Genomic DNA, 51223 nt, shown 5'->3' on the forward strand with positions numbered 1-51223 from the left:
TTCGTGTCAACAAGAATTCGAAGTTTCTTTTTCTTGCCGATCCGCGCCCGGAGCCTTCTACAACCTACCCCCGAGCACACCGCCGATACCGCCCTCTCCAGCTTCCTTCGCGTTCATCGAATCGCGAAGGAACGGAATTCTAGTGAGCGGAATCGAGGAGCGCAAGCGCTTTCTCACATGAACGTCACCGATGCTTGAAAACCGGCTTACGCTTTTCAACAAACGCCGCCATGCCTTCCTTCTGATCCTCCGTCGCGAACAGAGAATGGAACAGACGCCTCTCGAAATGAACACCTTCTGCGAGCGTTGTCTCGTAAGCGCGATTAACAGCCTCCTTGGCCATCATCACGGCGGGCAGCGAGAAGCCGGCGATGATCGTCGCCGCTTCGACGGCCTCGTCCAGAAGGCGATCCGCCCCGACGATGCGCGACACCAGCCCCGCCCGTTCGGCCTCGCTCGCGTCCATCATGCGCGCAGTCAGGCACATATCCATCGCCTTGGCTTTCGATACAGCGCGCGGCAAGCGCTGCGTGCCGCCCGCTCCCGGAATCACGCCGAGCTTGATCTCGGGCTGACCGAACTTGGCCGTGTCGGCGGCGATGACGATGTCGCACATCATCGCGAGTTCGCAACCTCCGCCGAGCGCAAAACCCGCGACCGCGGCAATGATCGGCTTGCGAATCGTGCGGATCGTTTCCCAGTTACGCGTGATGTAGTCGCCCTTGTAGACATCCATATAGGAGTAGCCGGCCATCATGCCGATGTCCGCACCCGCCGCGAACGCCTTTTCGCTGCCGGTCAGCACGATTGCGCCGATGTCTCCATCGGCGTCGAATGCCTTGAGCGCGACGCCCAGTTCGTCCATCAGCGCGTCATTCAGCGCGTTCAGCGCTTTCGGACGATTCAGCGTAATCAGTCCGACCCGACCACGCGTCTCGACCAGCAGATTCTCGTAAGCCATTCGCTCCTCCTTGCGATCCTCAGGTAAGCCCTAATGAAAAGTCATTCGTCACTGCATCTCGATAATGCTACCATCACCAACCAACCGGTCGGTTAATTATTCGGCCTGGCACCTTTCCCTCGTTCTTCTCTTCTCGCGACCATGACACATCCGCTATTCACGAAGCACGAAGCGACGCTCGACAAAGCGCTCGCAGCCATCGAAACGCGCGGCTACTGGAGCCCGTTCGCCGAAATGCCGAGCCCCAAAGTGTACGGGGAAACGGCCAGCGCCGATGGAGAGGCAGCATTCAAAGCTCATCTCGGCAAGACTTTCGAACTCGATCAGCCTTCGACGGGCGAAACGGTCGGGAAGGAGCGTTCGCCGTTCGGCATCGCGCTGGACGTCCGCTATCCGAAGGCCGATCCCGACGCGCTGACTCAAGCTGCGGCCAAGGCGCAGTCCGCCTGGCGCGCCGCCGGCCCGAAGGCTTGGGTGGGCGTGAGCCTCGAAATCCTGTCGCGCCTGAACCGCGCCAGCTTCGAGATCGCGTACGGCGTGATGCACACGACCGGCCAGGCATTCATGATGGCATTCCAGGCCGGTGGCCCGCACGCGCAAGACCGGGCGCTGGAAGCCGTCGTCTATGCGTGGGACCAGCTACGTCGCATCCCCGCCGAAGCGCACTGGGAAAAGCCGCAAGGCAAAAATCCGCCGCTCGCGATGCAAAAGCGCTTCTCCATCGTCCCGCGCGGCACGGGGCTTGTGCTCGGCTGCTGCACGTTTCCGACCTGGAACGGCTATCCCGGCATGTTCGCCGATCTCGCAACCGGCAACGCCGTCATCGTCAAGCCGCACCCCGGCGCGATCCTGCCGCTCGCGATCACCGTGCGAATCGCGCGTGAAGTGCTTCGTGAGGCCGGCTTCGATCCGAACGTCGTCACGCTCTTGGCCACCGAACCCAACGACGGCGCGTTGGTCCAGGAACTCGCCGTGCGTCCCGAAATCAAGCTCATCGATTTCACGGGAAGCACGCAAAACGGCACCTGGCTCGAGCGCAACGCGCATCAGGCGCAGGTCTACACCGAGAAGGCGGGCGTGAATCAGATCGTCATCGATTCCGTGGACGACATGAAGTCCGCCGCGCGCAACATCGCCTTCTCACTCGCCCTCTATTCCGGTCAGATGTGCACCGCGCCGCAGAACATCTACGTGCCGCGCAATGGCATCCGCACCGCCGAAGGCCAACTGAGCTTCGATGACGTCGCGAAAGCGCTCGCGGGCGCCGTCGAAAAACTCGCATCCGATCCGGCCCGCGCCGTCGAGCTCACGGGAGCGATTCAGAACGATGGCGTCGTGGAACGCGTCACCGAAGCGCGCAAGCTCGGCGACATGCTGCTCGACAGCCAATCTCTCACGCACCCTGCGTTTCCCGAAGCCCGCGTTCACACACCCCTCATGCTCAAGCTCGACGCGCGCACCGACGAAGCGAAATTCACCAAGGAATGGTTCGGCCCGATTTCGTTCGTCGTCGCGACCGACTCGACCGCGCAATCGCTCGAACTCGCCGGGTCGATCGCGCGCACGCACGGCGCCTTGACGTTCTCGGTCTACAGCACCGACGACAAGGTGATCGAAGCCGCGCACGAAGCAGCCATTGAAGGCGGTGTCGCGCTCTCGATCAACCTCACCGGCGGCGTCTTCGTCAATCAGACCGCGGCATTCTCCGACTTCCACGGCACGGGCGCGAACCCCGCGGCCAACGCAGCGCTTTCGGATGCAGCTTTCGTCGCAAATCGCTTCCGAGTAGTGCAAAGCCGCGTCCATGTTGCACCGAAGGCCGCGTCGGCGGAAGCTGGCCAGACGGCATAAGCCAATCGACACAAACGATCCAAAGGCCGGATCGCCGTGCAAACGGCTTATGCCATTCGGCCTAATGGAAAGCTCGCGGTCGCGCGGCTAGTATCGGATGCAAGGAATGGCGGCGAGCACGCGCCGCCGCAGCCGGATTCGTCGAGAGAGGAAATGTAATGACAGAGAAGTCCGTGTTCTTTCACGTCGATGTCGAGACGCGCGTCGCGACGTTGACGCTCAATCGCCCCGACAAACTGAACAGCTTCACGCGCGAGATGCATCGCGAGTTGAACCAGGCGCTCACTGAAATAGAAGCGGGCAATGCGCGCGCGCTCGTCATCACCGGCGCGGGTCGCGGCTTCTGCGCGGGACAGGATCTCGCGGATCTGGATTTCACGCCTGGCTCGATGTCGGATCTGGGCGATCTCATCGACGAGCACTTCAATCCGCTCGTGCGCAGGCTTCAGGCCTTGCCGATGCCGGTCATCGCGGCAGTGAACGGCACGGCCGCTGGAGCCGGGGCGAATCTCGCGATGGCGTGCGACTTCGTCGTCGCGGCGCGCTCGGCCAGCTTCATTCAGGCATTCGTGAAGATCGGCCTCCTGCCCGATTCGGGCGGCACATGGCTGCTGTCGCGCCGCGTCGGTGAGGCGCGTGCGCTCGGGCTCGCGCTGACGGGCGAAAAACTCAGCGCCGAGAAGGCGGAGGCGTGGGGCATCGTGTGGCGCGTCGTCGACGATGCCGAGCTGCAGCAAGCGGCCGCGCAACTGGCCGCCCAACTCGCGCAGCAGCCGGCGCGCGCGGTCGTCGCGATCAAGAAAGCGATCCGCGCGAGCGCGAACAGGACTTTCGACCAGCAGCTCGATCTCGAACGCGATCTTCAGCGCGAGCTCGGTGCGTCGCCGGATTACATCGAAGGCGTCGCCGCGTTCAAGGAGAAGCGCGCACCGCGCTTCGAAGGTCTGTGAGAACCGAATCGAACTGGAGATATCTGTGACGCCACAACAACTCGCGGAAGCCACGGCGAAAGCCATGTACGAAGCGGACGCATGCTCGCGCGCGCTCGGCATCGAGCTGATCGAAGTCCGGCCCGGCTATGCGCGTCTGCAAATGGACGTGCGCCCCGACTTTCTGAACGGCCATGCGATTTGCCACGGCGGCCTGATGTTCACGCTGGCGGACTCCGCGTTCGCGTTCGCCTGCAACTCGTACAACATCAGCACGGTCGCGGCGGGCTGCTCGATCGAGTTTTTGCGGCCCGTGCAGGGCGGCGATCGCCTGACTGCCGAAGCGATCGAGCAAACGCTGAGCGGGCGCACGGGTATCTACGATATCCGCGTGACGAATCGCGAAGGCGAGCCGGTCGCGATGTTCCGCGGCAAGTCGGCTCAGATAAGAGGCAACGTAATTCCCGTGTGACGGACTCGTTCATATAACGGACGCGGCATCTAAAAGCCGCGCCGCGTAGTCAGCATCAAGGAGACAGCAATGACCACATCGCTGCCGCTCGATCCGATCGAGAAGGCGAGCCGCGACGAACTCGCGGCGCTGCAGCTCGAGCGTCTCAAATGGACGCTCAAGCATGCTTACGAGAACTCGCCGGTTTATCGGCGCAAGTTTGACGAAGCAGGCGTTCATCCGGATGACGTCACGTCGCTCTCGGATCTTGGCCGTTTTCCGTTTACGACCAAGAAGGATCTGCGCGACAACTATCCGTTTGGCATGTTCGCGGTTCCGCAGGAGCGGGTCTCGCGCATCCACGCGTCATCGGGTACGACGGGGAAGCCGACTGTCGTCGGCTACACGGCGCAGGATCTGGACAACTGGGCGAACGTCGTCGCACGCTCCATTCGGGCGGCCGGCGCACGTCGTGGCGACAAGGTGCACGTGAGTTACGGCTACGGCCTCTTCACCGGCGGACTCGGCGCGCACTACGGCGCCGAGCGCGCGGGACTCACCGTCATTCCGTTCGGCGGCGGCCAGACGGAGAAGCAGGTGCAACTGATCCAGGATTTTCGGCCGGACATCATCATGGTCACGCCGAGCTACATGCTGTCGATCGCCGATGAACTGGAGCGCCAGGGCATCGATCCGGCAAGTTGCTCGCTGCGCATCGGCATTTTCGGCGCGGAGCCGTGGACGAACGACATGCGCCGCGCGATCGAAACGCGCATGGGCATCGACGCCGTCGACATCTACGGACTCTCGGAAGTAATGGGGCCGGGCGTGGCATCGGAATGCGCGGAGACCAAGGACGGCCCGACGATCTGGGAAGATCACTTCTATCCCGAGATCATCGATCCGGAAACCGGCGAGGTGCTGCCCGACGGCGAATTCGGGGAACTCGTGTTCACGTCGCTCACGAAGGAAGCGCTGCCGATCATCCGCTATCGCACGCGCGATCTGACGCGCCTTCTGCCCGGCACCGCTCGCACGATGCGACGCATGGAGAAGATCACCGGCCGCTCCGACGACATGATGATCGTGCGCGGCGTCAATGTTTTCCCGACGCAGATCGAGGAGTTGCTGCTCAAGCGCCCGGTACTCGCGCCGCACTATCAGATCGTGCTCACCAAGGAAGGCCCGCTCGACGTACTCACGCTGAATGTCGAGCCTTGCCCCGAATCCGCGCCGGATGTGACCGCGCTCGAAAACGCGAAGTCCGCGCTCGCCTACGACATCAAGGCGCTGATCGGTGTGAGCGCCGTGGTGAACGTGCTCGCGGTGAACGGCATCGAACGATCCGTCGGCAAGGCGCGGCGCGTGATCGACCGGCGCAACGTCGCGTCGTGAAGCAAAAAGCTCGCGAGCCATGATGGCCGCGAGCTTTTTGTGAAGCTGCCGGGAAACCAGCGATATCAGGAATTGGGCAGCAATAGCCACATCCTGCCGCCCTGCTTCATGCGCCCGGCGAGATCGCCGGCATCGTCCCCCAGTCCCCAGAAATAGTCCGCGCGCACACCGCCTTTGATCGCCGAACCGGTGTCCTGCGCGAAAACGAGGCGATTCATCGGCTGATTGCTGAGCGGACGCGTGGTCTGCAGGAAAACGGGCGTGCCGAGCGGAATCGCCGACGGATCGACGGCAATCGAACGCTCCGGCGTCAACGGCACGCCGAGCGCGCCGACGGGACCGTCGCCGAGACTTGCGGACACCGTTTCGTTAGCGGGCATCTCGCGGAAAAAGACGAAGCGCGGGTTCACGTCGAGCAGTGCGTCGACGCGCGCCGGATTCGCCTTCGCCCATGCTTTGATGCCTTGCATCGTCGCCTGTGCGGGCGTGAGTTCTCCGCGATCGAGCAATTCCTTGCCGATCGAGCGATACGGCTGGTTGTTGGTGCCGCCGAAGCCGACGCGCATCACGCTGCCGTCTTCCATGACGACGCGCCCCGAACCCTGCACCTGCAGAAAGAACGCTTCGATCGGATCGTCGACCCACACGAGTTCGTTGCCGTTCAACGCGCCCGAACGTTCGAGCTGCGCGCGCGCGGGAAGCGCCGAACCGGGCTTGTATCGATACGGCCACCGGTACAACGCATACTGATAAATCCCGTGACGCGTGCGCGACCCGCGCAGAAGCGGCTCGTAGTAGCCGGTCACGAGACCGTCGAGCGTGCCGTCGGTGTTGGCGAGCTGAAATGGCGTGAAATAGGCTTCGAAGAAGCTGCGCGCCGCCGACATGTCGAGGTCGTCGAGCCGCTCGGCCGCCGCGCACGCCTTCTGCCAGTTGGCCTGTCGCGAGAGCCGGTTGCAGTTCTGGCGCAGCGCGGCGGTCGCGCCGATCAGCGAATCGTCCTGCCAGCCCGGCACCTGCTGCCAGCTCACCGCAGTCAGGCGCGAAGCGGCGCGCTGTCCGGTGATGATCGGCGTGCCGGTCGCCGTCGCAGGCCCCGGCTTCACGTAATTGCCGCCGCCGCACGAGGCGAGCAGGACAGCGGTTGCAATCGATGCGGCCCAGGCCGCTGCTCGTGCGGCCGGCCGCACGAAGCGCATACAATGCTCGTTCTTGATGGGAACCGCCATGTCTGATCTGTTCGACGAATATCCAATGCTTATTTTTGCGCTCGAGTCGCTCGTGGCGCTCGCCTTGCTGGTCTTCATCGTCGTATGGACGGCATCGGGCAAGAAGAAGAACCAGAACCGCTCGAACGATCCCGCGAAACGGCGCTGATTCGCGCCGCCTGCCGCTGTTTCGCTCAGTGGAGCGTGCGCGGCATATGCAACGCAAATTCCGCTACGGGCGCTTCGAAGCGCTCGCCGTCTTCGGCCACGCAGAAATACTCGCCGCGCATCGTGCCGACCGGCGTCGCGATCACCGCCCAGCTCGTGTATTCGAACTGCTCGCCCGGCGGCAACAGCGGCTGATGCCCGACGACGCCCAGCCCCTTCACTTCCTGAACGTGATCGTTGCTGTCGGTGATGATCCAGTGCCGCGAGATCAACTGCGCCGCCACCTGGCCGGTATTGCGGATCGTCAGCGTGTAGGCAAATGCGTACTGCCTGCTATCCGGGTCTGATTGGTCCGGCAAATACCGCGTCTCCACGGAAACGCTGAATTCGTACTGGCTCATCGTTGTTCCAATTCCAATTCGATCGGCCGCTTGGCCGCCAGACACGGGCGCGCCGGCGCGCGGCCATTGGTCTGGCATTCTGCTTGATGCGCGCGGCGCCCGCAACACGATTGGCGTCCCGCCGCCACATCCGCGCGCCATCCGTTGGCCATTCGGACGAGGGACTCCGCGGAAAACGCGGGTTAAAATCACGGCTTTAGGTCGCTACCCGCATACGTCCATGGCGCAATTCCACATCGCTCCCAGCATCCTGTCCGCCGACTTTTCCCGCCTCGGCGAGGAAGTCCGCAACGTCGTCGCCGCCGGCGCCGACTGGATCCACTTCGACGTCATGGACAACCACTACGTGCCGAACCTGACGATCGGTCCGATGGTGTGCGAGGCTATCCGCCCGCACGTGGACGTGCCCATCGACGTGCATCTGATGGTGCGCCCGGTCGACCGCATCGTGCCCGATTTCGCGAAGGCCGGCGCCAATGTGATCAGTTTTCATCCGGAAGGTTCGGATCACATCGACCGCACGCTGTCGCTGATCCGCGATCACGGCTGCAAGGCGGGCCTCGTTTTCAATCCCGCCACGCCGCTGATCTACCTCGATCACGTAATGGACAAGGTCGATCTCGTGCTCATCATGTCGGTGAATCCGGGTTTCGGCGGGCAGTCGTTCATTCCCGAGGCGCTCAACAAGGTGCGCGAGGCACGCGCGCGCATCGATGCGTATCGGGATCGCACGGGGCGCGAAATCCATCTGGAAGTCGATGGCGGCGTGAAGGTCGACAACATCGCGGAAATCGCGGCGGCCGGCGCGGATTCGTTCGTCGCGGGATCGGCCATTTTCGGCAAGCCCGACTACAAGGCGGTCATCGACGCAATGCGCGCCGAACTGGCGAAGGTGGAATCTGGAGCGAAAGCATGAGTGAGATCGCAGCGGCGCAATCGCCCTTCGTGAATCGTCCGATCCGCGCGGCGATCATCGACCTCGACGGCACCATGGTCGACACCGCCGACGACTTCGTCGCGGCACTGAATGCAATGCTTGCGCGCATCGCCATCGAACAGCCGGTCACGCGCGATGAAGTCACGGGCTATGTCGGCAAGGGTTCGGAGAATCTGATCCGCAGCGTGCTCGCCGTGCGGCTGTCGCCGTCGCAGGCGGTCGCGCAGTTCGACGACGCGCTCGCGATCTATCAAAGCGAATACGCGAAGGTCAACGGCAAGCACTCGACGCTATTCCCCGAAGTGAGGGAAGGCCTCGAAGCGATGCGTGAAAGCGGCGTCGCGCTCGCATGCGTGACCAACAAGCCGCATCGCTTCGCCGTGGAGTTGCTTGCGCACTTCGGCATTGCGGATTTCTTCAAGGTGATTCTCGGCGGCGACTCGCTGCCCGCGAAGAAACCCGATCCACTCCCGATGCTCACCGCATGCGAACGACTGGACGTCTTGCCGCGCGAGACCGTGGCGGTCGGCGATTCGGAAAACGACGCGCTCGCGGGCCGCGCGGCCGGCCTCGCGACCTTGACCGTTCCGTACGGTTACAACCATGGGAAGCCTGTACAGTCGGTGAAATCCGATGGTATAGTTTCCTCGCTGCGCACCGCAGCATCGGCGATTGCCGCCACCTTGGCGCCGCCGGACAACACACTGACTGAATAAGTCCATCCATTCATGTTTCTCAACAGAAAACGGAGTCTGAGCAGCATCGACCGGGGAGCCTGGCCCTGGCGTCGCTGGTCGCGCTAACCTCGCCCGAGGTGCGCTGAAGCCGTCATGCGTGATCGCGCTTCAGCATCCGTTTTTTGTTTCGCTGCGCATACCCGCGCCGTTTCCGTTGAATCGTCGTATATCGAACCTCGCTCACGCACGCGTCGTGTAGTGCCGCGAGTCGTCCTGTCCGCTTCCGCAAATCGAAGCGGCGGGGCCGTCGTATGCGATCATCACGAGATTCGACCGACCGCAGCGCCCTGCACTCCCCGATACCGCGCCACCCAGAAAGCGCGCATCGCTCAAGGATCGCAACATGACCGAACTCGAATTCCAATCGCTGGCGAACGAAGGCTTCAATCGCATTCCGCTCATCGCCGAAGCCCTCGCCGACCTCGAAACGCCGCTCTCGCTCTATCTCAAGCTCGCGCAGACCGAGCGCAACGGCGCGAACTCGTTCCTGCTGGAGTCCGTCGTGGGCGGCGAGCGTTTCGGGCGCTACTCGTTCATCGGTCTGCCGGCCCGCACGACCGTGAGCGTGCGAAACGGCAAGACGCAAGTCGTGACCGATGGCAACGTCGTCGAAACGGATGAAGGCGATCCGCTCACGTTCATCGAGCAATATCAAAAGCGCTTCAAGGTCGCGACGCGGCCCGGCTTGCCGCGCTTTTGCGGCGGTCTCGCGGGCTACTTCGGTTACGACGCGGTGCGCTACATCGAGAAGAAGCTCGCGCACAGTGCGCCGCCCGACGATCTCGATCTTCCCGACATCCAGTTGCTGCTGACCGAAGAAGTCGCGGTCATCGACAACCTCGCGGGCAAGCTTTATCTCATCGTCTACGCCGATCCGACCAAGCCGGAAGCGTATGCCAAGGCGAAGCATCGGCTGCGCGAACTGAAGGCGCGTTTGCGCGTGACGGTTCAACCGCCGGTGACATCCGCGAGCGTGCGTACGGAAACGTTCCGCGAATTCAAGAAGGACGATTATCTGAACGCCGTGCGCCGCGCGAAGGAATACATCGCGGCCGGCGAACTGATGCAAGTGCAAGTCGGCCAGCGGCTCATCAAGCCGTTTCGCGACAATCCGCTTTCGCTGTATCGCGCGCTGCGTTCGCTGAATCCGTCGCCGTATATGTACTACTACAACTTCGGCGGCGAAGTGCACGTGGTCGGTGCATCGCCGGAAATTCTCGTGCGTCAGGAAAAGCGCGCCGACGATCGCATTGTGACGATTCGTCCGCTCGCAGGCACGCGCCCGCGCGGCAACACGCCCGAACGCGACGCCGAACTCGCCACCGAACTGCTTAACGATCCGAAGGAAGTCGCCGAGCACGTCATGCTGATCGACCTCGCGCGCAACGACGTCGGCCGCATCGCGCAGACCGGGTCGGTCACCGTGACGGACAAACTGGTCATCGAAAAATACTCGCACGTCCAGCACATCGTGAGCTCGGTCGAAGGCAAGCTCAAGGAAGGCATGAGCAATTTCGACGTGCTGCGCGCCACCTTCCCTGCCGGCACGCTGTCCGGCGCGCCGAAGGTTCGCGCGATGGAACTCATCGACGAACTCGAGCCGATCAAGCGCGGCTTGTACGGCGGCGCTGTCGGGTATCTGTCCTTCAGCGGCGAAATGGATCTGGCCATCGCGATCCGCACCGGTCTCATCCACAAGGGCAATCTCTATGTTCAGGCGGCAGCGGGCGTCGTCGCCGATTCGGTGCCCGAATCCGAATGGCAGGAAACGGAGAACAAGGCGCGCGCCGTGCTGCGCGCCGCCGAGCAAGTGCAAGACGGCCTCGACAGCGACTTCTGAGGAGACAAGACCATGCTGCTGATGATCGACAACTACGATTCCTTCACCTACAACCTGGTCCAGTACTTCGGCGAACTCGGCGAGGACGTGCTCACGTATCGCAACGACGAAATCACGCTCGACGAAATCGCGAAGCTCAACCCCGAGCGCATCTGTCTTTCGCCGGGACCGAGCAATCCGCAACACGCGGGCATCACGCTCGACGTGTTGCGTGAGTTTTCCGGCAAGCTGCCCATTCTCGGCGTGTGCCTCGGCCATCAGGCAATCGGCGAGGCGTTCGGCGGACGCGTCGTGCGCGCACAGACGATCATGCACGGCAAGGTGAGCCAGATCGAAACCGACTGTAAAGGCGTGTTCGCCGATCTTCCCAAACACTTCAACGTGACGCGCTATCACTCGCTCGCTATTGAGCGCGAGTCTTTGCCCGACTGTCTGGAAGTGTCCGCGTGGACGCCCGACGGTGAAATCATGGGTGTTCGTCACCGTGAACTGGAAGTGGAAGGCGTGCAGTTCCATCCGGAATCGATTCTTTCCGAGCACGGCCACGCGCTGCTCGAAAACTTCGTGAAAAACTCTTCGACCGGAAAGCGAGCCTGACGACATGACCATCACCGCACAGGAAGCGCTGCAGCGCACGATCGAACATCGGGAAATCTTTCACGACGAAATGCTGCATCTGATGCGCCAGATCATGCGCGGCGAGATGTCGCCCGTCATGGCCGCCGCGATCATCACCGGCTTGCGCGTGAAGAAGGAAACCATCGGCGAAATCGCCGCTGCCGCGACCGTCATGCGCGAATTCGCGAATCACGTCGAAGTGGCGGACAACTCGAATTTCGTCGATATCGTCGGCACGGGCGGCGACGGCTCGCACACGTTCAATATCTCCACGGCATCGATGTTCGTCGCGGCCGCGTCGGGCGCGAAGGTCGCGAAGCACGGCAACCGCGGCGTGTCGAGCAAATCCGGCAGCGCGGACGTGCTCGAAGCCCTCGGCGTGAACATCGATCTGACACCGGAACAAGTGGCCGCTTCCATTGCCGAAACCGGCATGGGCTTCATGTTCGCGCCGAATCATCATCCGGCGATGAAGAACATCGCGCCCGTGCGCCGCGAACTCGGCGTGCGGACCATCTTCAATATTCTCGGGCCGCTGACGAATCCGGCCGGCGCGCCGAATCAGCTTCAGGGCGTGTTTCACGAAGACCTCGTCGGTATTCAGGTGCGCGTGATGCAGCGTCTCGGCGCGAAACACGTTCTTGTCGTGTACGGCAAGGACGGCATGGACGAGGTGTCGCTCGGCGCCGCGACGAAAGTCGGCGAGCTGAAAAACGGCGAAGTCACCGAGTACGAGATTCATCCGGAGGATTTCGGCCTGCAGATGGTGTCGAATCGTTCGCTGAAGGTGCAGGACGCGCAGGAATCGAAGGCAATGCTGCTAGGCGCGCTGAACAACAAGGCGGGCGTCGCGCGCGAGATCGTCACATTGAATGCGGGAACCGCGCTTTATGCCGCGGATGTCGTCGATTCGATCGAAGCCGGCATGGCCGCCGCGCGCGAAGCGATCGAGAGCGGCGCGGCGCGCGAGAAGGTCGAGACGCTCGTGAAGTTCACGCAGCAATTCGCAAAGAAATAACGGAACCCGAACGGAAGCCGACATGAGTGACATTCTGGATCGCATCATCGCGGTCAAGCGCGAGGAAGTCCGCGCTGCCGAACAAAGCGCGCCGCTCGAAGAGCTGAAGCTCGAAGCCAGTTCGCGCGACCTGCGCGATTTCGTCGGCGCATTGCGCGCGAAGCATGCGGCGAATCAGGCGGCGGTGATCGCGGAAGTGAAGAAGGCGAGCCCGTCGAAAGGCGTGCTGCGAGAGGATTTCGTACCCGCCGACATCGCGCGTTCGTACGAAAAAGGCGGCGCCGCATGCCTTTCCGTGCTCACCGACGTGCAGTTCTTCAAGGGTAGCGTCGCGTATCTGGAGGAAGCACGCGCGGCGTGCAGTCTGCCGGTGCTGCGCAAGGACTTCATCATCGATCCGTATCAGATCATCGAAGCCCGCGCGATGGGCGCGGACTGCATTCTGCTGATCGCCGCCGCGCTCGAACTCTCGCAGATGCAGGACCTCGAAGCCTACGCGCACTCGCTCGGGCTCGCGGTGCTGGTCGAAGTCCACGACGCCGACGAACTGCGCGACGCGCTCACGCTGAAGACGCCGCTCATCGGCATCAACAATCGCAATCTGCGCACGTTCGAAACGACGATCGAAACGACCATCGGCTTGCTGGAGCAGATTCCCGATGACCGCATCGTGGTAACGGAATCCGGCGTTCTGTCGCGCGTCGATGTCGACCGGCTGCGCGCGATGCGCGTGCATACGTTCCTCGTCGGCGAAGCGTTCATGCGCGCCGACGATCCGGGCGCCGAACTCGCGCGCATGTTCTTCTAAATCTCATCGACGGGAACCGCATGGGCATCGAACGGGAATTGAAACTCGCGCTCGCGCCGTCGCAACACGACGACGTGGCGCGCTTCTTCGACGAACGCACCGGCGCGGGCAAGCCGATCGAGCTTGCCAACGTCTACTTCGACACGCCGGACTGCGCGCTCGCGAAGGCGAAATCCGCGCTGCGCCTGCGCCGCACGCCGGAGCAATGGCTGCAGACGTTCAAGACGCTCGGCAAATCGGTGGCTGGCCTGAGCAACCGGCACGAGTGGGAGTTGCCGGTGCAAGACGAAGCGCTCGAAATCGATGCGCTCATTGCCGCCTGCGACAACGACGCCGCGCGCGAAGCGCTGGAACGCGCCGCGCCGGACCTGATCGCGCTGTTCAAGACCAATTTCAGGCGCATCGTCTGGGACATCGAGCGCGAGGGTTCGCATATCGAAGTCGCGCTGGATCGCGGCGAAATCACGGCGGACGTCGACGGCACGACGCGTCGCGCGGATATCAGCGAGCTGGAGCTGGAACTGAAATCCGGCGAGGAAAGCGCGCTTTCGGTGCTCGCGGCGGAATTGCGCGGCGCGTTTCCCGAGATCGTTCCCGAAGACCTCAGCAAGGCGCAGCGCGGCTATCTGCTACGCGAGCCGCCCGAAGGCAAGAACCGCAACGCATGAATCAGCAGCCTTCCCTTTTCGCGGATAACGAAGCCGCGAACGCGTCGTCGAACTCCACGACGCTCGAAAGCCAGTTCGACGCGCTGCCCGCCGACTGGCGCCGCCATCTGAGGCCGTTCATCGACAGCAAGCATTACGCGGCGTTGTGCGCGTTCGTCGATGCCGAGCGCGCCGCCGGCAAGACCGTCTATCCCGCCGATGTCTTCCGCGCGCTGCGCCTCACGAGTCCTGCCGACGTGAAGGTCGTCATCCTCGGACAAGACCCGTATCACGGCGAGGACAAAGGCGCGCCGCAAGCGCACGGCCTCGCGTTTTCGGTGCCCGCACCCGTGCGCCCGCCGCCGTCCTTGCGCAACATCTTCAAGGAGATTCACGCGAGTCTCGGATTTCCCGCGCCCGCGCACGGTTGCCTCGATTCGTGGGCCAAACAAGGCGTGCTGCTGCTGAACACGTCGCTGACGGTCGAGCGCGATAAAGCCGGAAGCCACGCGAAACGCGGCTGGGAACAATGCACCGACACGCTGATCCACGAAATGGCGCAGCGTCACGATGGCCTCGTGTTCATGCTGTGGGGCGCACACGCGCAGGCGAAGCGCAAGCTGATCGACGACACGCAGAAGGCGCATTGCGTGCTGGAGGCGGCGCATCCGTCGCCGTTGTCGGCGTATCGCGGATTCTTCGGCTGCGGGCACTTCGCGCTCGCGAACGAATATCTGACGAAGCACGGACGCGCGCCGATCGACTGGCGTCTGCCCGCCGAGCCTGAATTGCTCGCCTGAAACGCAAAAAACCCCGCCACGCGGGGTTTTTCTTCGATACGAAAGCGCTTAAACCGCTGCGATCGCCTCACGCGCCGACGCGAGTGCCGCGCCAGCCGCTTCCGGTCCCATGTTCAGGCCTTCGGCGTAGATGAAGTTCACGTCCGTCATGCCGAGGAAGCCGAGGAACGTCTTGAGGAACGGCGTCTGCGAATCGTTCGGCGTGCCTGCGTACTTGCCGCCGCGCGCCGACACCACGTACACCTTCTTGCCCTTCACGAGACCTTCCGGACCATTCGCGGTGTAGCTGAACGTGATGCCCGCACGCGCGATCCAGTCGAAATACGTCTTCAGTTGCGACGAGATGCCGAAGTTGTACAGCGGCGCTGCGATTACGACGATATCCGCGGCTTGCAGCTCGGCGATCAGCGCTTCGCTCTTGGCGTTGATCGCGGCTTGCTCGGCGGTGCGCTGATCGGCGGGCGTGAAGAACGCGCCGAGCGTGGCGTCGTCGAGATGCGGCAGCGCGTCGCCCAGCAGATTGCGCACGACCACCTTCGCGCCCGGATTGCTTTGTTGCAGTTTCGCGGTCAGTTCGTCGGCGAGCAGCGTCGATTGAGCGCCTTGCGAACGGGCGGCGGAGTTGATCTGGAGAATCGTCGTCATGATGGCTTCCTGTCTCTGAGAGGTTCGGGCGCACTCGGCGTCCCGTTAGGAAGCATTCTTCTCATTTCGACCTTCGGGAAAAAGCCGTCAGATCGTGACGGATCGTTGCACCGATAGAACAATCCGCCACATATTCCGGCAATCAGCCTTTCAGCCAGCGCTCGCGCCATTGTTTCGACGGACCCCGACCGTCGATGGCCGTCAGCACGTAACGCGCGACTTCCGGTCCGTCCAGCTTGACCTCGGTGCGGCGCAGCTCGTCGCGACGGAACGCGTGCACCTCCACTTTCGCGCCCGGCAGATAACGCGACAGCAGCGCATCGAGATTCGAGCCGTTGACGCGCAGTCCGTCGATCGCGACGAGCACATCGCCCGCCGACAATCCCGCCTTCTGCGCCGCGCTGCCTTCGTGGACGACGGCCAGCGTGCAATCCGCGCCGCCACGCACGCGCGCGCCGAGCGACGGCTTGACGGCCGCGCCGTTGCCCGGGAGATCGGGGGCGAGCGCGATGCCGAACGGCTCGAAAAGCGCATCGAGCGGCAAATCGCGCGTGCCGCGCACGCCGTCGCGGAACAGCGAGCGCAGGTCAGCGCCGGTCGCTTCGGCGAAAAGCGCCTCGACGTCTTCCTCCGCAATGCCGCGCCCCTTGCCGTTGTAAAACTCGCGACCGTAGCGCTGCCAAAGCAGACGCATCACGTCGTCGAGCGACTTGCGGTTGTCGGTCTGCGCGCGAATCGACAGATCGAACGCCAGCGCGACGAGCGAGCCTTTCTGGTAATAGCTGACGATCGCGTTCGACGCGTTTTCGTCGGCGCGGTAGTACTTCACCCAGGCGTCGAACGAGCTTTGCGCGACCGATTGCTTGAACCGCCCGGAGCCGCGCAGCACGCCGCCGATCGTCTTGCCGAGCAGACTGAAATAATCGCCGGCGGAAATCAGGCCGCTGCGCACGAGCATCAGATCGTCGTAGTACGACGTGAAGCCTTCGAAGAGCCACAAGAGCGTCGTGTAATTTTCCTGCGACAGATCGTACGGCGCGAACGTCGCCGGCTTGATCCGCTTCACGTTCCACGTATGGAAATACTCGTGGCTGCACAGGCCGAGATACGTGCGATAACCCTCGGTCGTTTCCGGGCGGCCCTGCACCGGCAGATCCGTGCGATTGCAGATGAGCGCCGTCGATGCGCGATGCTCCAGCCCGCCGTAACCATCGCTGACGGCGACGGTCATGAACACGTAGCGATCCATCGGCGCTTTCTTCGTGCGCGGCTCGAAGAGCGCGATCTGCGCTTCGCAGACGCGCTTCAGGTCGGCGGCGAGCCGGTTCATATCGAGATTGACGACGCGCCCCGAAATCACGATGTCGTGCTTCACGCCGTGCGCGCTGAAACTGCCGAGCGCGAATTCACCGAGCGTGACCGGATGGTCGACGAGTTCGTCGTAATTCGCCGCTTCATAGGCGCCGAAACCGTAGCGCTTCGTGCCGCGCGCTTCTGAAAGCGCCGTCGCGACGCGCCAGTTGCGATACGCGCCGCCCTGCGGCGGTTCGATATCGACGACGCACGGCGCGCCCGACTGCCCTTCCACCGCGAGGAACGTGCTCGTGCCGTTGAAGAAGCCGACGGTGTCGTCGAGATGCGCGGCGCGCACCGACATGTCCCACGCGTAGACCTCGTAGCGCAGCGTGATCGGGCCGTCGGTCGGCGCGGCTTGCCACGCGTGCTTGTCGATCTTTTCGATGGCGATCTTGCGGCCCGCCGCGTTGAACGCCTGCAGCGTCACGATGTTGCGTGCGAATTCGCGGATCATGTAGCTGCCCGGAATCCAGACCGGCAGCATGAAGCGCTGGCCGGCCGGATCGGGAACGGCTACGGTCAGCGTCACTTCGAAGAGATGCGCGGCGGGATTTTTCGGAACGATGCGGTAGCGGACGGGCTGCACCGTTTGCAAAAGCGTAGTCATCTCGATGTCCTTTGTTCTTGTTCTGGGCGCGTCGATCTTGAACGAACCGCGCCCGGCGCCTTGCTTGTTTACGCTGCGCTTTCGGAAAAGCAAGGCCGTAAAAACACAGGAGGCGCATGACGCGCCTCCCTTCTTCGTTTCGGACCGCGCTCAGCGCACGGCGGACAGTTCCTTTTCGAGCCGGTCGGCGGGCACGGCGCCTGGCAGACGCCGGCCATCGGCGAGGAATACGGTCGGCGTGCCGGTGACGTTCATCGCGCGGCCGAGCTTTAGATTCTTGTCGATGGCGGTCGTATCGCACGATGCCGACGCGGTCGGCGCCTTGTGATCGAGCATCCAGCTTTCCCACGACACACCGCGATCCTGCGCGCACCAGATCGACTTCGACTTGGCCGTCGAATCGGGCGAGAGCACCGGATACAGGAAGGTGTAGACCGTCACGTTGTCGATCGACTTCAGCGTCGATTCGAGTTGCTTGCAGTACGGGCAGTTCGGATCGGAAAACACCGCGATCTTGCGGCTGCCGTTGCCCTTCACGACCTTCACCGCGTTCTCGAACGGCAGCTTCGCGAAGTCGATCTTGTTGGTTTCGGCAAGCCGCGCCTCGGTCAGGTTCTTGCTGTTCCGTGTATCGACGAGATCGCCGATCAGCACGTAATTGCCGCTCGCGTCGCTATACACGATCTGCGAGCCGAGATTCACCTCGTAGAGACCGGGAATCGGCGTCTTTTCGATGCTCTTGATGGTCGCGTCGCCCATGCGCGATTCGAGCGCCGACTTGAGCTTGTCGGTGGTCTGATCGGCCTGCGCCGAACAGCCGACGCCGAGCGTCACGGCGAGCGCCGCGGCCGTCGCCAGGGCCAGTCTGAGGGTGGTTTTCATGCGGTTTCCTGTGAGTCGTGCGGCATCGCGCCCGAGAAAGTGAGATTGTTTCAGCCGAGCGCCGCCGAGACGAGCCAGCGCTTGATGAGCGGCTGCGCGCCGACGAACGCCATGCCGGTGTTGCGGACCGCGCGCGCGAGCGTACCCGGCACGGCGAAAAGCCGCTGCAGGCCGTCGGTCGCGAACATGAGCTTCTGGATGTCTTCACGGCGCGCGCGTTCGTATCGGCGAAGGAGGATCGGATCGCCGAGATCGCGGAACGACTCCTTGTTCGCGATGACGTCCGCGAGCGCGGCGACGTCGCGCAGGCCGAGGTTCATGCCCTGCCCCGCGAGCGGATGAATCAGATGCGCGGCATCGCCGACGAGCGCAACACGCGGCGCGACGAGTTTGTCGACGGTTTGCAGCCCGAGCGGAAAGCCTTGCGCCGGCGTCACGCAATCGAGCGTGCCGAGCTGGTTTTGCGTTGCCGTTTCGACTTGCGCGGCGAGTTGCGCCGGATCGAGCGCGAGCAGTTCGTCGGCGTGTTCGGTGCGCGCGGACCACACGAGCGAAACGTGATCGCCCGGCAGCGGCAAGAGCGCGATGATTTCGGTATCGCGGAACCATTGGTACGCCGTTTCGCCGTGCGGCTTTTCGGCCTTGAAATTGGCGACGACGCCCGTCTGCCGATAATCGCGCCGATTCATCTTCGCGCCCATTTGCGCGCGCACCCACGAATGCGCGCCGTCCGCGCCGACGATCAGATCCGTCTCCAGCATTTCGCCGCTCGCGAGTGCAATGTGCGCGGCGTCGGTTTCGACCGTCATGCCCTGCGCGCGCGATTCGAACCACGAAAGACTCGGCGAAAAGCGCAACGCGGCATCGAGCGATTGCTCGATCAGCGACGATTCCACGATCCACGCGAGCTGCGGCACCGACGCCTGAAACGCCGAGAAGTGCAATTCCGCGTGGGCATCGCCGAACACGCGCATGTCGAAGACGGGACCGAGCCGCGAACGATCGAGCGCCTGCCAGACGCGCAGACGCTCCAGCAGCGCCTGCGAGCTCGACGACAGCGCGTAGATGCGCGAATCGAACGCCGCGCCCGGCGGCAGGCCAGCCGCGCGCGACGCGACGAGCGCGGTGCGCAGCCCGGATTGCGCGAGCGCGAGCGCCGCCGTCTTGCCGACGAGCCCGCCGCCGACGACGATAGCGTGAAATTTCAGTGGATGCGGAGTCATCCGGGCATTATAGCCGTGGGGTTCGAACGGGTTTGCGAGCCGGCGGCGGCGCTTGCCCGCGACGGTGCGGCGGTACAATAGCGGTTTGCCTGGCCGCCGCACGCGGCCGTAGCGTGGCGGGCGGTTCTCGCCCGCTCATTGCGCACCATTTTTGACGAAACCCGCGCGGCCCGCGCCGTCTTACCAGTTCGAAGGATTCCATGAGCCTCCAATGCGGCATCGTCGGCTTGCCTAATGTCGGCAAGTCCACTCTTTTCAATGCGTTGACCAAGGCGGGCATTGCCGCCGAGAACTATCCGTTCTGCACCATCGAGCCGAACGTCGGCGTGGTCGAAGTGCCGGACGCGCGCCTCAACGCGCTCGCCGAAATCGTGAAGCCCGAGCGCATCCTGCCGGCGGTCGTCGAATTCGTCGATATCGCGGGGCTCGTCGCCGGTGCGTCGAAAGGCGAAGGCCTCGGCAATCAGTTCCTCGCGAACATCCGCGAAACCGACGCGATCACGCACGTCGTGCGCTGCTTCGAGGACGAGAACGTGATCCACGTCGCGGGCCAGATCGATCCGATTGCGGATATCGAAGTCATCAATACTGAACTCGCGCTCGCCGATCTGGCGACGGTCGAAAAAGCGCAGGCGCGCTATTCGAAGGCGGCGAAGTCGGGCAACGACAAGGAAGCGATCAAGCTCGTCGCCGTGCTGGAAAAAGTGCGCGCGCAGCTCGATCAGGCGAAGCCGGTGCGCGGCCTTTCGCTGACGGAAGAAGAACTGCTGCTCATCAAGCCGTTCTGCCTGATCACGTCCAAGCCGACGATGTACGTCGCGAACGTGAAGGACGACGGCTTCGAGAACAACCCGCATCTCGACGCGGTGCGCAAGCATGCGGAAGCGGAAAACGCGCCGGTGGTCGCGGTGTGCGCGGCGATCGAAGCGGAAATCGCCGATCTCGACGATGCCGACAAGCTCGAATTCCTCGCCGACATGGGCATGGACGAGCCGGGCTTGAATCGCGTGATTCGCGCGGGTTTCAAGCTGCTCGGCCTGCAGACGTACTTCACGGCGGGCGTGAAGGAAGTGCGCGCGTGGACGATTCATATCGGCGATACGGCGCCCCAGGCGGCGGGTGCCATTCACACGGATTTCGAGCGCGGGTTCATTCGCGCGCAGACCATCTCGTTCGATGACTACATCGCATATAAGGGCGAGCAAGGGGCGAAGGAAGCCGGGAAGATGCGCGCCGAAGGGAAGGAGTATGTCGTGCACGACGGGGATGTCATGAATTTCTTGTTTAACGTCTGACGCGCGACGTAAAGAAACGTCAAAGCTGCTTGCCTCGCGAAGCGGAGTGTCTTTTCATGGACACTCCGCTTTTTTCTTGCGCGGACGAGACAACGCAGCAACGCTGCGATCGACAAAAACAACGAGACATAACCACGAGATGCAGAGACACGCACTGCGCGCATTCACAGCTTTCACGCTGATCGCGGCGAGCTCGCTCGCAACGTCCGACGCCTTCGCCTATCGCGGCAACCCGTACCAGTATCAACCGCAGCCCGACGAGTCCGATCTCGACAACCACGGTCATTACGTCAACCGCGACGGCAACGTCGTCCACTCGCCCGCGCGCACGCGCTCCGGCGCTGTCCCCGCGGGCGCGACCGCGCAATGCCGCGACGGCTCCTACAGCTTCAGCCAGCATCACAGCGGCACATGCTCGCGGCACGGGGGCGTAGCCGCCTGGCAATGACCGCCTCCACCGCGAAGTACAATGCCACCTAATCCCGCCTGCGCGAAACGCCACGGCGGGAACGCGCGAATCCGCGCCACCGAACATCCTCGCGCGCCGAACCGGGCGCCCCGCATTCATCCATCCAGCTAGGACAACATGGCCCAATACGTCTTCACCATGAACCGCGTCGGCAAGATCGTCCCGCCGAAGCGTCAGATCCTGAAAGACATCTCCCTTTCGTTCTTCCCCGGCGCCAAAATCGGTCTGCTCGGCCTGAACGGTTCCGGCAAATCGACGCTCATCCGCATCATGGCGGGCGTCGACAAGGACATCGAAGGCGAAGCCACGCCGATGCCCAATCTGAACATCGGCTATCTGCCGCAGGAGCCGCAGCTCGATCCGCAGCAGACCGTGCGTGAAGCCGTCGAAGAAGGTCTCGGCGATGTCTTCCTGGCGCAAAAGAAGCTCGACGAAATCTACGCCGCCTACGCCGAACCCGACGCCGATTTCGACGCGCTCGCCGCCGAACAGGCGAAGTACGAAGCCATCCTCTCGACGAGCGATGGCGGCAGCCCCGAGCAGCAACTCGAAGTCGCCGCCGACGCGCTGCGCCTGCCCGCGTGGGACGCGAAAATCGAACATCTGTCGGGCGGCGAAAAGCGTCGCGTCGCGCTGTGCAAGCTGCTGCTGCAAAAGCCCGACATGCTGCTCCTCGACGAACCGACCAACCACCTCGACGCCGAATCCGTCGAATGGCTCGAACAGTTTCTGACGCGCTATCCGGGCACCGTCGTCGCGGTGACGCACGATCGCTACTTCCTCGATAACGCCGCCGAATGGATTCTCGAACTCGACCGCGGACACGGCATTCCGTGGAAGGGCAACTATTCGAGCTGGCTCGATCAGAAGGAAGACCGCCTGAAGCAGGAAGAGGCGAGCGAATCCGCGCGTCAGAAGGCGATCAAGAAAGAACTCGAATGGGTGCGGCAGAATCCGAAGGGACGTCAGGCGAAATCGAAGGCGCGTATCGCGCGATTCGAGGAACTCAACAGCCAGGAATACCAGAAGCGCAACGAAACGCAGGAAATCTTCATTCCGGTCGGCGATCGCCTCGGCAATGAAGTCATCGAGTTCAAGAACGTCAGCAAGGCGTATGGCGACCGCCTGCTCATCGACAACCTGAACATGAAGATTCCGGCGGGCGCGATCGTCGGCATCATCGGGCCGAACGGCGCGGGTAAGTCCACGCTCTTCCGCATGCTGACCGGCAAGGAGCAGCCGGATTCGGGCGAAATCGTCAAGGGACCGACGGTCAAGCTCGCGTACGTCGATCAGAGCCGCGATGCGCTCGCCGCCGACAAGACCGTCTTCGAGGAAATCTCCGGCGGCGCCGACGTCCTCACGGTCGGCAAATACGAAACGCCGTCGCGCGCGTATATCGGCCGCTTCAACTTCAAGGGCAGCGATCAGCAGAAACTCGTCGGCAATCTGTCCGGCGGCGAGCGCGGACGTCTGCATCTGGCGAAGACGCTCATCGCGGGCGGCAACGTGCTGCTGCTCGACGAACCGTCGAACGACCTCGACGTCGAAACGCTGCGCGCGCTCGAAGACGCGCTGCTCGAATTCGCCGGCTCCGTGATGGTGATTTCGCACGACCGCTGGTTCCTCGACCGCATCGCGACGCACATCCTCGCGTTCGAGGGCGATTCGCACGTCGAATTCTTCGACGGCAACTATCAGGAATACGAGGCCGACAAGCGCAAGCGTCTCGGCGAGGAAGCCGCGAAGCCCAAGCGTCTGCGCTACAAGCCGATCACGCGCTAACGTCTGACGAAATAGCCTATGCGGGCGCGCGCACCGACATCAGGCGTAAAAGTGGCGACTGTGTAGGGCGCAGTCGCCACTTACTTTTTCGAGCGACGCTTTCCAGTAAGCCGACACGGAGACACACGCAGATGGCGGGATCGAGCGCGCGGCGGGGAGCGCTTTGGGCAATCGGAATCGTCGTGGCGCTCGTCGTCGTGGTGATCGGCGGCTGGTTTTTCGTCGTCCATCAGATGAAAGAGCGGATCCTCGAGACGCTCGGCCCGAACGGTTCGGTGGAAGAGATCGACGTCGGCTTCGGGCACGTCACGCTCTCGCGCGTGCGGCTGCGCGGCCCGAAAGACTGGCCAGCCGGCGACGCGATGCGCGCGGAGCGCATCGTGCTCGACGTCGACATGCAATCGCTCATCTCGAGGCCGATTCATCTGCGCAGCGTGAGCGTCGACAACTACTATCTGTCGATCGTCCGCTCCGCCGATGGCCGCGTACGCATCCTGCCCGGCCTCAAGGAAACCGCGCGCGAAGCCGACGCCCGGCCCGACAGCAAGGAACGTCAGGAGCACGCGCAAGAAGAAAAAATCATCGATCGCGTGTCGTTCGAGCGCGGCTCGATGGAGTTCTTCGACGGCTCCGTGCCGAACCCGCCGTATCGCGTGCTGATCGGCGATGCGCGCGCCACTGTCGATCATCTGCATCTGCCCGCGCTCACCGAGCGCACCGAGCTTTCGATGACCGGTTCCATCAAAGGTCCGTCGCACACGGGCAACGTCACGTGGGGCGGCTGGATGATCATCGCCAACAAGGATTCGCAGACGCGCGCGACGCTGCGCAACGTCGATGTCGCGACGCTCGATCCGTATCTGCTGAAGAAGGCCGGCGCAAAGGCGGCGGTGACAGGCGGCACCATCGACATGACGATCGATGCAACCGTGAAGAATTACCGCATTCACGCGCCCGGCACGTTGACGCTGAATCATCTGCAGATCAGCGATACCGGCAACGCGCTCGACACCTTTCTCTCGATTCCGACGAAAGCCGCGATCGCCGCGCTCAAAGACCGCAAGGAACAGATCAAGCTCGACTTCACGCTCGAAGGCGATCTGCGCGATCCGAAATTTTCGCTGAGCGAGAGTCTGTCGAAGAAGCTCGCGGCGGGATTCGCGAAGGCGCTGGGCGTCAGCGCTGAAGGCGTCGCGCGCGGCGCGGGCGATACGGTTCGGGGAATCGGCAACGCGCTGAAGAACCTGCTCGGGCAATAGCGCGTCGCCTTCTCGCTTTACTTTCAGATCGGCAGATTCAGCGCGCGCAGCTTCGTTTCGGTTTGCAGCGCGCCGGTGTAGTGAACGCCGTGCCAGCCGAGCGCCGTCGCGGCTTGCGCGTTCATCGGGTTGTCGTCGATGAACACGAGCTCGTTCGGCTGAACGCCCGGCAGATGCCGTTCGATCTCCGCGCGCATCAAACCGAAAATCTGCGGATCAGGCTTCACGAGGCCCACGCGCCCTGACACGACGATCTCGCGAAACTTCCGCAAGACGTCGAAGCGTTCCCACGCATACGGAAACGTCTCCGCCGACCAGTTCGTGAGGCCGAAGAGCGGCACGCCCGCCGCTTCGAGCCGGTCGACGAGCGCCACGCCCTCTTCCAGCACGCCGGACACCATTTCCGGCCAGCGGGCGTAGAACGCGCGGATCAGCGCTTCGTGCTCGGGATAGACGGCGATCAGTTCGGCGGTGCCGTCCTCGATGGTCTGCCCGCCGTCCTGTTGCACGACCCATTCCATCTTGCAGACGTTGTCGAGGAACCAGCGGCGCTCGGTGTCGTCTGGAATCAGATGCTTGTAGAGATATTCGCGATTCCAGTCGATCAGCACGCCGCCGAAATCGAATACGACTGCCTTGATGGTCATTGCTCGCTGCTCCGTGGGTCAGATCGCCTTGGTCCGCTCTTCGAGCCATGCCAGCGCCTTGCCCGTCACATGCGGCGACACGCGGCGCCGCACGGTTTCGTGATACGCGTTGAGCCACGCGCGTTCGTCTTCGCGCAGCAACGACACATCGATGCAGCGCGCGTCGATCGGACAAAGCGTCAGCGTTTCAAATTCGAGGAAATCGCCGAATTCGGTCTTGCCCGCCGCCTGGTTCATCACGAGATTCTCGATGCGGATGCCCCACTTGCCCGGCCGATAAATGCCCGGCTCGACCGACGTGATCATGCCCTCTTCCATCGCCGTCCACGGTTCGGCGGGCGCGTAGTGCGAAATTACTTGCGGGCCTTCGTGCACGTTCAGGAAATAGCCGACGCCGTGTCCCGTGCCGTGGCCGTAGTCCGCGCCCGCTTCCCAGATCGGCGCGCGCGCGATCGAATCGAGCATCGGCGAACGGATGCCGCGCGGAAAACGCGCGCGCGAAAGCGCCATCGTACCCTTCAGCACGACGGTGAAATCGCGCTTGTGCTCGGCCGTGATTTCGCCGATCGGCACGACACGCGTGATGTCCGTGGTGCCGCTCAGATATTGGCCGCCCGAATCGATCAGCAGCAGACCGTTGCCTTCGATGACCGCATGCGACGCTTCCGTCGCGCGGTAATGCGGCATCGCGCCGTTCGCGTTGAAGCCCGCGATCGTGCCGAAGCTCAGCGTGACGAAACCCGGGCGGCGCGCACGCGCGGCAGTCAGCTTCTCGTCGATGGTCAGTTCCGTGATGCGCTCGCGTCCCAGCGCCTCCTCGAACCACGCGAAGAAGTCGGCGAGCGCGGCGCCGTCCTGCTCCATCGTCGCGCGGATCTGCTCCGCTTCCGCCGCGGTCTTGCGCGACTTCGCGAACGTCGACGGATTCACCGCCTCGACGATTTTCACCGCCGACGGCACTTTCTCCAGCAAGCCGTGCGTGATTCGGCGCGGGTCGATCAGGAGCGTCGCGCCCGCGGGCAGCGACGCGAGCGATTCCGATGCGGCCGCGTACGGCGCGACGCGCACGTTGTCGCGCGACAGCGATTCGACGAGCGCGCCCGGAATCTTGCCGTCCGCGACGAAAATCGTCGCGTCGTCGAGACCGATCAGCGCGTGCGCGACGAAAACCGGGTTGTAGCTCACGTCGCCGCCGCGCAGATTGAAGATCCACGCGAGATCGTCGAGTGTGGAAACGAAGTGCCATTGCGCGCCTTTGGCACGCATCGCGTCGCGCACTTGCGCGAGCTTGTCCGCGCGAGCGACGCTCGCATTCGGCGCCGCATGCTCGTAGACGGCCGCCTCCGGCAAGCCGGGGCGCGCGGGCCACACGGCATCGAGCAGATCGACATCGGTGCGTAATACGATGCCGCGCGCACTCAGCGCATCGGACAGTGCACGCGCCGCCGCGACGCCGAGCACGGTGCCGTCGACGGCGACCGTCGCGCCCGATGCGACGTTTTCAGCGAGCCAGTCGACGTGCGGCGCGGTCTGCTGCCCGCCCATCATCTTCATGAGCACGATGCCGGTGCCGGCGAGTTGCGTCTCGGCTTGCGTCCAGTAGCGGCTGTCGACCCAGACGCCCGCGAAGTCCGCCGTCACCACGAGCGTGCCGACCGAGCCGGTGAAGCCCGAAAGCCACTGACGCCCTTGCCAGCGTTCCGGCAGATATTCGGAAAGATGCGGATCCGCCGATGGAATCAGCACGGCGGCGAGCTTTTCGCGCGCCATCTGGCCGCGCAACGACTCGATGCGGCTCGCGAACATGGCGGGTTCCGGAATGGCTGAATCTGCAATGCGATCGTTCATGAAGTCACCTGCTTGAAAGCCCGCGTAGGGCGCGAAGAGCACGACGCGCGGCAAGGATCACCCGCCCGCGTCACAAAATCGAGATCAGCGGCGCGCCGCCAGTCCGACAGTCGTCGTCACGACGAAGAGCGCGAAGACCGCGCACGCGAGCCATTCGAGCGTGTCGCCGTCGTGATATACATCGACGATATTGCCGAGCATGCGCGCAACAACCGTCGCCAGTATGCCAGCGGCGATGGCCGTCCAGACGTAGCCCGCCGGACCGCGCGCGACGCGTCCCGCACGGCGCAGCGGATGCAGCCACCAGCCCGCCGCGCCGATCACCGCACCGAGAAAAATCAGTCCGATCCAGCCCATCAGCGGCGATGCTCCATCGGTGTCGATTCGTTGCAAAGCGGAGCAGATCGGTGGATGTACATGATTTAGGGCAATCCTCGGCGCGACGTAGCGCTTGAGTTTAGGGGCCGGATATGGGGAGCGCAAGGCTCGGAATGCGCGTACCGAAATCGCATCGAAGGGAACCAAAAGCGCGCTTCTTCTTTTTGAGAAGATTATGCGAGTTTTCCGAAACTCCGCCGCTCGGCCGAATGATAAAATCCTTTCATCTTTGCGCTTTATATATATTTTTGCCATTTATAAAGCGAACTTCACATTTATCGCCACTTCGTTAATCGCGTTACTGATTTTCACGCGACGAATTGACGGTTTCAAAGGCGGCATTTTCCTATGACTGAAGCCAATCCAATTTCCCTGCGTGGTCTCGAAATGATCGTCACGTATCGCGGCTCCGGTCAGGAAAGGCGCGATAACCTGCGTGGCGTTCTGCGCCACCTTGTCCGCACCTATTCGGACTTTCACATCTGGCTTATCGAAGCGGACGCCGCGCCCACGTTCAGTTGGACCGAGATCGGCGATTCGCGCATCCGGCACGTATTCGTGCACGATACCGGCCCGTTTCCGAAAGCGAGGCTCGTCAATCTCGGTGCGTTAATGGCAAAAAGCCCGATTATCTGCATGCACGATGCCGATATGATCGCCAATCCACGCATGATGAAATCGGCCGTCGACGCATTAATGGACGGCGATGCCAGCGACGTGCTTTGCCCCTTCTCGCGCGTGCTGAATGTTTCAGGCGATCGACGCCAAACGTTTATCGAATCGGGAAACTTCGACGAATTCGCTCCGTTCATGGAAGGCGATTTACCGGACGATATCAATGTGCTCTACGCCAACACGCCGGGCGCAATCAACCTTTTTAAACGCCCGGAATTCATCCGTATCGGCGGCGTGGATCCGCAGTTCACGGGCTGGGGCGGCGAGGACGACGACCTGTTCATCCGCGGCGCGCGGCTCGGTCTGCGTTGGCATGCACTTGCCGGACCGGATTCCTCGCTGTTTCATCTGAATCATGACTCCGCGTCACGCGCCGCGATGTGCGAGGAAGAACATAGCGCGCGAAACCGGCAAATGGCGCGCCGAACCGATGAAATGCCGATCGAGGAACTGGAGGCGCGAGCGCTCGAGCTTGCGAAGTATTTCCGCTGACCGGCGCGGCTTTCTGTCACACGCTCGTTCCGGCAAACCGCTCGACGCCCGGCTGCGCGGGCGTTTTCGGCACTTCGGGCTCGGTCGCGCCCCAAATGCCACCTATAAATGAAGAAATACGCAAAAGGCTATAATATTGGGCTATCTGAAAGGCCATCGGCTTAGGCCCAAAGCATCAGCCCAAAAAAATGCAGCTCCTCACGATCGGAATCAACCACCACACTGCGCCTGTCGCTCTGCGCGAACGCGTGGCGTTTCCGCTCGAACAGCTGAAGCCCGCGCTGGGCGCGCTGAAGGACATTTGGCTTGGCCCGCTCGCGAAGGCGTCGCCCGAAGCGGCGATTCTCTCGACCTGCAATCGCACCGAACTCTACTGCGCCACCGACGACTCCGCCGCCCGCGAAGCCGCGATCCAGTGGCTCTCGAAGTACCACAACATTCCCGTTCCCGAGCTCGCGCCGCATGTCTATGCGCTGCCGCAGTCGGAAGCGGTGCGCCACGCGTTCCGCGTCGCATCGGGGCTGGACTCGATGGTGCTCGGAGAGACGCAAATCGTCGGACAAATGAAGGACGCGGTGCGCACCGCGTCCGAAGCCGGCGCGCTCGGCACGTATCTCAATCAGTTGTTCCAGCGCACGTTCGCAGTCGCGAAGGAAGTTCGCACGACGACCGAAATCGGCGCGCAATCCGTCTCGATGGCCGCCGCCGCCGTGCGCCTCGCGCAGCGCATCTTCGAGAATATTTCCAGCCAGCGCGTGCTGTTCATCGGCGCGGGCGAAATGATCGAGCTCTGCGCCACCCATTTCGCGGCGCAGAATCCGCGTGAGCTGGTCGTCGCCAACCGCACGGCGGAGCGCGGCGAGAAGCTCGCCGGCCGCTTCAACGGCCGCGCGATTCCGCTTTCCGAATTGCCGTCGCGCATGCACGAGTTCGACATCATCGTGTCGTGCACGGCGTCGACGCTGCCGATCATCGGTCTCGGCGCGGTCGAGCGTGCAGTGCGCGCGCGCCGGCATCGCCCGATCTTCATGGTCGATCTCGCCGTGCCGCGCGATATCGAGCCGGAAGTCGGCAATTTGCACGACGTGTTCCTCTACACCGTCGACGATCTCGGTGCGATCGTGCGCGAGGGCAACGCGTCGCGTCAGGCGGCGGTCGCGCAGGCCGAATCGATCATCGAGACGCGCGTCGCGAATTTCATGCAATGGCTCGATGCGCGCAGCATCGTGCCGGTCATCCGCCACATGCACACGCAGGCGGACGCGCTGCGCCGCGCCGAACTCGAACGCGCGCGCAAGATGCTCGCGCGCGGCGACGACCCCGCCGCCGTGCTCGAAGCGCTCTCGCAATCGCTCACGAACAAGCTGATTCACGGTCCGACGCACGCGCTCAACCGAGCAAGCAGCGAGGAGCGCAACCAGCTCATCGACCTGATGAGCGGCTTCTACCGTCACGGCTCGTCGTCCGATTCGTCGGAACGTTAGCGGCCTTCTCTTTGCTATTCTCAAAGGCTGTCCGCGATTTACGCGGCGGCTTTCCGATCGCAGTTCTTCCTGACGCTCACCGCGTCATCTCCGTCCGATGAAAACGAGCATGCAAGGCAAGCTCGACCAGCTTGCAAAGCGGCTGGTCGATCTCAACGAACTGTTGAGCCGCGAAGACGTGACTTCCGACATGGATCAGTACCGGAAACTCACGCGCGAGCACGCGGAAATCAGTCCGATCGTCGAGCAATACGCTCTGTGGCGACAGGCTTTGACCGACGAAGCGACCGCGCAGGAACTGCTTTCCGATCCGTCGATGCGCGATTTCGCCGAAGAGGAAATCGGCGAGGCGCGCGAGCGCATGACGAAGATCGAAGGCGAACTGCAGACGATGCTTCTGCCGAAAGATCCGAACGACGATCGCAACATCTTCATCGAAATTCGCGCGGGCACGGGCGGCGACGAATCCGCGCTGTTCGCGGGCGATCTGCTGCGCATGTATCTGCGTTATGCGGAACGCAATCGCTGGACGGCCGAGACGATGTCAGAAAGCGTCTCGGATCTCGGCGGCTATAAGGAAGTGATCGTGCGGCTCGCCGGACAGGGCGCGTATTCGCGGCTCAAGTTCGAATCGGGCGGGCATCGCGTGCAGCGGGTTCCGGCGACGGAAACGCAAGGCCGCATTCATACGTCCGCGTGCACGGTCGCGGTGATGCCGGAAGCCGATGAGATCAGCGAAGTCGTCATCAATCCGGCCGATTTGCGCATCGATACGTTCCGCGCGTCAGGCGCGGGCGGACAGCACATCAACAAGACGGATTCGGCGGTGCGCGTCACGCACTTGCCGACGGGCATCGTCGTCGAATGTCAGGATGACCGCTCGCAGCACAAGAACAAGGATCGCGCGCTGAAGGTGCTGGCCGCGCGCATCAAGGACAAGCAGTATCACGAGCAGCACGCGAAGGAAGCGGCGACGCGCAAGAGTCTGATCGGCTCGGGCGACCGTTCGGAACGCATTCGCACGTACAACTTCCCGCAAGGGCGCATGACGGATCACCGCATCAACCTCACGCTCTACAAGCTCGAGTACATCATGGACGGCGATCTCGACGAACTGATCGGCGCGCTCGTGTCCGAGCATCAGGCGGAGCAGCTCGCGGCGCTCGGGGAAACGGAGTGAGCGACGCCGCCGCGTTATTGCGCGCGTGCGCGCTGCCGCCGCTCGAAGCGCGCATTCTCTTGATGCACGTACTCGGCTGGCGGCGCACGGAACTCATCACGCGCGATCGCGAGACGCTGCCGCAAGACGCGGTCGCGCGTTTCGAGGCGCTCGCGGCGCGGCGCTCGAACGGCGAGCCGATCGCGCAGTTGATCGGCAAGCGCGAATTCTTCGGCCTCGAATTCGACGTGACGCCCGACGTGCTGATCCCGCGGCCGGAAACCGAGCTGCTCGTGGAACTCACGCTCGAAGCCATCGCCGATGCGTCGAACCCGCGCGTGCTCGATCTCGGCACGGGAACCGGCGCGATCGCGATTTCGATCGCCCACGCGCGGCCCGATGCGCGCGTGTGGGCCGTCGACCGGTCGCGCGCCGCGCTCGATGTCGCGCGCGGCAACGCTTCGCGCCTGCTGAAGAGCGGTAACGTGACCTTCGTCGAAAGCGATTGGACCGCGAACATCGATCCGTCGTTGCGGTTCGAGGCGATCGTCAGCAATCCGCCGTATATCGCGAGCGGCGATCCGCATCTCGAACAAGGCGACCTGCGCTTCGAGCCGCGCGGCGCGCTCACCGACGACGCCGACGGTTTGTCCGCGATCCGCACGATCGTCGATAACGCGCCGCGTCTTCTCGCGCACGACGGCGCGCTGTGGATCGAGCACGGCTACGACCAGGCGGAATCGGTGCGCGCGCTGCTCACCGCACGCGGTTTCAGCGACGTGCACTCGATGCGCGATCTCGCGGGCATCGAACGTTGCTCGGGCGGCCGGTTCGCGGCCTGACGGCCCGGCTCGTGTAATCGAAATCCGCTATCATTTCGAGAACTCTCACCGAAATCTCAAGCGCAGGAACGCCATGGATACGCAAGAACGCATCAAGCAAATCGTCGATCAGAACGCGGTCGTCCTTTTCATGAAGGGCACGGCGCAATTCCCGATGTGCGGCTTCTCCGGCCGCGCAATCCAAGTGCTCAAGGCATGCGGCGTCGATCAGATCAAGACCGTGAACGTCCTCGAAGACGACGAAATCCGCCAGGGCATCAAGGAATTCTCCAACTGGCCAACCATTCCGCAGCTCTACGTGAAGGGCGAGTTCATCGGCGGCTCGGACATCATGATGGAGATGTATCAATCGGGCGAACTGCAACAGCTTTTCGCCGCCGCTTAAGTCTTTAGCAAGTGAGCGCGCCCGCTGCCGCGAAACGACGGCTCATCGTCGCGATCACCGGCGCAACGGGCGCCATCTACGGCGTGCGTCTGCTCGAGACGCTGCGCCGCCTGTCCGGCGTCGAGACGCATCTGCTCGTTTCCAGCGCCGGCTGGCTCAATATCCAGCACGAACTCGAACTCGATAAAGCCGCGGTCCACGCGCTCGCCGATGTCGTCCACAGCGTGCGCGATGTCGGCGCGACCATTGCGTCGGGTTCGTTCGCAACCGACGGCATGGTCGTCGCGCCCTGTTCGATGCGAACGCTCGCGAGCATCGCGCACGGTCTTTCGGACAATCTCATCACTCGCGCCGCCGATGTCGTGCTGAAAGAACGTCGCCGTCTGGTGCTGCTTGTGCGCGAAACGCCTTTCAACCTCGCGCATCTGCGGAATATGACGGCCGTCACCGAAATGGGCGGTGTGATCTTTCCGCCGTTGCCGGCGTTCTATCAGAAGCCCGCGAGCATCGACGAAATGGTCGATCACACCGTCGCGCGCGTCATCGATCTTTTCGGCTTTGCCCAATCGGTTGCACCCGCGTGGCGCGGGCTGCGCGGCGAAGCGTCGGATTGACAACGCCGGCGACACAATTCGTTGCCCGCCGGACCGTTTATAAACGGAGTTCGCGGTACTACATTGACGGCATACCGCTTAGGAATTTGCCGCCATGAGCCGACTCCCCACCGTTTTCATTTCCCACGGCGCGCCGACGCTGCCGATCGACCCGTCGATGCCGTCCGCCGAATTCGCATCGCTCGGTCAGACGCTGCCGCGCCCCGGCGCCATTTTGATGCTGTCCGCGCATTGGGGCACGGCGCAGCCGGTCGCTAGCACGGCCGAGCGCCCGGAAACCATCCACGACTTCTACGGCTTCCCGCGCGCGCTCTACGAACTGCGCTATCCGGCGCCCGGCGCGCCCGATCTGGCAAAGCGCGCCGCCGCGCTGCTCGGCGCGCAAGGCATTCCCGCCGCGACGACGAATCACGGGCTCGATCACGGCGCATGGGTGCCGATGCTGCTGATGTTCCCCGACGCCGAGGTGCCGGTCACGCAGCTATCGATTCAGCCGCATCTCGATGCCGCGCACCATTTCCGCATCGGCCGGGCGCTGCGCGAGTTGCGCTATGACGGCGTGATGATCGTCGGTTCCGGGCAAATCACGCACAATCTGCGCATGGCCGATTTCAGCGCTCGCCCTGAAGACGCCGATCCGCGCGTGGCCGAATTCACCGACTGGTTCGAGAGCCGCATGGCCGAACGCGACATCGACGCCCTGCTCGACTATCGCGCACGCGCGCCGCACGCCGCGCTGATGCATCCGACCGACGAGCATCTGCTGCCGGTGTTCAGCGCGCTCGGCGCGGCGGCGGACGATTATCGGCTCGGCATCCAGTCACTCGGCACATTCCAGCGTGCGCTCGCGATGACCAACTACGTCTTCACCGACGACTGATCGAAAAAAAGCCCGCCTGATCGCTCAGGCGGGCTTTTTCGGCGAAGGCGAAACGCTTACGCGCCGACTTCGTGAAGAATGTCGTCGGTGCTTTCGCGCTCTTCGAGATAGGTCGTGCGATAACCCGTGTGCACGCCCCAGTAATAGAAGATCAGCGCGAGCACGGCGACCGCCGCCATGTCCCAGCCGTACGGCAGCAATCCGTTTCCGCCGAAGTCCTTGCTGCCGATCAGCGACATGACCGCCATCGACGGCAGATAGGCCACGAGCCACCAAGCAGCCTTCAGATCGCGGCCCCAGCCTGCGAAACCGACCTTGCTCTGAAAATAGAAGTACACCGGCAACGCGACGACCATCAGCAGAATGATCTCGCCGGTCAGCGGCCACTTCGCCCAGAACAGCACAAGCGACGCGCACACGAATGCGAACGGCGCGACCAGGCCCATCAGCGGAATATTGACCGGGCGATCCAGATCCGGCGCCGCGCGGCGCAACGCCATCAGGCTGACCGGGCCGGTGAGATACGAGATGACCGTCGCCACCGAGATCACCGCCGCGAGCGTGCCCCAGCCGCGGAAGAAGAACAGGAACACGAACGACACGAACAGGTTGAACCACATCGCCTGACGCGGCACGCCGTAAAACGGATGCACGTTGCCGAACATCTTCGGCATCGTGTTGTTGCGCTCCATCGCGTAGATCATGCGCGTGGTCGTGGCCATATAGGTCGTGCCGGTGCCGCTCGGACTGACGAACGCATCGACGTACAAGAGGATGGCGAGCCAATTCAGGTTGAGCGCGATCGCCAGTTCCGCGAACGGCGATGCAAAGTTGAAGTGCTGCCAGCCCTTCGCCACATCCGCCGGATTCACCGCGCCGATGTACGCGATCTGAAGCAGCACGTAGATCACGAGCGCGATCAGGATCGAACCGACCACGGCGAACGGGATGCTTTTCGCCGGATGGCGCGCCTCGCCCGCGAGGTTCACCGGGCTCTGAAAGCCGTTGAAGCTGAACACGATCCCGCTCGTCGCCACGGCGGTGAGAACCGCGGACCATCCGAACGGCGCGAAATTCGACGCCGTGCCGAAGTTCTCCGAATGGAAGCCCGAGAAGACGAGGCCGCCGATCGTCAAACCCGGCACCAGGAACTTGAAGATCGTGATGATCGAGTTCGCGCGCGCGAACAGCTTGACGCCCCAGTAATTCAGCAGGAAGTAAATGACGACCAGCACGGCCGACAACAGCAGGCCAGTAGTCGTGAGCGTATGTCCGACGAACAGCTCGTGCGCCCATTCGTACGGCCAGGTGCTCATGTACTGGATGGACGCTTCCGCTTCGATCGGAATGACGGACACGATCGCGATCCAGTTCGCCCAAGCGCTGATGAATCCGACCAGCGCGCCGTGCGAATAGCGCGCGTAGCGCACCATGCCGCCGGATTCGGGAAAGGTTGCGCCCAGTTCGGCGTAGGTCAGCGCAATCGCCAGAATGACCACCGCACCGATGATCCACGCGCAAATCGCGGCGGGTCCGGCGATCTGCGACGCCTTCCACGCACCGAACAGCCACCCCGACCCGATGATGGACCCGAGGCCCGTCAGCATCAGCGCCAACGGACCGATGTTTCGCTTAATCGACTTCTCTGTCACTTTTCCTCCAAATATCTCGCACTGCCGGAATAGAAACGGCTCGCGGAGCCGCCGTTGCCCGATCTAGCAACGACCATGTCTGGCAGCCGGCGATATCGGTGCAACCGTCAAGAAGGCGCGTAGTTTAACGGTTGCACCTTTCGAATGCAGTGCATATTGGAGAGAAGTTCGCCCCAAAGCGGGGATTCCTTGAGCCAGTCGAGACCGGATGCGCAAGCGCTGTAAAATTTGCTTACGCATCTCAAAAAAATCCCTTCAGAGTTGTCGGATATTAATTGACCGCGAAATCGTTTCGCCGTATAAAGCTTCTTGCAGGATTTCAAGTGGCGAGTGAATTGGTTCTTTCGAGTTCGCCATCACGGTACTCCGGTTGGTCCCATTGCCCCTTCCTTGATTTTCCGCACCCCTGGGCTTCGGCCTTATTCATCATTTTTTTGGAACAAGTAACATGGAAACCGGTACCGTCAAGTGGTTCAATGACGCAAAGGGCTTTGGCTTCATCACTCCGGATGGCGGCGGCGAAGATCTGTTCGCGCACTTCTCGGAAATCCGCATCGAAGGCTTCAAGACGCTTCAGGAAAACCAAAAGGTTTCCTACGAAGTGAAGACCGGCCCGAAGGGCAAGCAAGCCGCGAACATCAAGCCGGTCTAAGACCCGCTAGAATTCGTATGAAAAACCCCGCTTCGGCGGGGTTTTTTGTTTTCTGCGCGGCTGCGTGATCCGCATCAGGCGAAGATGCGTTGCGCGTAGATTCCGAGTCCTTTCGCCACGCTGGCGAGGCGATCGCCGAATACCGGTTTCGCGCCGGGAAACGCCGCCGAAAGCGCGTCCGACAGGAATCGCAGACCCGTCGTGCCACCTGTGAAATAGACCGCTCCCACGTCCGCCGGCGCGACGCCCGCCCGCTTGAGCGTCTCGTGCGCCGCCTCGACGATCCGCCGCGTTTCGTCCGCGCCGGCCGCGATGAGCTGCGTCTCGTCGAACCCGACGCGCAGTGCTTCTTCCACCTCTTCCATGTCGATTTCGGTCGTGCCGCCCGCGGCGACGTCGATCTTCGCTTCCTCGGCGTGCGCGGTCAGCGCGTGCCCGAGCCGGCGATACACGACGCGCATCAGCCGATCGTGATGCCGCACGTCGGTGTAGAGATGGCGCATCAGTTGCAATTCGCTCACGCGCTTCGGCGTATAGACCGTGTTGATCAGATGCCAGGTCGCGAGATCGAAATACACGGGGCTCGGCACTTCGCGCCCTTTCGGATCGAGCGATTGATAGCCGAGTTCGCGCAGCACCGTCGCGAGTTCCACGCGCCGGTCGAAATCCGTGCCGGCGACGTGCACGCCGTGGTGCGCGAGCACATCGCCCTTGCGCTCGAGATGCCGCGCGCGCTCCGGACCGACGCGCACGAGCGAAAAGTCCGACGTGCCGCCGCCGATATCGGCGACCAGGACGAGGCCTTCCTGCGTCAGCCCGGCCTCATAGTCGAAGGCCGCCGCGATCGGCTCGTACTGGAAATGGATCTCGCGCAAGCCGACCGCGTGCGCGCACGCTTCGAGCTGCTTTTGCGCGAGATGGTCGGCGCGCGGATCGTCGTCGACGAAAAATACGGGGCGGCCGAGCACCGCGCGCGTGAGCGGTTCGGCGGAGAGCGCCTGCGCCTTCTGCTTCAAATGCTGCAGAAAGAGCGTGATGACATCGGTGTATTTGATCGCCGAGCCGTCGCCCAGGTCGGTGCTGTTGTCCGCGAGCGGCGAACCGAGAATGCTCTTCATCGAGCGCATCAGGCGGCCGTCGAAGCCGTCGATGTACGCTTCGAGCGCCGCGCGGCCGTAGGACTGGTTATTCTCGTCGGTGTTGAAGAAAACCGCGGTGGGCAGCGTCGTCGCTTCGCCTTCGACGGGCGCCAGCCGGATCGACAATCCGTCGGGCAAAGCCACCGCTGAATTCGATGTGCCGAAATCGATCGCGCAATAAGTCATGGGCATCGGCGGCGTCCTGAAAGACGCCGCATTCAAACATGGACGGCGTTTTTAACACGTTCGCGCGGGCGCATCAACCGCATTTCAGATATTTTTAAACCATTGAGTTTATTCGACAAAAGCGGAATATAACTTGCTCGCCTCGCGGCAATTTGTTTGATTTCGAGAGCACGCTCCGGACGCATGAACGAAACCGCCACGCCACGGGAGACCCGTTTGAGCGATACAGCCAGCGATCGCCCGGCCATCATCGAAACCGATCTGCCCGGGCGGCTCGATCGCCTGCCGTGGGGACGCTTTCACACGCTGATCGTCCTTGCGCTCGGCATCACCTGGCTGCTCGACGGCCTCGAAGTGACGCTCGCCGGCGCGGTCGCGAGCGCGCTGAAATCGAGCCCGGCGCTGCAGTTTTCGAATGCCGATGTCGGTATCGCGGGCAGCGCGTATATCGCGGGCGCGGTGCTCGGCGCGCTCGGGTTCGGCTGGCTCACGGACCGGCTCGGCCGGCGCAAGCTGTTCTTCATCACGCTCTTTCTGTACGTGGCCGCGACCGCCGCGACCGCGTTCTCGTGGAATCTCGCCACGTTCGTACTGTTCCGTTTTCTGACGGGCGCGGGCATCGGCGGCGAATACACGGCAATCAATTCGACGATTCAGGAATTCACGCCCGCCCGCCTGCGCGGCTGGACCGATCTCGCGATCAACGGCACGTTCTGGGTCGGCGCGGGCATCGGCGCGGCGGGCTCGATCGTGCTGCTCGATCCCGCGCTGCTTCCGCCCGATTGGGGCTGGCGGGCGTGCTTTCTGATCGGCGCGGCGCTCGGGCTCACGATTCTCTTCATGCGCATGTGGGTGCCGGAAAGCCCGCGCTGGCTCATCACGCACAATCGCGCGGACGAGGCGAGGCACGTCGTCGAGGAAATCGAGGCGCATTTCCGGCAGCACGGCATCGAGATTCCCGACACGCCCGTCAAGCCGCTGCGTCTGCACGCGCGTGATGGCACGCCGATCCGCGAAGTCGTCCACACGCTGTTCAAGGCGCATCGCAGCCGCTCGCTCGTCGGATTGGTGCTGATGACCGCGCAGGCGTTCTTCTACAACGCGATTTTCTTCACCTACGCGCTCGTGCTGACCGATTTCTATCATGTGCCGGGCGATCACATCGGCTGGTACGTGCTGCCGTTCGCCGCCGGGAATTTTCTCGGTCCGGTGCTGCTCGGCAGGCTTTTCGACGTGCTCGGACGGCGTCGCATGATCGCGTCGACGTATGCGATCTCGGGCGTGCTGCTGACGGTGAGCGGCTGGATGTTCATGCACGGCATGCTCACCGTGACGACGCAAACCATCGCGTGGATGGTGATTTTCTTCTTCGCGTCGGCGGCGGCGAGTTCCGCGTATCTGACCGTGAGCGAGACGTTCCCGCTGGAAATTCGCGCGCTCGCCATCGCCGTGTTCTACGCGTTCGGCACGGCGCTCGGCGGCATTATCGGGCCGACGCTTTTCGGCCAGTTGATTGACACGCACGAGCGCGGCCCTGTGTTCATCGGCTATCTGATCGGCTCGCTGCTGATGATCGCGGCGGCGGTCGCCGCCGGAATCTGGGGCGTCGCGGCGGAGCGCAAATCGCTCGAAGATGTCGCTCGTCCGCTGTCGGCGGCGGACGAGCACTGACCGCGCTTACTTGAACGCCTTGTCCCACGCGCCTTCGAAGGCCGTTTCAGCCAGCGTCTTGCGTGCGCGCGGCGCCGCTTCGCGCTCGCGCAGCGCGTCGTCGAGCTCGCTCGCGTCGCCGTGATGCCCGATCGAGATCATCGCGATGATCTCGACATCGGCGGGAACCGAGAACGCCTGACGGAAGGCATCGCGGTCGAAGCCGCCCATCTGATGCGTCGCGAGTCCGAGCGCGTGCGCCTGGAGCACCAGCGCCATCGCGGCCGCGCCGGTGTCATAAGTCGCGGTGCGGTTCGCGTCGCCTTTCGGCGTGAGCGTGGACGCCGTCACGCAGACGAGCAGCGGCACGTTCACGTTCCATTTCTGATTCGACGGCGCGAGCGTATCGAACGCGCGTTTGAACGCGGCTTCGTCGCGATGACGATCGAACGCGATGAAACGCCACGGCTGCAAATTGTTCGACGACGGCGCCCAACGCGCCGCTTCGAGCAGGCGATGCAACGTCGTGCGCTCGATCGGCGCATTGGAAAAGGCGCGCGGGCTCCAGCGGCCGGCGATCAGTTCGTGGATGTCGACATCGGTCGGAGCGGGTTTCGTGCTCATGTTGGGCCTCGTTGGCGTGATGAAAGACAAACGGCGCGCATCGGCAAAGATGTGCGCCGTTCAACGCGACAAGGATAAACAAGCTCGCGCGCGCGTGCAGATCGTCAGGTCGCGGCGACGCCCATCGTCCGGCCCGCGCGATTGATGCGCAGCACCGTCACGGCGGCGACGAGGCACAGGCCGCCGGAGATCATCGTCGCGACGGTATAGCTGCCGAGGCTCGAACGCAGCATGCCGCCGCCGAGCGCCGCGAACGCCGCGCCGAGCTGATGGCCCGCGACGACCCAGCCGAACACGATCGGCGCCGATTCCTTGCCGTAGACATCGGTGGCGAGGCGCACGGTCGGCGGCACGGTGGCGATCCAGTCGAGCCCGTAGAACACGGCGAAGAGCGGCAGGCCGAAGAAATCGATGCCGAACGCATATGGCAGATAGATCAGCGACAGTCCGCGAAGGCCGTAGTACCAGAACAGCAGCACGCGCGAGTTGAAACGGTCGGAAAGCCAGCCGGAGAGCGTCGTGCCGAACAGATCGAAAATGCCCATCGCGGCGAGCAGCGTCGCGCCCTGCACTTGCGTCATGCCGTAGTCGGAGCACATCGCGATCAGATGCGTGCCGACGTAACCGTTCGTGCTCGCGCCGCAGACGAAGAAGCTGAAGAACAGCAGCCAGAAATCGCGCGTCTTGCTGGCCATCGCGAGCGTGCCGAACGCGACCTTGATCGGATTTTTCGGCGGCGGGAGCGCGCCGGGCGGCAAGTCGGCGGTCTCGCCGACCGGACGCAGCGAGAGATCGGCCGGGCGCTCGGGCAGCAGCCACGCGACGAGCGGCAACACGATCGCCGCCGCCGCCGCGACGACGAACACCACCGGACGCCAGCCGTAATGCTCGGAGATCGAAGCGAGGAACGGCAGGAACACGAGCTGGCCGGTCGCGGAACTCGCGGTGAGAATGCCCATCGCGAGACCGCGATGCGTCGTGAACCAGCGATTCACGATCGTCGCGGACAGCGTGAGCGCGGCCACGCCCGTCGCGCTGCCGACCATCACGCCCCAGACGAGCACCATTTGCCACGGCTCGGTCATCATCGACGAAATGCCGACGCCGGCGGCAAGCGTCGCAATTGCGGCCAGCACGGTCGGGCGCACGCCGAAACGCTGCATCGCGGCCGCGGCGAACGGGCCCGCGAGACCGTAGAGCGCGAGATTGATCGAAATCGCCAGCGAAATCGTGCCGCGCGACCAGCCGAACTGCTTTTCGAGCGGCAACATCATGACGCTCGGCGTTGCGCGCGTGCCAGCCGCCGCGAGCAACACCAGGAACACGACGCCCACCGCGACCCAGCCGTAATGCATACGGCCGTTCAGCCGTCTCGCTACCCAATTCATCGCTGCTCCGTCAGGTTGATTTTTATCTCAAGCAAGAACCTTCGTTACCGTTCTGTCACATCAGAGTTGCGAGCTTAGTTACCGATCGGTAACATGTCAAGCATGCAGCAGAAATCATCGAGGATCCGATCTTGACCCGAGTAACGTCCGATCAGCCGAAAACCGCCGCCCGTCGCAACGCGCGCACGGACGCGGCGACCGCGCAGGAGCAATTGCTCGACGCGGCGCAGGAGCTTTTCTATCGCGACGGCATCCGCGCGATCGGCGTCGATGCCGTCGTCGCGCGTGCGGGCGTCAATAAAATGAGCCTGTATCGGCAATTCGCGTCGAAAGACGAACTCGTCGTCGCGTATCTGGAGCGCATGGATGAAAGATTCCGGCGGCGCTTCGAGGCGAGCGTCGCGAAACATCCCGGCGAGCCGGCGAAACAGCTCGTCCAGGCGCTCGAAGATCTGGTGAAGCGCGCGTCGTCGCCCGATTACCGCGGCTGCCCGTTCGTGAACATCGCGTGCGAATTCGGCGATCCGGCGCATCCCGCGCGCCAATCGGTCGAACGCAACAAAAGTTACCTGATGACCCGTCTCGTCGAAATTTCGGCGGCCGCCGGAGCGGATAATCCCGTCGAGCTGGCGGAATCGCTCGCGTTGCTCGTCGACGGCATCTACGCGACGAGCCAGACCTACGGCCCCGGTTCGGGCCCGCTGCTCGCCGCGCCGCGCATCGCGCGCACGCTGATCGCGGCGGCCTGCGCCGCGCATCGCAAACAGGAAGATTCATGAATGACAGCAGCAACCGCGACGAAGTGATCGCGGCGACCCGACACTGGCTCACCCGCGCGGTGATCGGACTCAACCTGTGCCCGTTCGCGAAGAGCGTGCATGTCAAAGAGCAGATTCGCTATGTGGTGAGCGAGGCGCGCGGCGTGGACGACCTCGTCGTGGAACTGACCGATGAACTTCGCCTCTTGCGCGACACCGACGCGGAAGTAATCGACACGACGCTTTTCATCACGCCGCACGCGTTCGCCGATTTCGCCGACTATAACGACGCGCTCTTCTTCGCCGAGCGCCTCGTCGATCAATTGGGACTCGCGGGCGAATTGCAGATCGCGAGTTTTCATCCGGACTATCGGTTCGAAGGCACCGGGCCCGACGATATCGACAACTACACGAATCGCGCGCCGTACCCGACGTTCCATCTGATCCGCGAAGCGAGCATCGATCGCGCGGTGGCTGCATTTCCCGATGCAGCCGACATCTACGAACGCAATATCGAAACGCTGCGCCGTCTCGGGCACGACGGCTTCGCAGCGTGGATGAAAGAGAAGTCCTGATCAGTGCGCGGGCGCGAAAAAGCGCTCGCGCAACTCGTCCAGCCCGAGCGTTTCCAGCACGTCAGACAGCCTTTGCGCAGGCCGGCCGCGCGGCAAGTCCTTGAATTGCGCAACGATGAGCTCGTTCTTCATCGAATGTTCCCAGCCGACGAGTTCCGTTACGCTCACCTGATAACCGTGCGATTCGAGCTGCAGGCAGCGCAGCACGTTCGTGATCTGGCTCCCGAATTCGCGCGTGTGCAGCGGATGCCGCCACATTTCCGTCAGCACGTTCTTCGAAAGCGAGTGGCCCTTGTTCTTGCGCAGCACCGAAGCCACTTCCGCCTGACAGCACGGCACCACGACGATGTATTTCGCTTTCTTTTGCAGAGCGAACTGGATGGCGTCGTCGGTGGCGGTGTTGCACGCGTGGAGCGCGGTGACGATATCGATCGAATCAGGTAGACGATTTGAATCAATTGATTCGGCCACCGACAGATTCAAAAATGACATCCCCGTAAACCCGAGTCGGCCAGCCAATTCTTCCGATTTTTTTACCAGCTCTTCGCGCGTCTCGATTCCAAAGATGTGTGACCGATCGCGCAGAGTCTTGAAGAAGAGATCGTAGAGAATAAACCCAAGATAGGATTTTCCTGCACCGTGATCGACAAGTGATACGGCCCCTTGGCGCTCGTGAACTTCGGCGAGAAGCGGTTCGATGAACTGATAGAGGTGATAGACCTGCTTCAGTTTGCGGCGGCTGTCCTGATTCATCTTGCCGTCGCGCGTGAGGATATGGAGTTCCTTCAGCAGTTCGATCGACTGGCCTGGACGAATCTCGTGTTTGGTGGATGGGTCGGGTGTGCCCGGAGCCGACGCGGAGGACTTCCTGGTCATCTTGAAGGTGTGTTGAATAAAAAAAGCGGAGCAGTTCGCGCCGAATGTGCGCTAACCGCTGGTTCTGCCGTCTCAAAAGGGGAAGTTTACCCAAAAGCGCGAAGACGCTCTTGTTCCAGCCACGGCTGATCGGCCAATGCGTGGCAGCAAACGCATGGAACGGATTGTGCATCGTCGGACAATGAGGCCATTGGAAAAGACGACACAGCGTGGCCTCGCGGCTGCGTACCGATGCAGCAAGCAGGAGCAACAAGCCAGTAACAAGCCGTGCCTCGACACGTCGAACGTCGTCACCCGCGCCCACCTTGTTACGTAACACCTAACGCACAGCGCGGCGAATGCGACTCGCCGGCGCCATGAACATGAGAGGACGGCGATGGATGCGATCCCGGACAAGAAAGCAGAGAAACAATTTCAGGAGATGCTCGCGGCACTGACCGCGATGCCCGCGTGGAGCGAAAAGCAGCAACTCGAACTCGAAATGGCACGAGAGATTTCCGTGGAGATGTTGCGCCTCGCCGAATCGATGCGCGACGGCTCCACCGATATCGAAACGTGCCTGACCATGCTGAAGTACGCCAAGGTGATGGATTTCGTCCTGACGACGCTCGCGTCACGCCGCGAGATTGCGCCGCAAACGTTGCGCGTGATCTTCAAGCTGGCGGGTCTGAAGGTCGATGAAGCCTATCCGGGCTGACGCGATCGCGCGTCTGAAACCGGTGCGCGTTCCGAGCGCGCGCCGGCGTCAGCTTTTGCGTTTGGTCATGAGGCGCGCCGCGGACTGACGCATGTGCCGCTGCATCGCGGCTTGCGCCTGTATGGCGTCGCGCGCTTCCAGTGCTTCCAGAATCTCGCGATGCTCGCCAAGCGCGGCCGCCCACGTTTCCTCTCCTTCGAAGTGCCCACGTAGTGTCGATGACAGCGGACTATGCCGCTCGTCATACAGACTGCCGACCGTTCGCACGAGCACGTCGTTGCCGGTCATCTGCGCGATCGCGATGTGAAACGCGCGATCGGCCGCCATCGGCACTTGGCCGTTCGCGACTTCGCGCGCCATCGTCTCGTACACGGCGCGCAACGCCTTGATCTCTTTCGGTTTCGCGAACGGCGCGACGCTCGCCGCGATCGCGCCCTCGATTACGCCGCGCGCGTTCATGATCTCGATCGGGCTTTCGCCCAGTTCCGCTTCGCTCGTCGCCGGCTTCGCCGACGGCGCCGCGACGATGTACACGCCCGAGCCCATGCGAATTTCGACGCGCCCTTCCAGTTCCAGCGCGACAAGCGCCTCGCGCACCGATGGCCGTGACACGCCGAGCGTCTGCGCCAGTTCGCGCTCGGACGGCAAGCGGCCGTTCGGCGCGAAATCCTGCTGTTCGATCAGCCCGCGCAGCTTGTCGGCGATCTGTAGATAGAGGCGACGCGTTTCGGCTGGTTTGACGCTCACGAGCTGGCTCCTGCTTTTCGTCTCGGGGAAAACGTGGATTGTAATCAGTGGAAGGGTTGACGCGCCGTGGGGCGGGCGTTTGCCGTCCGCAGACTGCTTACAAGTGGCTTGACCAATTCTATTTCAAGACACTAGTATGCAATCCGGTAAGGCCAGGTGGGCCAATTTTTTTACGGCGATCTGGAACCGTTCCCAGACGAAATTCCTCCCTAGCGCGCGCGACGATGAGCAATCCGATTCTCCAATTCGGCACCAGCCGCTTTTTGCAGGCACACGTCGATTTTTTCGTGACCGTTGCAGCGCGCCGCGATCCGGCGAAAGCGCTCGGCAAGATTACCGTCGTCCAGACGACGTCGAGCGCCGACAGCCGCGCGCGTGTCGATGCCTTGCGCTCGGCCGGGCGTTATCCGGTGCGCATCCGTGGCCGTCAGCGCGATGAAACCATCGATATGACGGTCGAATGCGATGCCATCACCGAAGCGCTGCACGCGAACGAAGACTGGCCCTTGCTGATCGAGCGCGTGAAGCGCGACGTGAAAGTGATCGTCTCGAACACCGCCGACGCAGGGTACGCGCTTTTCGATGAAGACACCGCCGATCTGCTCGACGGCCAGCGCACGCCGCGCGGCTTCGCGGCGAAGCTCGCGGTGCTGCTGCACGCGCGGCATCGCGCCGGCGGCGCGCCGATCACGCTTCTGCCCTGCGAACTCGTTTCGCGCAACGGCGATACGCTGCGCGATCTGGTGATCGGCGTGGCGCGCGGCTGGAACGTCGACGACGCGTTCATCGCTTATCTGACGAACGACTGCGTGTGGGTGAATTCGCTCGTGGACCGCATCGTGTCGGAGCCGATACAACCTGTCGGCGCGATCGCGGAGCCGTACGCGCTGTGGGCGATCGAGCGTCAGGACGGCATGGTATTGCCGTGCGAGCACGAGGACATCGTCGTCACCGACGATCTCGCGCACTACGAACGCCTCAAGCTTCTGATGCTGAATCTCGGTCACACGATGCTCGCGCAGATCTGGCGCACGCGCGACGGCTCGCCGGACATGACCGTACTCGACGCGATGCGCGATCCGGCCTATCGCGAGCCGCTCGAAGCGACGTGGCGCGACGAAGTGCTTCCCGTATTCGCGGCGCTCGGCAAGGGCGACGTTGCGGCCGACTACCTCGCGAGCGTGCGCGACCGCTTCGAGAACCCGTTTCTCGTCCATCGGCTCGCTGACATCGCGCGCAATCACGACGAGAAGAAAGTTCGACGCTTTCAGCCCGTCATCGATCTGGCGCGCGAACTGAAGCTCGACATCGAACAAACGCGTCTTCGCGACGCACTCGAAACCGCCTGACGACCGGCCCGACCGATTTTCAATCACGGCTCACCGCGCCGGCATCGCGGATCGAGCTGGAACACATTGAAGTGCCGCCCCATTGAGGAGACAAACGATGCGCAAAATGCGTTGGGTAGTGATATTTCTGGCCTTTCTGGCAATCGCGATCAATTACATCGATCGTGCAAACCTTGCGGTCGCCGCGCCGCAAATCGAAAAAGCGCTCAATATCGGCCCGGCCGAAATGGGCTTCATCCTGAGCGGCTTCTTCTGGAGCTACGCGCTCATGCAGATGCCGTTCGGCTGGTTCGTCGATCGCGTCGGCGCACGCATCGCATTGCCGCTCGCGGTGGGCTGGTGGTCGGTGTTCACGGCGTTGACCGCGGTTGCGACGAGCGTCGTCGGCATGTTCGGCTGCCGCCTGATGCTGGGCGTCGGCGAAGCGGGCGCGTATCCGTCGTGCGCGAAGCTCGTGTCGCAATGGTTCACAAAATCGCAGCGCGCATTCGCGACCAGCATCTTCGATTCGGGCTCGCGCGTGGGTTCGGCACTGTCCATTCCGGTCGTCGCGTTCATCATCAGCTCGTTCGGCTGGGAAGCGTCGTTCGTCATTACCGGCGTGATCGGCTTCGTGTGGATTCTCGGCTGGTTCCTGATCTACCGTAACAAGTCGAAGGGCGATCTCACCGGCGAAACCGATGTCGCGCCGGTGCCGGTTGCGCCGAAGAACAAGGTGTCGTGGGCGTCGCTGTTCAAGTACCGCACGCTGTGGGGCATGATGCTCGGCTTCTTCTGCCTGAACTTCGTGATCTACTTCTTCATCACCTGGTTCCCGAGCTATCTCGTGCAGGCGCACGGCTTCTCGCTGAAATCGCTCGGCACGCTCGGCACGATTCCCGCGCTGATGTCGATTCCCGGCGGCTGGCTCGGCGGCTTCATCTCCGATTCGCTCTTCAAGCGCGGCTGGAGCCTGACCGCCGCACGCAAGACCTGCATGGTCGGCGGCATGCTGATGTCGTCCGTCATCACGCTGTGCGCGTTCGTCGAAAACATTTATCTGATGCTCGCGTTCTTCGGCATCGCTTACGCGAGTCTCGCGTTCGCCGCTGCATCGATCTGGTCGCTCCCGAGCGACGTCGCGCCGACGCCGGATCACGTCGCGTCGATCGGCGGCATCCAGAATTTCGCGTCGAATCTGGCAGGCATCGTCATCACCACGTTCACCGGCGTGATGCTCGCGATCACCAAGGGCTCGTTCGTGATTCCGCTGTGCGTCGCGGGCGGCTTCTGCTTCCTCGGCGCGTTCAGCTATCTTTTCATTGTCGGCAAGATCGAACCGCTCAATCGCGCCGAAGAAGAGCAAGCCCGGCGCGACGACGGTCGCGCACCTTCCACGGTCTGAGTCTGAGAACAAAACCATGTCCACCACATCCACCGACCATGCGGTCATCCGGCTGCATCCCAACGACGACGTCGTGATCGCGACGCGTCAGTTGCTCTCCGGCGCGCGGATCGCGTCGGAGGATCTCGTCGTCGCCGGGCTGATTCCGCCGGGCCACAAGATAGCGACGCGCGATATCGCGGCGGGCGCGCCCGTGAAGCGCTACAACCAGATCATCGGCGTGGCGAAGGAAGCGATCGCGCGCGGGCAGCACGTCCACACGCACAATCTGTCGATGGCCGATTTCGCGCGCGAGCACGAGTTCGGCGTCGATCTGCATCCGACGCCGTTCGTCGACAAGACCGCGACTTTCATGGGCATCCGCCGCGAGGACGGCCGCGTCGCCACGCGCAATTTCGTCGGCGTGCTGACGAGCGTGAACTGCTCCGCGACGGTCGCCCGCGCGATCGCCGATCATTTCCGGCGCGACGTGCATCCGGAAGCGCTCGCGGATTACCCGAACGTCGACGGCGTGATCGCGCTGACGCACGGTCTCGGATGCGGCATCGACATGCAGGGCGAAGGGCTCGGCATCTTGCGGCGCACGCTTGCGGGTTACGCGGTGCATCCGAATTTTCATTCGGTGCTGTTCGTGGGTCTGGGATGCGAGACCAATCAGATTTCAGGTGTGCTCGAATCGAGCGGGCTGAAGGACGGTTCGCATCTGAAGAGCTTCACGATTCAGGATAGCGGCGGCACGCGCAAGACGATCGAACGCGGCATCGCGCTGGTGAAGGAAATGCTCGCCGATGCCAATCGCGTGCAGCGCGAGCCGCTGCCGGCGTCGCACCTGATCGTCGGTTTGCAGTGCGGCGGGTCGGATGGCTATTCGGGCATTTCGGCGAATCCCGCATTGGGCGCGGCGGTCGACAAGCTCGTCGCGCATGGCGGCACGGCGATTCTTTCCGAAACGCCGGAAGTGTATGGCGCGGAGCATCTGCTGACGCGCCGCGCGGTGAGCCGCGAGGTCGGAGAGAAACTGCTCACGCGTATCAAGTGGTGGGAAGAATACTGCGCGCGCAATGGCGCGGCGATGGACAACAATCCGTCGGCAGGCAACAAGGTCGGCGGATTGACGACGATCCTCGAAAAATCGCTCGGCGCGGTCGCGAAAGGCGGGACAACGAATCTCGTCGAAGTGTACGAGTACGCTCAGCGCATCGACGCGAAAGGCTTCGTGTTCATGGATTCGCCCGGCTACGATCCGATGTCGGCGACGGGCCAGGTTGCATCGGGCGCAAATCTGATCTGCTTCACGACGGGACGCGGTTCGGCTTATGGATGCGCGCCGTCGCCGTCGCTCAAACTGGCGACGAACACCGCGCTGTGGGAACGCCAGGAAGAGGACATGGATATCAATTGCGGCGGCGTGATCGACGGCTCCGCGACCATCGAACAACTCGGCGACGAAATCTTCCAGATGATGCTCGACTGTGCGTCAGGCGTGGCGTCGAAGAGCGAACTCCACGGGTATGGGCAGAGTGAGTTCGTGCCTTGGCAGGTGGGTGTGGTGACTTGAGGCTTCTATTTTGGTGAAAAAACGCGCCGTGTTCCGGCGCGTTTTTCTTCGATCAGGCCGGTCCGAGGTCGATTTGGATTGGCTCGTCCGAGCAGTCGAACACCGTGCCGTGAAGCCGCACTTCGCGCCATTCGCGAAAGAGTTTGAGCGATCGCTTCTGCGGCCACAATGCGTCGTCCGTGTACCGGTCGTCGAGCATCTGGTCGAAGATCGTCTGCCAGTTTCGGTTGATCCATTTTTCGGCGGACTCGATAACATCGTCGCCTCCGCATGGAATCAGGAACGTGTCTGGGTCGTCGCGCGCCTCGTCGAAAAGAACGGGACGCTGCGGATCTGGTGCCGGATCGGCGCGATTGATCCAATCGACGAACGGCTGCTTCGGCAAGACGACAGCAACCGCTCGATTGGTGATGAGAAGCGCATCGGATGGCATGTTCGCGACCTCGTTGGGAGCGCGGACGATCAGACCGTCTCGGCGTGTTGGGCCATCATCTGCAACGCGACGGCTTCCGCCACTTCGATGCCGTCGATCGCAGCCGAATAGATGCCCCCAGCGTAGCCCGCGCCCTCTCCCGCCGGATAAAGCCCCTCCACATTGACGCTCTGATAGTCGTCCTTGCGACGCACGCGGATCGGCGACGACGTGCGCGTCTCGACACCGGTCAACACTGCGTCGTGCATCGCGAATCCCTTGATCTTCTTGTCGAGCTCGGGCAACGCTTCGCGAATCGCTTCGATCACGTAATCGGGCAGCGCGGTGCTCAGATCGGTCGGCTTTACGCCCGGCTTGTAGGACGGCGCCACGGAACCGAGCGAAGTGGATGCGCGCCCCGCGATGAAATCGCCGACGAGTTGCCCCGGCGCGGAGTAGTCGCCGCCGCCGAGTTCGAACGCGCGCTCTTCCCACTTGCGCTGAAACGCGATGCCGGCCAGCGGGCCGCCCGGGTAGTCATCCGGCGTAATGCCGACGACGATGCCCGCGTTCGCGTTACGCTCGGCGCGCGAATACTGGCTCATGCCGTTCGTCACGACGCGGCCCGGCTCGGACGTCGCCGCGACGACCGTGCCGCCCGGGCACATGCAAAAGCTATAGACCGCGCGTCCATTGCTGCAGTGATGGACCACTTTGTAGTCGGCGGCGCCGAGCTTTTCGTGGCCGGCGAATTTGCCGAAGCGGCTTCTGTCGATCACGCCTTGCGGATGCTCGATCCGGAAGCCGAGCGAGAACGGCTTGGCCTCCATGTAGACGCCGCGTTCGTGCAGCATCTCGAACGTATCGCGTGCGCTGTGACCGACGGCGAGCACGACGTGATCGCAGCGCAGCGTTTCGCCCGTCGAAAGTTTGAGCCCGCGCACCTTGCCGTTATCGATGTCGATGTCTTCAACCCGGTGCTGAAATCGCACTTCCCCGCCAAGCTGATGGATTTGCGCGCGCATCTTCTCGACCATGCTCACGAGCCGGAAGGTACCGATGTGCGGCCGGCTCAAATACAGAATGTCTTCCGGCGCGCCAGCTTTGACGAACTCGTCGAGCACCTTGCGGCCGTAATGTTTGGGATCCTTGATCTGGCTGTAGAGCTTGCCGTCCGAGAATGTGCCTGCGCCGCCTTCGCCGAACTGCACGTTCGATTCCGGATTGAGCTCGTTGCGACGCCAGAGGCCCCACGTGTCTTTCGTCCGCTCGCGCACCGCTTTGCCGCGTTCGAGAATGATCGGCCGAAAACCCATCTGCGCGAGGATCAATCCGGCGAAAAGCCCGCACGGTCCCATGCCGATGACGACGGGACGCAGCATCGTCGATTGCGCCGGCGCTTTTGCGACGAAACGATACGCCATGTCGGGCGTCACGCCGCAGTGCGGATGCGGATGCGCTTCCAGTCGCTTCAACACCGACGCTTCGTCTCGCAACTCGACATCGATGATGTAGGTGAGCTTGATATCGGCGCGCTTGCGGGCATCGTGTGCGCGGCGAAATACGTGAAAGCTCACGAGTTCGTTCGCGCCAACGCCGATTTCCGCGAGACGCGCGAGAACCGCAGTTTCGATAGCCGATTCGGGATGATCGAGCGAGAGCTTGAGTTCGCTTAGACGTAGCATGGGAAGTCGACGGCGCTGCCGTACTTTTTGAAAAGCTGTAGAGAGATTCTAGCGCTTGCGCAACGCGCACTTCGCGGATTTGCAGATACCGTGCTTCAAACGCAAAAACCCCACCTTTTGGGGTGGGGTTTTTGTTTGAAGCATGAGGAGCCTGACGATTACCTACTTTCACACGGGTATCCGCACTATCATCGGCG

At 62.9% G+C, this 51223-nt stretch carries 50 protein-coding genes; 31 read left to right on the top strand and 19 right to left on the bottom strand.

Going from position 1 to position 51223, the window contains the following annotated elements; translation table 11 throughout:
- Positions 1-184: 184 nt before the first annotated feature.
- On the bottom strand, positions 185-961 hold the full coding sequence (locus QCE58_RS13830; RefSeq protein WP_008344444.1) for an enoyl-CoA hydratase: 777 nt from the start codon (positions 959-961) through the stop codon (positions 185-187).
- A 141-nt stretch (positions 962-1102) separates the two neighbouring features.
- On the opposite strand from QCE58_RS13830, the gene paaN reads away from it, so the two are divergent.
- From paaN to paaK, 4 genes are all read left to right on the top strand, one after another.
- Positions 1103-2812: a phenylacetic acid degradation protein PaaN gene (gene paaN, locus QCE58_RS13835; protein ID WP_250481666.1), complete on the top strand. Its 1710-nt coding sequence runs from the start codon at positions 1103-1105 to the stop codon at positions 2810-2812.
- 158 nt (positions 2813-2970) lie between these two features.
- Positions 2971-3762, top strand: a complete 792-nt coding sequence (paaG, locus tag QCE58_RS13840) for a 2-(1,2-epoxy-1,2-dihydrophenyl)acetyl-CoA isomerase PaaG (RefSeq protein ID WP_250481667.1) — start codon at positions 2971-2973, stop codon at positions 3760-3762.
- Between the two features lie 64 nt (positions 3763-3826).
- Entirely contained in the window at positions 3827-4213 is a 387-nt protein-coding gene (paaI, locus tag QCE58_RS13845) for a hydroxyphenylacetyl-CoA thioesterase PaaI (protein ID WP_235366211.1), read from the top strand.
- Between the two features lie 69 nt (positions 4214-4282).
- Complete coding sequence (gene paaK, locus QCE58_RS13850; protein WP_250481668.1) at positions 4283-5587, top strand: phenylacetate--CoA ligase PaaK; 1305 nt, start codon at positions 4283-4285, stop codon at positions 5585-5587.
- A gap of 65 nt (positions 5588-5652) precedes the next feature.
- Here paaK and QCE58_RS13855 read toward each other — a convergent pair whose 3' ends face one another.
- Both QCE58_RS13855 and apaG read right to left on the bottom strand, forming a co-directional pair.
- Positions 5653-6894, bottom strand: a complete 1242-nt coding sequence (locus tag QCE58_RS13855) for a murein transglycosylase A (RefSeq protein ID WP_250481669.1) — start codon at positions 6892-6894, stop codon at positions 5653-5655.
- Between the two features lie 95 nt (positions 6895-6989).
- A complete protein-coding gene (apaG, locus tag QCE58_RS13860; RefSeq protein ID WP_008344432.1) occupies positions 6990-7364 on the bottom strand; it encodes a Co2+/Mg2+ efflux protein ApaG in 375 nt (124 codons plus the stop codon).
- A 220-nt stretch (positions 7365-7584) separates the two neighbouring features.
- Here apaG and rpe point away from each other — a divergent pair, with 220 nt between their 5' ends.
- Both rpe and QCE58_RS13870 read left to right on the top strand, forming a co-directional pair.
- Positions 7585-8280, top strand: a complete 696-nt coding sequence (gene rpe, locus QCE58_RS13865) for a ribulose-phosphate 3-epimerase (RefSeq protein WP_008344430.1) — start codon at positions 7585-7587, stop codon at positions 8278-8280.
- Positions 8277-9017, top strand: a complete 741-nt coding sequence (locus QCE58_RS13870) for a phosphoglycolate phosphatase (protein ID WP_250481670.1) — start codon at positions 8277-8279, stop codon at positions 9015-9017. The genes rpe and QCE58_RS13870 overlap by 4 nt, the downstream gene beginning before the upstream one ends.
- 201 nt (positions 9018-9218) lie before the next feature.
- Here QCE58_RS13870 and QCE58_RS13875 read toward each other — a convergent pair whose 3' ends face one another.
- Positions 9219-9383, bottom strand: a complete 165-nt coding sequence (locus QCE58_RS13875; protein ID WP_160172923.1) for a hypothetical protein — start codon at positions 9381-9383, stop codon at positions 9219-9221.
- On the opposite strand from QCE58_RS13875, the gene trpE reads away from it, so the two are divergent.
- Genes trpE through QCE58_RS13905 form a run of 6 tightly spaced genes read left to right on the top strand, consistent with a single transcriptional unit; the run spans position 9382 to position 14769 of the window.
- On the top strand, positions 9382-10878 hold the full coding sequence (trpE, locus tag QCE58_RS13880; RefSeq protein WP_008344426.1) for an anthranilate synthase component I: 1497 nt from the start codon (positions 9382-9384) through the stop codon (positions 10876-10878). The genes QCE58_RS13875 and trpE overlap by 2 nt on opposite strands.
- A gap of 12 nt (positions 10879-10890) precedes the next feature.
- Positions 10891-11475: an aminodeoxychorismate/anthranilate synthase component II gene (locus QCE58_RS13885; RefSeq protein WP_034473938.1), complete on the top strand. Its 585-nt coding sequence runs from the start codon at positions 10891-10893 to the stop codon at positions 11473-11475.
- 4 nt (positions 11476-11479) lie between these two features.
- Complete coding sequence (gene trpD / locus QCE58_RS13890; RefSeq protein ID WP_008344422.1) at positions 11480-12514, top strand: anthranilate phosphoribosyltransferase; 1035 nt, start codon at positions 11480-11482, stop codon at positions 12512-12514.
- A 22-nt stretch (positions 12515-12536) separates the two neighbouring features.
- Positions 12537-13322, top strand: a complete 786-nt coding sequence (gene trpC, locus QCE58_RS13895) for an indole-3-glycerol phosphate synthase TrpC (RefSeq protein ID WP_008344421.1) — start codon at positions 12537-12539, stop codon at positions 13320-13322.
- A gap of 20 nt (positions 13323-13342) precedes the next feature.
- Entirely contained in the window at positions 13343-13990 is a 648-nt protein-coding gene (locus QCE58_RS13900) for a CYTH domain-containing protein (RefSeq protein ID WP_250481671.1), read from the top strand.
- Positions 13987-14769, top strand: coding sequence for a uracil-DNA glycosylase (locus tag QCE58_RS13905; protein ID WP_239295456.1), 783 nt, complete (start codon positions 13987-13989; stop codon positions 14767-14769). Before QCE58_RS13900 ends, QCE58_RS13905 begins: the two co-directional genes overlap by 4 nt.
- Positions 14770-14817: 48 nt before the next feature.
- Here the strand turns inward: QCE58_RS13905 and QCE58_RS13910 are convergent, their stop codons facing one another.
- The 4 genes from QCE58_RS13910 to QCE58_RS13925 form a co-directional block, all read right to left on the bottom strand.
- Positions 14818-15414 (bottom strand): FMN-dependent NADH-azoreductase, encoded by a 597-nt coding sequence (locus QCE58_RS13910; RefSeq protein ID WP_008344416.1) that lies wholly within the window; start codon positions 15412-15414, stop codon positions 14818-14820.
- A 142-nt stretch (positions 15415-15556) separates the two neighbouring features.
- Positions 15557-17356: a M61 family metallopeptidase gene (locus tag QCE58_RS13915; RefSeq protein WP_250440234.1), complete on the bottom strand. Its 1800-nt coding sequence runs from the start codon at positions 17354-17356 to the stop codon at positions 15557-15559.
- 171 nt (positions 17357-17527) lie between these two features.
- Positions 17528-18259 (bottom strand): DsbC family protein, encoded by a 732-nt coding sequence (locus QCE58_RS13920; protein WP_034473936.1) that lies wholly within the window; start codon positions 18257-18259, stop codon positions 17528-17530.
- 50 nt (positions 18260-18309) lie between these two features.
- A complete protein-coding gene (locus QCE58_RS13925; protein WP_239295457.1) occupies positions 18310-19482 on the bottom strand; it encodes a UbiH/UbiF family hydroxylase in 1173 nt (390 codons plus the stop codon).
- A gap of 200 nt (positions 19483-19682) precedes the next feature.
- Between QCE58_RS13925 and ychF the strand changes: the two genes are divergently transcribed.
- From ychF to QCE58_RS13945, 4 genes are all read left to right on the top strand, one after another.
- The gene (ychF, locus tag QCE58_RS13930; protein ID WP_008344409.1) at positions 19683-20777 is read left to right on the top strand and encodes a redox-regulated ATPase YchF; all 1095 of its coding nucleotides are present in this window, start codon (positions 19683-19685) and stop codon (positions 20775-20777) included.
- Positions 20778-20916: 139 nt separating this feature from the next.
- A complete protein-coding gene (locus tag QCE58_RS13935; protein WP_250481672.1) occupies positions 20917-21225 on the top strand; it encodes a DUF3761 domain-containing protein in 309 nt (102 codons plus the stop codon).
- A gap of 138 nt (positions 21226-21363) precedes the next feature.
- Positions 21364-23031 carry an energy-dependent translational throttle protein EttA gene (gene ettA / locus QCE58_RS13940; protein WP_008344405.1) on the top strand — a complete coding sequence of 556 codons (1668 nt, stop codon included), beginning with the start codon at positions 21364-21366 and terminating at the stop codon, positions 23029-23031.
- A gap of 131 nt (positions 23032-23162) precedes the next feature.
- Entirely contained in the window at positions 23163-24290 is a 1128-nt protein-coding gene (locus QCE58_RS13945) for a DUF748 domain-containing protein (protein WP_034473928.1), read from the top strand.
- 23 nt (positions 24291-24313) lie between these two features.
- Here QCE58_RS13945 and QCE58_RS13950 read toward each other — a convergent pair whose 3' ends face one another.
- The 3 genes from QCE58_RS13950 to QCE58_RS13960 form a co-directional block, all read right to left on the bottom strand.
- Positions 24314-24937 carry an HAD family hydrolase gene (locus QCE58_RS13950; protein WP_175983109.1) on the bottom strand — a complete coding sequence of 208 codons (624 nt, stop codon included), beginning with the start codon at positions 24935-24937 and terminating at the stop codon, positions 24314-24316.
- Between the two features lie 18 nt (positions 24938-24955).
- Complete coding sequence (locus QCE58_RS13955; RefSeq protein WP_409014120.1) at positions 24956-26743, bottom strand: aminopeptidase P family protein; 1788 nt, start codon at positions 26741-26743, stop codon at positions 24956-24958.
- 126 nt (positions 26744-26869) lie between these two features.
- Positions 26870-27142, bottom strand: coding sequence for a hypothetical protein (locus QCE58_RS13960; protein WP_034473925.1), 273 nt, complete (start codon positions 27140-27142; stop codon positions 26870-26872).
- A 369-nt stretch (positions 27143-27511) separates the two neighbouring features.
- Between QCE58_RS13960 and QCE58_RS13965 the strand changes: the two genes are divergently transcribed.
- From QCE58_RS13965 to QCE58_RS13995, 7 genes are all read left to right on the top strand, one after another.
- Positions 27512-28330 carry a glycosyltransferase family 2 protein gene (locus QCE58_RS13965; protein WP_250481674.1) on the top strand — a complete coding sequence of 273 codons (819 nt, stop codon included), beginning with the start codon at positions 27512-27514 and terminating at the stop codon, positions 28328-28330.
- 188 nt (positions 28331-28518) lie between these two features.
- Positions 28519-29814, top strand: coding sequence for a glutamyl-tRNA reductase (gene hemA, locus QCE58_RS13970; protein WP_008344394.1), 1296 nt, complete (start codon positions 28519-28521; stop codon positions 29812-29814).
- A gap of 97 nt (positions 29815-29911) precedes the next feature.
- Positions 29912-30994 (top strand): peptide chain release factor 1, encoded by a 1083-nt coding sequence (prfA, locus tag QCE58_RS13975; protein WP_034473922.1) that lies wholly within the window; start codon positions 29912-29914, stop codon positions 30992-30994.
- Entirely contained in the window at positions 30991-31815 is an 825-nt protein-coding gene (gene prmC, locus QCE58_RS13980) for a peptide chain release factor N(5)-glutamine methyltransferase (RefSeq protein WP_239295460.1), read from the top strand. The genes prfA and prmC overlap by 4 nt, the downstream gene beginning before the upstream one ends.
- A gap of 73 nt (positions 31816-31888) precedes the next feature.
- Positions 31889-32200, top strand: a complete 312-nt coding sequence (gene grxD, locus QCE58_RS13985; protein WP_034473919.1) for a Grx4 family monothiol glutaredoxin — start codon at positions 31889-31891, stop codon at positions 32198-32200.
- A gap of 11 nt (positions 32201-32211) precedes the next feature.
- Positions 32212-32814: a UbiX family flavin prenyltransferase gene (locus QCE58_RS13990; RefSeq protein ID WP_250481675.1), complete on the top strand. Its 603-nt coding sequence runs from the start codon at positions 32212-32214 to the stop codon at positions 32812-32814.
- Between the two features lie 94 nt (positions 32815-32908).
- The gene (locus tag QCE58_RS13995; protein ID WP_250481676.1) at positions 32909-33694 is read left to right on the top strand and encodes a class III extradiol ring-cleavage dioxygenase; all 786 of its coding nucleotides are present in this window, start codon (positions 32909-32911) and stop codon (positions 33692-33694) included.
- Between the two features lie 56 nt (positions 33695-33750).
- Here QCE58_RS13995 and QCE58_RS14000 read toward each other — a convergent pair whose 3' ends face one another.
- Entirely contained in the window at positions 33751-35301 is a 1551-nt protein-coding gene (locus QCE58_RS14000; RefSeq protein ID WP_075583595.1) for an APC family permease, read from the bottom strand.
- A 493-nt stretch (positions 35302-35794) separates the two neighbouring features.
- On the opposite strand from QCE58_RS14000, the gene QCE58_RS14005 reads away from it, so the two are divergent.
- A complete protein-coding gene (locus QCE58_RS14005; RefSeq protein ID WP_007000074.1) occupies positions 35795-35998 on the top strand; it encodes a cold-shock protein in 204 nt (67 codons plus the stop codon).
- 74 nt (positions 35999-36072) lie between these two features.
- Here QCE58_RS14005 and QCE58_RS14010 read toward each other — a convergent pair whose 3' ends face one another.
- Positions 36073-37323: an Hsp70 family protein gene (locus tag QCE58_RS14010; protein ID WP_250460059.1), complete on the bottom strand. Its 1251-nt coding sequence runs from the start codon at positions 37321-37323 to the stop codon at positions 36073-36075.
- Positions 37324-37506: 183 nt separating this feature from the next.
- Between QCE58_RS14010 and QCE58_RS14015 the strand changes: the two genes are divergently transcribed.
- The gene (locus QCE58_RS14015) at positions 37507-38994 is read left to right on the top strand and encodes an MFS transporter (protein WP_250481677.1); all 1488 of its coding nucleotides are present in this window, start codon (positions 37507-37509) and stop codon (positions 38992-38994) included.
- 6 nt (positions 38995-39000) lie between these two features.
- On the opposite strand, the gene QCE58_RS14020 is transcribed toward QCE58_RS14015, so the two are convergent.
- Complete coding sequence (locus QCE58_RS14020) at positions 39001-39597, bottom strand: nitroreductase family protein (RefSeq protein WP_250481678.1); 597 nt, start codon at positions 39595-39597, stop codon at positions 39001-39003.
- Positions 39598-39701: 104 nt separating this feature from the next.
- Positions 39702-40985 (bottom strand): MFS transporter, encoded by a 1284-nt coding sequence (locus QCE58_RS14025; RefSeq protein WP_033536108.1) that lies wholly within the window; start codon positions 40983-40985, stop codon positions 39702-39704.
- A gap of 131 nt (positions 40986-41116) precedes the next feature.
- Between QCE58_RS14025 and QCE58_RS14030 the strand changes: the two genes are divergently transcribed.
- Together QCE58_RS14030 and QCE58_RS14035 are read left to right on the top strand one after the other, a co-directional pair.
- Entirely contained in the window at positions 41117-41764 is a 648-nt protein-coding gene (locus QCE58_RS14030; RefSeq protein ID WP_250481679.1) for a TetR/AcrR family transcriptional regulator, read from the top strand.
- On the top strand, positions 41761-42318 hold the full coding sequence (locus QCE58_RS14035; RefSeq protein WP_250480701.1) for a DUF1415 domain-containing protein: 558 nt from the start codon (positions 41761-41763) through the stop codon (positions 42316-42318). The genes QCE58_RS14030 and QCE58_RS14035 overlap by 4 nt, the downstream gene beginning before the upstream one ends.
- Here QCE58_RS14035 and QCE58_RS14040 read toward each other — a convergent pair whose 3' ends face one another.
- Entirely contained in the window at positions 42319-43194 is an 876-nt protein-coding gene (locus QCE58_RS14040; protein WP_250481680.1) for an SAM-dependent methyltransferase, read from the bottom strand.
- 376 nt (positions 43195-43570) lie between these two features.
- On the opposite strand from QCE58_RS14040, the gene QCE58_RS14045 reads away from it, so the two are divergent.
- Positions 43571-43891: a hypothetical protein gene (locus QCE58_RS14045; protein ID WP_008344375.1), complete on the top strand. Its 321-nt coding sequence runs from the start codon at positions 43571-43573 to the stop codon at positions 43889-43891.
- A 48-nt stretch (positions 43892-43939) separates the two neighbouring features.
- Here QCE58_RS14045 and QCE58_RS14050 read toward each other — a convergent pair whose 3' ends face one another.
- Positions 43940-44638 carry a FadR/GntR family transcriptional regulator gene (locus QCE58_RS14050; protein ID WP_175983099.1) on the bottom strand — a complete coding sequence of 233 codons (699 nt, stop codon included), beginning with the start codon at positions 44636-44638 and terminating at the stop codon, positions 43940-43942.
- A gap of 224 nt (positions 44639-44862) precedes the next feature.
- On the opposite strand from QCE58_RS14050, the gene QCE58_RS14055 reads away from it, so the two are divergent.
- From QCE58_RS14055 to QCE58_RS14065, 3 genes are all read left to right on the top strand, one after another.
- On the top strand, positions 44863-45987 hold the full coding sequence (locus tag QCE58_RS14055; RefSeq protein WP_250481681.1) for a mannitol dehydrogenase family protein: 1125 nt from the start codon (positions 44863-44865) through the stop codon (positions 45985-45987).
- A gap of 97 nt (positions 45988-46084) precedes the next feature.
- Complete coding sequence (locus QCE58_RS14060; protein ID WP_008344369.1) at positions 46085-47371, top strand: MFS transporter; 1287 nt, start codon at positions 46085-46087, stop codon at positions 47369-47371.
- A gap of 16 nt (positions 47372-47387) precedes the next feature.
- Positions 47388-48929 (top strand): UxaA family hydrolase, encoded by a 1542-nt coding sequence (locus QCE58_RS14065; protein WP_250481682.1) that lies wholly within the window; start codon positions 47388-47390, stop codon positions 48927-48929.
- A 52-nt stretch (positions 48930-48981) separates the two neighbouring features.
- On the opposite strand, the gene QCE58_RS14070 is transcribed toward QCE58_RS14065, so the two are convergent.
- Positions 48982-49314: a hypothetical protein gene (locus QCE58_RS14070; RefSeq protein WP_250481683.1), complete on the bottom strand. Its 333-nt coding sequence runs from the start codon at positions 49312-49314 to the stop codon at positions 48982-48984.
- Between the two features lie 77 nt (positions 49315-49391).
- Positions 49392-51026 (bottom strand): NAD(P)/FAD-dependent oxidoreductase, encoded by a 1635-nt coding sequence (locus QCE58_RS14075; protein ID WP_250435243.1) that lies wholly within the window; start codon positions 51024-51026, stop codon positions 49392-49394.
- Positions 51027-51223: the final 197 nt, after the last annotated feature.

Origin of the sequence: Caballeronia sp. LZ028 (genome assembly GCF_031451415.1) — a bacterium.
Taxonomy (GTDB): domain Bacteria; phylum Pseudomonadota; class Gammaproteobacteria; order Burkholderiales; family Burkholderiaceae; genus Caballeronia; species Caballeronia zhejiangensis.

Excerpts from the sequence above, each read along its gene's own strand:
- grxD (WP_034473919.1), top strand. The coding sequence starts at position 31,889 with ATGGATACGCAAGAACGCATCAAGCAAATCGTCGATCAGAACGCGGTC.
- QCE58_RS14000 (WP_075583595.1), bottom strand. The coding sequence starts at position 35,301 with ATGCTGACGGGCCTCGGGTCCATCATCGGGTCGGGGTGGCTGTTCGGT.
- paaI (WP_235366211.1), top strand. The coding sequence starts at position 3,827 with ATGTACGAAGCGGACGCATGCTCGCGCGCGCTCGGCATCGAGCTGATC.
- QCE58_RS13905 (WP_239295456.1), top strand. The coding sequence starts at position 13,987 with ATGAATCAGCAGCCTTCCCTTTTCGCGGATAACGAAGCCGCGAACGCG.
- QCE58_RS13995 (WP_250481676.1), top strand. The coding sequence starts at position 32,909 with ATGAGCCGACTCCCCACCGTTTTCATTTCCCACGGCGCGCCGACGCTG.
- QCE58_RS13955 (WP_409014120.1), bottom strand. The coding sequence starts at position 26,743 with ATGTTCGCGAGCCGCATCGAGTCGTTGCGCGGCCAGATGGCGCGCGAA.
- QCE58_RS14075 (WP_250435243.1), bottom strand. The coding sequence starts at position 51,026 with ATGCTACGTCTAAGCGAACTCAAGCTCTCGCTCGATCATCCCGAATCG.
- QCE58_RS13920 (WP_034473936.1), bottom strand. The coding sequence starts at position 18,259 with ATGAAAACCACCCTCAGACTGGCCCTGGCGACGGCCGCGGCGCTCGCC.
- QCE58_RS14025 (WP_033536108.1), bottom strand. The coding sequence starts at position 40,985 with ATGAATTGGGTAGCGAGACGGCTGAACGGCCGTATGCATTACGGCTGG.
- QCE58_RS13830 (WP_008344444.1), bottom strand. The coding sequence starts at position 961 with ATGGCTTACGAGAATCTGCTGGTCGAGACGCGTGGTCGGGTCGGACTG.
- QCE58_RS14060 (WP_008344369.1), top strand. The coding sequence starts at position 46,085 with ATGCGCAAAATGCGTTGGGTAGTGATATTTCTGGCCTTTCTGGCAATC.
- prfA (WP_034473922.1), top strand. The coding sequence starts at position 29,912 with ATGAAAACGAGCATGCAAGGCAAGCTCGACCAGCTTGCAAAGCGGCTG.
- QCE58_RS13885 (WP_034473938.1), top strand. The coding sequence starts at position 10,891 with ATGCTGCTGATGATCGACAACTACGATTCCTTCACCTACAACCTGGTC.
- QCE58_RS14020 (WP_250481678.1), bottom strand. The coding sequence starts at position 39,597 with ATGAGCACGAAACCCGCTCCGACCGATGTCGACATCCACGAACTGATC.
- paaN (WP_250481666.1), top strand. The coding sequence starts at position 1,103 with ATGACACATCCGCTATTCACGAAGCACGAAGCGACGCTCGACAAAGCG.
- QCE58_RS14055 (WP_250481681.1), top strand. The coding sequence starts at position 44,863 with ATGAGCAATCCGATTCTCCAATTCGGCACCAGCCGCTTTTTGCAGGCA.
- paaG (WP_250481667.1), top strand. The coding sequence starts at position 2,971 with ATGACAGAGAAGTCCGTGTTCTTTCACGTCGATGTCGAGACGCGCGTC.
- ychF (WP_008344409.1), top strand. The coding sequence starts at position 19,683 with ATGAGCCTCCAATGCGGCATCGTCGGCTTGCCTAATGTCGGCAAGTCC.
- QCE58_RS13875 (WP_160172923.1), bottom strand. The coding sequence starts at position 9,383 with ATGTTGCGATCCTTGAGCGATGCGCGCTTTCTGGGTGGCGCGGTATCG.
- QCE58_RS14035 (WP_250480701.1), top strand. The coding sequence starts at position 41,761 with ATGAATGACAGCAGCAACCGCGACGAAGTGATCGCGGCGACCCGACAC.
- trpC (WP_008344421.1), top strand. The coding sequence starts at position 12,537 with ATGAGTGACATTCTGGATCGCATCATCGCGGTCAAGCGCGAGGAAGTC.
- QCE58_RS13950 (WP_175983109.1), bottom strand. The coding sequence starts at position 24,937 with ATGACCATCAAGGCAGTCGTATTCGATTTCGGCGGCGTGCTGATCGAC.
- rpe (WP_008344430.1), top strand. The coding sequence starts at position 7,585 with ATGGCGCAATTCCACATCGCTCCCAGCATCCTGTCCGCCGACTTTTCC.
- QCE58_RS14065 (WP_250481682.1), top strand. The coding sequence starts at position 47,388 with ATGTCCACCACATCCACCGACCATGCGGTCATCCGGCTGCATCCCAAC.
- QCE58_RS14005 (WP_007000074.1), top strand. The coding sequence starts at position 35,795 with ATGGAAACCGGTACCGTCAAGTGGTTCAATGACGCAAAGGGCTTTGGC.
- QCE58_RS14045 (WP_008344375.1), top strand. The coding sequence starts at position 43,571 with ATGGATGCGATCCCGGACAAGAAAGCAGAGAAACAATTTCAGGAGATG.
- QCE58_RS13960 (WP_034473925.1), bottom strand. The coding sequence starts at position 27,142 with ATGGGCTGGATCGGACTGATTTTTCTCGGTGCGGTGATCGGCGCGGCG.
- QCE58_RS13935 (WP_250481672.1), top strand. The coding sequence starts at position 20,917 with ATGCAGAGACACGCACTGCGCGCATTCACAGCTTTCACGCTGATCGCG.
- QCE58_RS13965 (WP_250481674.1), top strand. The coding sequence starts at position 27,512 with ATGACTGAAGCCAATCCAATTTCCCTGCGTGGTCTCGAAATGATCGTC.
- trpE (WP_008344426.1), top strand. The coding sequence starts at position 9,382 with ATGACCGAACTCGAATTCCAATCGCTGGCGAACGAAGGCTTCAATCGC.
- QCE58_RS13945 (WP_034473928.1), top strand. The coding sequence starts at position 23,163 with ATGGCGGGATCGAGCGCGCGGCGGGGAGCGCTTTGGGCAATCGGAATC.
- QCE58_RS13925 (WP_239295457.1), bottom strand. The coding sequence starts at position 19,482 with ATGACTCCGCATCCACTGAAATTTCACGCTATCGTCGTCGGCGGCGGG.
- QCE58_RS13910 (WP_008344416.1), bottom strand. The coding sequence starts at position 15,414 with ATGACGACGATTCTCCAGATCAACTCCGCCGCCCGTTCGCAAGGCGCT.
- apaG (WP_008344432.1), bottom strand. The coding sequence starts at position 7,364 with ATGAGCCAGTACGAATTCAGCGTTTCCGTGGAGACGCGGTATTTGCCG.
- QCE58_RS13870 (WP_250481670.1), top strand. The coding sequence starts at position 8,277 with ATGAGTGAGATCGCAGCGGCGCAATCGCCCTTCGTGAATCGTCCGATC.
- QCE58_RS13855 (WP_250481669.1), bottom strand. The coding sequence starts at position 6,894 with ATGAAGACCAGCAAGGCGAGCGCCACGAGCGACTCGAGCGCAAAAATA.
- QCE58_RS13900 (WP_250481671.1), top strand. The coding sequence starts at position 13,343 with ATGGGCATCGAACGGGAATTGAAACTCGCGCTCGCGCCGTCGCAACAC.
- QCE58_RS14040 (WP_250481680.1), bottom strand. The coding sequence starts at position 43,194 with ATGACCAGGAAGTCCTCCGCGTCGGCTCCGGGCACACCCGACCCATCC.
- trpD (WP_008344422.1), top strand. The coding sequence starts at position 11,480 with ATGACCATCACCGCACAGGAAGCGCTGCAGCGCACGATCGAACATCGG.
- QCE58_RS14010 (WP_250460059.1), bottom strand. The coding sequence starts at position 37,323 with ATGACTTATTGCGCGATCGATTTCGGCACATCGAATTCAGCGGTGGCT.
- paaK (WP_250481668.1), top strand. The coding sequence starts at position 4,283 with ATGACCACATCGCTGCCGCTCGATCCGATCGAGAAGGCGAGCCGCGAC.
- QCE58_RS14015 (WP_250481677.1), top strand. The coding sequence starts at position 37,507 with ATGAACGAAACCGCCACGCCACGGGAGACCCGTTTGAGCGATACAGCC.
- ettA (WP_008344405.1), top strand. The coding sequence starts at position 21,364 with ATGGCCCAATACGTCTTCACCATGAACCGCGTCGGCAAGATCGTCCCG.
- hemA (WP_008344394.1), top strand. The coding sequence starts at position 28,519 with ATGCAGCTCCTCACGATCGGAATCAACCACCACACTGCGCCTGTCGCT.